The organism is Thermogladius calderae 1633 (genome assembly GCF_000264495.1).
GTDB classification, from domain to species: domain Archaea; phylum Thermoproteota; class Thermoprotei_A; order Sulfolobales; family Desulfurococcaceae; genus Thermogladius; species Thermogladius calderae.
Genome location: NC_017954.1, coordinates 1 through 56,133 on the forward strand (window position 1 = coordinate 1; position 56,133 = coordinate 56,133).

At 52.7% G+C, this 56,133-nt stretch carries 66 protein-coding genes (1 of these 66 only partly in view); 23 read left to right on the top strand and 43 right to left on the bottom strand.

The window, feature by feature from the left end; all coding sequences use genetic code 11:
• Positions 1-19: 19 nt before the first annotated feature.
• The 3 genes from TCELL_RS00005 to udg form a co-directional block, all read right to left on the bottom strand.
• A complete protein-coding gene (locus TCELL_RS00005; protein WP_014736677.1) occupies positions 20-226 on the bottom strand; it encodes an ATP/GTP-binding protein in 207 nt (68 codons plus the stop codon).
• A gap of 22 nt (positions 227-248) precedes the next feature.
• The gene (locus TCELL_RS00010) at positions 249-2,081 is read right to left on the bottom strand and encodes an ATP-dependent DNA ligase (RefSeq protein ID WP_157864660.1); all 1,833 of its coding nucleotides are present in this window, start codon (positions 2,079-2,081) and stop codon (positions 249-251) included.
• A 212-nt stretch (positions 2,082-2,293) separates the two neighbouring features.
• Positions 2,294-2,935 (bottom strand): type-4 uracil-DNA glycosylase, encoded by a 642-nt coding sequence (udg, locus tag TCELL_RS00015; RefSeq protein ID WP_014736679.1) that lies wholly within the window; start codon positions 2,933-2,935, stop codon positions 2,294-2,296.
• Between the two features lie 37 nt (positions 2,936-2,972).
• Here udg and TCELL_RS07270 point away from each other — a divergent pair, with 37 nt between their 5' ends.
• From TCELL_RS07270 to TCELL_RS00030, 3 genes are all read left to right on the top strand, one after another.
• Positions 2,973-3,797, top strand: a complete 825-nt coding sequence (locus tag TCELL_RS07270) for a GtrA family protein (protein ID WP_014736680.1) — start codon at positions 2,973-2,975, stop codon at positions 3,795-3,797.
• 74 nt (positions 3,798-3,871) lie between these two features.
• On the top strand, positions 3,872-4,105 hold the full coding sequence (locus TCELL_RS00025) for a DUF5622 domain-containing protein (RefSeq protein WP_014736681.1): 234 nt from the start codon (positions 3,872-3,874) through the stop codon (positions 4,103-4,105).
• Between the two features lie 9 nt (positions 4,106-4,114).
• A complete protein-coding gene (locus TCELL_RS00030; protein WP_014736682.1) occupies positions 4,115-4,417 on the top strand; it encodes a hypothetical protein in 303 nt (100 codons plus the stop codon).
• On the opposite strand, the gene TCELL_RS00035 is transcribed toward TCELL_RS00030, so the two are convergent.
• Genes TCELL_RS00035 through TCELL_RS00055 form a run of 5 tightly spaced genes read right to left on the bottom strand, consistent with a single transcriptional unit; the run spans position 4,388 to position 8,638 of the window.
• A complete protein-coding gene (locus TCELL_RS00035; RefSeq protein WP_048162747.1) occupies positions 4,388-4,714 on the bottom strand; it encodes a hypothetical protein in 327 nt (108 codons plus the stop codon). The genes TCELL_RS00030 and TCELL_RS00035 overlap by 30 nt on opposite strands.
• Before the next feature lie 7 nt (positions 4,715-4,721).
• A complete protein-coding gene (locus TCELL_RS00040) occupies positions 4,722-6,113 on the bottom strand; it encodes a BRO1 domain-containing protein (protein WP_048162749.1) in 1,392 nt (463 codons plus the stop codon).
• Position 6,114: 1 nt separating this feature from the next.
• On the bottom strand, positions 6,115-7,128 hold the full coding sequence (locus TCELL_RS00045; protein WP_014736684.1) for a hypothetical protein: 1,014 nt from the start codon (positions 7,126-7,128) through the stop codon (positions 6,115-6,117).
• 14 nt (positions 7,129-7,142) lie between these two features.
• Positions 7,143-8,114, bottom strand: a complete 972-nt coding sequence (locus tag TCELL_RS00050) for an SPFH domain-containing protein (protein WP_157864661.1) — start codon at positions 8,112-8,114, stop codon at positions 7,143-7,145.
• Positions 8,115-8,125: 11 nt separating this feature from the next.
• Positions 8,126-8,638 carry a hypothetical protein gene (locus tag TCELL_RS00055; RefSeq protein WP_014736686.1) on the bottom strand — a complete coding sequence of 171 codons (513 nt, stop codon included), beginning with the start codon at positions 8,636-8,638 and terminating at the stop codon, positions 8,126-8,128.
• 122 nt (positions 8,639-8,760) lie between these two features.
• On the opposite strand from TCELL_RS00055, the gene TCELL_RS00060 reads away from it, so the two are divergent.
• Positions 8,761-9,324 (top strand): hypothetical protein, encoded by a 564-nt coding sequence (locus tag TCELL_RS00060; protein ID WP_048162751.1) that lies wholly within the window; start codon positions 8,761-8,763, stop codon positions 9,322-9,324.
• On the opposite strand, the gene TCELL_RS00065 is transcribed toward TCELL_RS00060, so the two are convergent.
• The 7 genes from TCELL_RS00065 to nucS form a co-directional block, all read right to left on the bottom strand.
• Positions 9,284-10,129 (bottom strand): NAD+ synthase, encoded by an 846-nt coding sequence (locus TCELL_RS00065; RefSeq protein ID WP_014736687.1) that lies wholly within the window; start codon positions 10,127-10,129, stop codon positions 9,284-9,286. The genes TCELL_RS00060 and TCELL_RS00065 overlap by 41 nt on opposite strands.
• A 19-nt stretch (positions 10,130-10,148) precedes the next feature.
• On the bottom strand, positions 10,149-10,823 hold the full coding sequence (locus tag TCELL_RS00070; protein ID WP_014736688.1) for a TIGR00296 family protein: 675 nt from the start codon (positions 10,821-10,823) through the stop codon (positions 10,149-10,151).
• A complete protein-coding gene (locus tag TCELL_RS00075; RefSeq protein WP_083829926.1) occupies positions 10,820-11,344 on the bottom strand; it encodes a Mut7-C RNAse domain-containing protein in 525 nt (174 codons plus the stop codon). Before TCELL_RS00075 ends, TCELL_RS00070 begins: the two co-directional genes overlap by 4 nt.
• 70 nt (positions 11,345-11,414) lie before the next feature.
• On the bottom strand, positions 11,415-12,362 hold the full coding sequence (locus TCELL_RS00080; RefSeq protein ID WP_014736690.1) for a CBS domain-containing protein: 948 nt from the start codon (positions 12,360-12,362) through the stop codon (positions 11,415-11,417).
• A 33-nt stretch (positions 12,363-12,395) separates the two neighbouring features.
• Complete coding sequence (locus tag TCELL_RS00085; RefSeq protein WP_048162753.1) at positions 12,396-12,677, bottom strand: LSM domain-containing protein; 282 nt, start codon at positions 12,675-12,677, stop codon at positions 12,396-12,398.
• Positions 12,678-12,735: 58 nt separating this feature from the next.
• Entirely contained in the window at positions 12,736-13,245 is a 510-nt protein-coding gene (locus tag TCELL_RS00090; protein WP_014736692.1) for a class I SAM-dependent methyltransferase, read from the bottom strand.
• Entirely contained in the window at positions 13,238-14,011 is a 774-nt protein-coding gene (gene nucS, locus TCELL_RS00095) for an endonuclease NucS (RefSeq protein WP_014736693.1), read from the bottom strand. Before nucS ends, TCELL_RS00090 begins: the two co-directional genes overlap by 8 nt.
• A 51-nt stretch (positions 14,012-14,062) precedes the next feature.
• On the opposite strand from nucS, the gene TCELL_RS00100 reads away from it, so the two are divergent.
• The 4 genes from TCELL_RS00100 to TCELL_RS00115 are packed head-to-tail and all read left to right on the top strand — an operon-like array spanning position 14,063 to position 18,796.
• A complete protein-coding gene (locus tag TCELL_RS00100; RefSeq protein WP_014736694.1) occupies positions 14,063-14,950 on the top strand; it encodes a hypothetical protein in 888 nt (295 codons plus the stop codon).
• Positions 14,935-15,570 carry an SAM-dependent methyltransferase gene (locus TCELL_RS00105; protein ID WP_048162757.1) on the top strand — a complete coding sequence of 212 codons (636 nt, stop codon included), beginning with the start codon at positions 14,935-14,937 and terminating at the stop codon, positions 15,568-15,570. The genes TCELL_RS00100 and TCELL_RS00105 overlap by 16 nt, the downstream gene beginning before the upstream one ends.
• Positions 15,548-17,506, top strand: a complete 1,959-nt coding sequence (gene rqcH, locus TCELL_RS00110) for a ribosome rescue protein RqcH (protein WP_157864663.1) — start codon at positions 15,548-15,550, stop codon at positions 17,504-17,506. The genes TCELL_RS00105 and rqcH overlap by 23 nt, the downstream gene beginning before the upstream one ends.
• 48 nt (positions 17,507-17,554) lie before the next feature.
• Positions 17,555-18,796 carry a methionine adenosyltransferase gene (locus TCELL_RS00115; RefSeq protein ID WP_014736697.1) on the top strand — a complete coding sequence of 414 codons (1,242 nt, stop codon included), beginning with the start codon at positions 17,555-17,557 and terminating at the stop codon, positions 18,794-18,796.
• Here TCELL_RS00115 and TCELL_RS00120 read toward each other — a convergent pair.
• From TCELL_RS00120 to TCELL_RS00140, 5 genes are all read right to left on the bottom strand, one after another.
• The gene (locus tag TCELL_RS00120) at positions 18,788-20,788 is read right to left on the bottom strand and encodes a DUF460 domain-containing protein (protein WP_014736698.1); all 2,001 of its coding nucleotides are present in this window, start codon (positions 20,786-20,788) and stop codon (positions 18,788-18,790) included. The two genes, TCELL_RS00115 and TCELL_RS00120, sit on opposite strands and share 9 nt — an antisense overlap.
• 96 nt (positions 20,789-20,884) lie before the next feature.
• Complete coding sequence (locus TCELL_RS00125) at positions 20,885-21,763, bottom strand: RIO1 family regulatory kinase/ATPase domain-containing protein (protein ID WP_014736699.1); 879 nt, start codon at positions 21,761-21,763, stop codon at positions 20,885-20,887.
• Positions 21,756-22,910 carry an aminotransferase class V-fold PLP-dependent enzyme gene (locus tag TCELL_RS00130; RefSeq protein ID WP_014736700.1) on the bottom strand — a complete coding sequence of 385 codons (1,155 nt, stop codon included), beginning with the start codon at positions 22,908-22,910 and terminating at the stop codon, positions 21,756-21,758. Before TCELL_RS00130 ends, TCELL_RS00125 begins: the two co-directional genes overlap by 8 nt.
• A gap of 6 nt (positions 22,911-22,916) precedes the next feature.
• Positions 22,917-24,272: a RuvB-like helicase gene (locus tag TCELL_RS00135; RefSeq protein ID WP_014736701.1), complete on the bottom strand. Its 1,356-nt coding sequence runs from the start codon at positions 24,270-24,272 to the stop codon at positions 22,917-22,919.
• A 73-nt stretch (positions 24,273-24,345) separates the two neighbouring features.
• The gene (locus tag TCELL_RS00140) at positions 24,346-25,185 is read right to left on the bottom strand and encodes a hypothetical protein (protein ID WP_014736702.1); all 840 of its coding nucleotides are present in this window, start codon (positions 25,183-25,185) and stop codon (positions 24,346-24,348) included.
• Between the two features lie 136 nt (positions 25,186-25,321).
• Here TCELL_RS00140 and TCELL_RS00145 point away from each other — a divergent pair, with 136 nt between their 5' ends.
• Positions 25,322-25,795, top strand: a complete 474-nt coding sequence (locus TCELL_RS00145; RefSeq protein WP_014736703.1) for a hypothetical protein — start codon at positions 25,322-25,324, stop codon at positions 25,793-25,795.
• A gap of 31 nt (positions 25,796-25,826) precedes the next feature.
• On the opposite strand, the gene TCELL_RS00150 is transcribed toward TCELL_RS00145, so the two are convergent.
• Genes TCELL_RS00150 through glmM form a run of 3 tightly spaced genes read right to left on the bottom strand, consistent with a single transcriptional unit; the run spans position 25,827 to position 28,054 of the window.
• Complete coding sequence (locus TCELL_RS00150; protein ID WP_048162761.1) at positions 25,827-26,222, bottom strand: DUF2153 domain-containing protein; 396 nt, start codon at positions 26,220-26,222, stop codon at positions 25,827-25,829.
• A 57-nt stretch (positions 26,223-26,279) separates the two neighbouring features.
• Positions 26,280-26,681, bottom strand: a complete 402-nt coding sequence (locus tag TCELL_RS00155; RefSeq protein ID WP_014736705.1) for a Trm112 family protein — start codon at positions 26,679-26,681, stop codon at positions 26,280-26,282.
• On the bottom strand, positions 26,678-28,054 hold the full coding sequence (gene glmM / locus TCELL_RS00160) for a phosphoglucosamine mutase (RefSeq protein WP_014736706.1): 1,377 nt from the start codon (positions 28,052-28,054) through the stop codon (positions 26,678-26,680). Before glmM ends, TCELL_RS00155 begins: the two co-directional genes overlap by 4 nt.
• A gap of 87 nt (positions 28,055-28,141) precedes the next feature.
• Between glmM and TCELL_RS00165 the strand changes: the two genes are divergently transcribed.
• From TCELL_RS00165 to TCELL_RS00175, 3 genes are read left to right on the top strand one after another with little or no spacing between them, the layout of a single operon-like run.
• On the top strand, positions 28,142-28,456 hold the full coding sequence (locus TCELL_RS00165; protein ID WP_014736707.1) for a hypothetical protein: 315 nt from the start codon (positions 28,142-28,144) through the stop codon (positions 28,454-28,456).
• Positions 28,449-29,144: a ribonuclease HII gene (gene rnhB, locus TCELL_RS00170; protein ID WP_014736708.1), complete on the top strand. Its 696-nt coding sequence runs from the start codon at positions 28,449-28,451 to the stop codon at positions 29,142-29,144. The genes TCELL_RS00165 and rnhB overlap by 8 nt, the downstream gene beginning before the upstream one ends.
• Positions 29,145-30,308 (top strand): OBG GTPase family GTP-binding protein, encoded by a 1,164-nt coding sequence (locus TCELL_RS00175; protein WP_014736709.1) that lies wholly within the window; start codon positions 29,145-29,147, stop codon positions 30,306-30,308. It abuts the gene before it with no gap.
• Between the two features lie 127 nt (positions 30,309-30,435).
• On the opposite strand, the gene TCELL_RS00180 is transcribed toward TCELL_RS00175, so the two are convergent.
• The 3 genes from TCELL_RS00180 to TCELL_RS00190 form a co-directional block, all read right to left on the bottom strand.
• Positions 30,436-31,590 carry an AAA family ATPase gene (locus TCELL_RS00180; protein WP_048162763.1) on the bottom strand — a complete coding sequence of 385 codons (1,155 nt, stop codon included), beginning with the start codon at positions 31,588-31,590 and terminating at the stop codon, positions 30,436-30,438.
• Positions 31,591-31,622: 32 nt separating this feature from the next.
• The gene (locus tag TCELL_RS00185; RefSeq protein WP_238529021.1) at positions 31,623-32,444 is read right to left on the bottom strand and encodes a Snf7 family protein; all 822 of its coding nucleotides are present in this window, start codon (positions 32,442-32,444) and stop codon (positions 31,623-31,625) included.
• Positions 32,445-32,510: 66 nt separating this feature from the next.
• A complete protein-coding gene (locus TCELL_RS00190; protein WP_014736712.1) occupies positions 32,511-33,206 on the bottom strand; it encodes a CdvA-like protein in 696 nt (231 codons plus the stop codon).
• A gap of 218 nt (positions 33,207-33,424) precedes the next feature.
• Here TCELL_RS00190 and TCELL_RS00195 point away from each other — a divergent pair, with 218 nt between their 5' ends.
• The gene (locus TCELL_RS00195; protein WP_157864665.1) at positions 33,425-33,670 is read left to right on the top strand and encodes a hypothetical protein; all 246 of its coding nucleotides are present in this window, start codon (positions 33,425-33,427) and stop codon (positions 33,668-33,670) included.
• A gap of 10 nt (positions 33,671-33,680) precedes the next feature.
• On the opposite strand, the gene eno is transcribed toward TCELL_RS00195, so the two are convergent.
• Positions 33,681-34,997 carry a phosphopyruvate hydratase gene (gene eno / locus TCELL_RS00200; RefSeq protein ID WP_048162769.1) on the bottom strand — a complete coding sequence of 439 codons (1,317 nt, stop codon included), beginning with the start codon at positions 34,995-34,997 and terminating at the stop codon, positions 33,681-33,683.
• A gap of 70 nt (positions 34,998-35,067) precedes the next feature.
• Between eno and TCELL_RS00205 the strand changes: the two genes are divergently transcribed.
• From TCELL_RS00205 to TCELL_RS00215, 3 genes are read left to right on the top strand one after another with little or no spacing between them, the layout of a single operon-like run.
• Positions 35,068-35,331: a hypothetical protein gene (locus tag TCELL_RS00205; RefSeq protein WP_162097814.1), complete on the top strand. Its 264-nt coding sequence runs from the start codon at positions 35,068-35,070 to the stop codon at positions 35,329-35,331.
• Positions 35,332-35,333: 2 nt separating this feature from the next.
• The gene (locus TCELL_RS00210; RefSeq protein ID WP_014736716.1) at positions 35,334-35,627 is read left to right on the top strand and encodes a zinc ribbon domain-containing protein; all 294 of its coding nucleotides are present in this window, start codon (positions 35,334-35,336) and stop codon (positions 35,625-35,627) included.
• Positions 35,624-36,091, top strand: a complete 468-nt coding sequence (locus TCELL_RS00215; protein ID WP_014736717.1) for a signal peptidase I — start codon at positions 35,624-35,626, stop codon at positions 36,089-36,091. The genes TCELL_RS00210 and TCELL_RS00215 overlap by 4 nt, the downstream gene beginning before the upstream one ends.
• Here the strand turns inward: TCELL_RS00215 and TCELL_RS00220 are convergent.
• From TCELL_RS00220 to thsA, 4 genes are all read right to left on the bottom strand, one after another.
• A complete protein-coding gene (locus TCELL_RS00220; protein ID WP_157864666.1) occupies positions 36,077-38,125 on the bottom strand; it encodes a DNA topoisomerase I in 2,049 nt (682 codons plus the stop codon). The two genes, TCELL_RS00215 and TCELL_RS00220, sit on opposite strands and share 15 nt — an antisense overlap.
• Before the next feature lie 56 nt (positions 38,126-38,181).
• On the bottom strand, positions 38,182-39,237 hold the full coding sequence (locus TCELL_RS00225) for a site-2 protease family protein (RefSeq protein WP_014736719.1): 1,056 nt from the start codon (positions 39,235-39,237) through the stop codon (positions 38,182-38,184).
• Positions 39,194-39,508 carry a DNA-directed RNA polymerase subunit K gene (locus tag TCELL_RS00230; RefSeq protein ID WP_014736720.1) on the bottom strand — a complete coding sequence of 105 codons (315 nt, stop codon included), beginning with the start codon at positions 39,506-39,508 and terminating at the stop codon, positions 39,194-39,196. The genes TCELL_RS00225 and TCELL_RS00230 overlap by 44 nt, the downstream gene beginning before the upstream one ends.
• Positions 39,509-39,583: 75 nt before the next feature.
• Entirely contained in the window at positions 39,584-41,239 is a 1,656-nt protein-coding gene (gene thsA / locus TCELL_RS00235; protein WP_014736721.1) for a thermosome subunit alpha, read from the bottom strand.
• A 117-nt stretch (positions 41,240-41,356) separates the two neighbouring features.
• On the opposite strand from thsA, the gene TCELL_RS00240 reads away from it, so the two are divergent.
• Positions 41,357-41,710, top strand: a complete 354-nt coding sequence (locus TCELL_RS00240) for a thioredoxin family protein (protein ID WP_014736722.1) — start codon at positions 41,357-41,359, stop codon at positions 41,708-41,710.
• A gap of 7 nt (positions 41,711-41,717) precedes the next feature.
• On the opposite strand, the gene TCELL_RS00245 is transcribed toward TCELL_RS00240, so the two are convergent.
• From TCELL_RS00245 to TCELL_RS00275, 7 genes are all read right to left on the bottom strand, one after another.
• Positions 41,718-42,398: a hypothetical protein gene (locus TCELL_RS00245; RefSeq protein ID WP_014736723.1), complete on the bottom strand. Its 681-nt coding sequence runs from the start codon at positions 42,396-42,398 to the stop codon at positions 41,718-41,720.
• Positions 42,399-42,536: 138 nt separating this feature from the next.
• A complete protein-coding gene (locus TCELL_RS00250) occupies positions 42,537-42,833 on the bottom strand; it encodes a hypothetical protein (protein ID WP_014736724.1) in 297 nt (98 codons plus the stop codon).
• 92 nt (positions 42,834-42,925) lie between these two features.
• Positions 42,926-43,876: a metallophosphoesterase family protein gene (locus TCELL_RS00255; protein WP_014736725.1), complete on the bottom strand. Its 951-nt coding sequence runs from the start codon at positions 43,874-43,876 to the stop codon at positions 42,926-42,928.
• A gap of 9 nt (positions 43,877-43,885) precedes the next feature.
• On the bottom strand, positions 43,886-44,779 hold the full coding sequence (locus tag TCELL_RS00260; RefSeq protein ID WP_014736726.1) for a hypothetical protein: 894 nt from the start codon (positions 44,777-44,779) through the stop codon (positions 43,886-43,888).
• A 300-nt stretch (positions 44,780-45,079) separates the two neighbouring features.
• Positions 45,080-47,011, bottom strand: a complete 1,932-nt coding sequence (gene gatE / locus TCELL_RS00265; protein ID WP_014736727.1) for a Glu-tRNA(Gln) amidotransferase subunit GatE — start codon at positions 47,009-47,011, stop codon at positions 45,080-45,082.
• A complete protein-coding gene (gene gatD / locus TCELL_RS00270) occupies positions 47,004-48,356 on the bottom strand; it encodes a Glu-tRNA(Gln) amidotransferase subunit GatD (RefSeq protein ID WP_014736728.1) in 1,353 nt (450 codons plus the stop codon). The genes gatE and gatD overlap by 8 nt, the downstream gene beginning before the upstream one ends.
• A 92-nt stretch (positions 48,357-48,448) precedes the next feature.
• The gene (locus TCELL_RS00275; RefSeq protein WP_014736729.1) at positions 48,449-48,607 is read right to left on the bottom strand and encodes a 30S ribosomal protein S30e; all 159 of its coding nucleotides are present in this window, start codon (positions 48,605-48,607) and stop codon (positions 48,449-48,451) included.
• Between the two features lie 97 nt (positions 48,608-48,704).
• On the opposite strand from TCELL_RS00275, the gene TCELL_RS00280 reads away from it, so the two are divergent.
• From TCELL_RS00280 to TCELL_RS00300, 5 genes are read left to right on the top strand one after another with little or no spacing between them, the layout of a single operon-like run.
• Complete coding sequence (locus TCELL_RS00280; RefSeq protein ID WP_014736730.1) at positions 48,705-49,916, top strand: rRNA biogenesis protein Nop56/Nop58; 1,212 nt, start codon at positions 48,705-48,707, stop codon at positions 49,914-49,916.
• A gap of 6 nt (positions 49,917-49,922) precedes the next feature.
• The gene (locus TCELL_RS00285; RefSeq protein WP_014736731.1) at positions 49,923-50,624 is read left to right on the top strand and encodes a fibrillarin-like rRNA/tRNA 2'-O-methyltransferase; all 702 of its coding nucleotides are present in this window, start codon (positions 49,923-49,925) and stop codon (positions 50,622-50,624) included.
• A gap of 39 nt (positions 50,625-50,663) precedes the next feature.
• Entirely contained in the window at positions 50,664-51,557 is an 894-nt protein-coding gene (locus TCELL_RS00290) for a transcriptional regulator (protein ID WP_014736732.1), read from the top strand.
• A 6-nt stretch (positions 51,558-51,563) separates the two neighbouring features.
• On the top strand, positions 51,564-52,115 hold the full coding sequence (locus tag TCELL_RS00295) for a nucleoside-triphosphatase (RefSeq protein WP_014736733.1): 552 nt from the start codon (positions 51,564-51,566) through the stop codon (positions 52,113-52,115).
• A gap of 4 nt (positions 52,116-52,119) precedes the next feature.
• Positions 52,120-53,313 (top strand): N2,N2-dimethylguanosine tRNA methyltransferase, encoded by a 1,194-nt coding sequence (locus TCELL_RS00300; RefSeq protein ID WP_014736734.1) that lies wholly within the window; start codon positions 52,120-52,122, stop codon positions 53,311-53,313.
• 5 nt (positions 53,314-53,318) lie between these two features.
• Here TCELL_RS00300 and TCELL_RS00305 read toward each other — a convergent pair whose 3' ends face one another.
• From TCELL_RS00305 to TCELL_RS00325, 5 genes are all read right to left on the bottom strand, one after another.
• Entirely contained in the window at positions 53,319-53,741 is a 423-nt protein-coding gene (locus tag TCELL_RS00305) for a MarR family transcriptional regulator (protein WP_014736735.1), read from the bottom strand.
• A gap of 99 nt (positions 53,742-53,840) precedes the next feature.
• Complete coding sequence (locus TCELL_RS00310; RefSeq protein WP_014736736.1) at positions 53,841-54,731, bottom strand: transcription initiation factor IIB; 891 nt, start codon at positions 54,729-54,731, stop codon at positions 53,841-53,843.
• Complete coding sequence (locus TCELL_RS00315; protein WP_048162778.1) at positions 54,731-55,009, bottom strand: H/ACA ribonucleoprotein complex subunit GAR1; 279 nt, start codon at positions 55,007-55,009, stop codon at positions 54,731-54,733. The genes TCELL_RS00310 and TCELL_RS00315 overlap by 1 nt, the downstream gene beginning before the upstream one ends.
• Positions 55,010-55,280: 271 nt before the next feature.
• A complete protein-coding gene (locus tag TCELL_RS00320; protein ID WP_014736738.1) occupies positions 55,281-55,571 on the bottom strand; it encodes a signal recognition particle subunit SRP19/SEC65 family protein in 291 nt (96 codons plus the stop codon).
• Between the two features lie 16 nt (positions 55,572-55,587).
• The gene (locus TCELL_RS00325; protein ID WP_014736739.1) at positions 55,588-55,971 is read right to left on the bottom strand and encodes a 30S ribosomal protein S8e; all 384 of its coding nucleotides are present in this window, start codon (positions 55,969-55,971) and stop codon (positions 55,588-55,590) included.
• A gap of 101 nt (positions 55,972-56,072) precedes the next feature.
• Here TCELL_RS00325 and uppS point away from each other — a divergent pair, with 101 nt between their 5' ends.
• Positions 56,073-56,133 carry the 5' end (the start) of a polyprenyl diphosphate synthase gene (gene uppS / locus TCELL_RS00330; protein ID WP_014736740.1) on the top strand. The gene runs 770 nt beyond the window's last position, so the window shows 61 of its 831 coding nt (coding positions 1-61); its start codon is at positions 56,073-56,075; its stop codon lies off the right edge, out of view.

Sequence of the window (56,133 nt, forward strand, 5' to 3'; positions counted from 1 at the left end):
TAATTAGAAGTAATTAAAACTATTTAAATTTATCATTTAATCGGAAACAGCCTCTTATATCTAGAGTTGGCCTGTACAGCAACACCTCTGCACCAGGGTCCAGGTTTACGACGGCGACCCTAGTTACCAGGCTCCTCTTCAACCACTTGTAGTACGATGCTATCAGAGTAGACTTGCCGGAACCAGCGACACCGGTAAAAACCGCTATCACCACCACGTCCTCCACCCAGGGTTAGGAAAAAACTGTTTTAAGTAGCTTCTCCTTCCCCGGGCTTCTCGGCGATCTTCTTTAACTGGTTCTTGTACATCTCGAAGAGCTCGTTTGAAGTAGTAGCGTCCTCGGGGCTCTTGTCGTCTCTCCACCTGATAAAGCGTGGGAACCTTATAGAGATACCGGCATCACCCCTAACCTTGCCCACCGCACAAGTGTGGAGTGGTGAAAGGGTTAGCTCTGCACCTATTATCTCGGCGACCAACTTCGGTACAACCCAGACGTCTGGCTGGATGTTAGATACCACTCGCGCCGGCTTTTTGTCCACAATGTAGGGCTTTAGTAGGTCGGGTAGCTGGTTCAGATCCTCGTCTGTGAAGCCACTCCCCACTTTGCAGACGGTCTCGAAGACGTCCTTCTCCTCGTTGTACGCTGCCATGAGCAGGGCACCGAATTTACCGCCCCTACGGCCCCTGCCGTAGAAAGCCCCGACTACTACAAGGTCTACCGTGTCTATCATCTCGCTCCTGTAGTCCCTCTTGAACTTGATCCAAAGCCAACCACGTGTACCAGCCTGGTAGATCGAGTCCTTGTGGATTGCTTTGACCATCACCCCCTCCGCACCGTCGCTTATAGCCCCCATGAAGAACTTCTCTAACTCGACTGGGTTCTTCGCTGTGATGTACTCTGCTATGTCAAGACCCTCATTCTTCTCGATAACTTCTTCTAGAGCCTTTCTCCTCTCGGGCAACGGTTTAACAGTGTAGTCAACGCCGTTGAGGTAGAGTAAGTCGAACAAATAGACCCTAACGGGGATCTCCTTCACCACGGACATTACGTCGTGCTTCCTCTTCCTGTGCATTAGCTCCTGGAACGGTTTGAACTCGCCTGTATCTGGGTCTATTGCGACGATCTCGCCCTCGACTATGGCCTCTTCCGCCTTAACACCTCTTTTGACGTAGTCCACAACGTCGGGGTACTGGTGAGTGATGTTCTCCAGCCTTCTCGAGAATATGACTACCTCGTCTCCTTTCTTGTGTATTTGTGCCCTCTCCCCGTCGTACTTGTACTCGACAAAGCCTACACCACCTACCTTCTCCAGTATCTCCTTGGGGTTGTTGTGCCTCTCGGCGAGCATGGGCCTAATCGGTATTCCTACCACTGGTTTAAGAGCCTTCAGTTCCTCGATGCCCTTCGTTGCTACTACTCTCGCGACTTCGCCTAAGTCTGCCCGGAGGTTGTATGCCCTTTCAATAATAGGCCTCGCAAAGGAGCCTCCCCCGAAGGCCACCGCCAGGGCGTCCATTAAAGTTGCCTCGCCTACACCAAGCCTAAGCTTCCCCTCGGCGAACCTGACTATGTACCTCGCTTCCTTAGGAGACGCCTCCGCTAACAAGCCGGACAAAAGCCTAATCTTAATGTCTTTACTTCCTTCGCCCTGCGCCATTGCGATCCTGACAAACGTGTCGTAGACCCTAGACACCGTTAGCTCTCTCCTAGAAGTCACGAAAGACAGTAGCGAAGTGGTTCTCTTCTGCTTTTCTCTCACAGTTGAGATCAGGGACTCAGCGGCTTTGCCTAGGTCGCCTAAAGTCTTCGCAGTCCTCTCTACTACGTCGTCGCTCTGACCCGTCGCTACAGCAATAGCCCTGATGATCGACTTCTCGGCTACCCCCAGCTCGGGCAGGCCCTTCCAGTCGGGCCACAACCTCTCCTCGATTATGTACACGACCCGGTCGATGATCTCAGCGGGCGTCTTCTTCAAAAGGGCGACCAGGATATTGACCATCTGAGTCCTGGCAGTAATGCTCTCTAGAGACTCAAAAGTGTCTGCAAGCACTTTGAAAGGTAAGTCACTCGTACTACTCAAGCAAAATCACCGTACCCGCTGTTTTCCGCAGTATAATATTCTCTAAAAGCCGTTAATAGATTTAAGCTGGTTACAACTCCCGTCTAAATGCCTCGACGACACTGTAACGTAAATAAAGACTAACACGCCCTTATGATATCTTGATGATGACTACCCGGCAAGATTGAGCCCATGCTATGATATGTCAGTGTTACTCTGATACCCGGGTAGGGCTACTTTTTCATATACTTAAGAAGGCCTTCAGCCTGCTTACCGAAGGCCTCCTCGACCACTTGTTTGATCGACCCTTTAAAGTCCTTCTCGATCTCCTCGCGTAACCCAGGGTTGTATAAGGCTGATGCTGGATGGTACGTTGCCACTAGCTTCACCCTCAGACCTAGTATCTCGACCGACTTGACTTTACCGTGTTCACGCGTCATGTTAGTCCACTTAAGGCCTGCTAACTGGTACAAGTACCTCGCCGAGTGCCTCCCCAACGCAATGATAGCCTTGGGCTTTAGTAGTTTGATCTGCCTTATGAGGTACGGCGAGCACGCTGCGATCTCCTCGTCGGTGGGATCCCTGTTTTCTGGTGGTCGGCATTTGATTACATTGGTTATGTATACCTTACTCCTGTCCACACCTATGGAATAGAGTAGCTCTGTCAAAAATTGTCCAGCAGCACCCACAAAAGGCCTGCCAGTCTCGTCCTCTGTCTTACCAGGAGCTTCACCGACTATGAGAACAGGGGAGTTCACGTCACCCTCTCCCGGAACGGGGTTTTTCCTGCTTAAGTGAAGCGGGCATTTTGTACAAGAGGCGATCTCGTGTATCAACCTCTCCCAACCGTCTTCCAAGCAGAACACCTTGTTCATGTTAAAATATCGGTGTCGACTGTTGATAAACTGTGGTGTGAGCGCTATAAGGGCCCCGATTAAGGTTGTGAAAGTCGACTGTTCGCAGAAGAGAGGATTAGACGGCCCCGAGGACGGTCAATCTAGTTTGTTCCATAGTGGGGGTGTCGCGGAAAAAGTCCTCCTCCTAGCTGAGTTCGTCAGCGAGAGAGACGCGGTGAAGATCGCTGAAATGCTTAGCACGATCACAGAGGACGCTACTATCATTGTAAGGGCTGTCTCCCCCTTGAAGCCGGTGTGCGACTCGCTTGGTGCGGGGAGCGTAAAAGGAGTAGTGGGGGTGTACGGTGACCCGCGCGATGTTTTCGGGTTTATAGGGAAGCCCGGCTCTGTGACAAAAAACCTTGGCGTCGTCTACGTAGACTACAAGGTTGACATGTCGACACTGTACAGCTACATCGTCGGTAAGCTCCCGAGTCCTCTTAAAATGCTCTTGAAAGAGCCGTTGAGGTTGTTTAAGTTCGGTTTTGTGGGGTTCACAGGTACTCTGGTAAACCTTCTTGTCGCCAGCCTACTATACTACCTGGGGATCGCTAACGCTATTTTATCGACGTTCGTTGGTTTCGAGGCTAGTACGCTGTGGAATTTCAATCTACACGAACACTGGACGTTTGGAGACCTAGCAAAGCAGAAACCCCACAGGGTCTTCGGCAGGCTCCTCAAATTCCACGTATCCTCAGTGGCGAGCTTGATTACCCAATTGTTTCTAGTTTACTTGGGGACGGTCGTGTTCGGTGTAAACTACACGGTGAGTCTATTGGCAGGCATTGTAACAGGCTTTGCAGCCAACTACATGATCAGCAGGTACTACGCCTGGAAGTAGGCGAGACCGTGGACTCGCCCAGTGGAGCCTGTTTAAAAGCCGTAAATATATCAACTACTTAAAGGTGCCTACCCATGGGGCTGAAACACGGCAAGTTCATCTACGTCGAAAGAGCCGACGGCTTCTACGTTAAGGTTAGACTACTCAAAGTAAGGTTTGGTAAGAAGGGTAAGAGTAGTGGCGACTTCAACAACCCGCAGAACTACGTGGTCCTTCCGTTCAAGACGAGAAAACCTCCAGCCTCAGCCGTTGTCGTGAAGGGACAAGACCTGCCGGACGAAGTAAGGAGGCTTGTAGACGCAGTCTAGGTGTAGTTCTTGTCCCTAAAGAGCAAGTTGAGCAGGTTTTTCGGCAAGGTTTACGAGGAGGATCAAGGAGAGTACAAGTTGTTTATCTTGTACGAGAGAGGGGAACCTAGATACATTCTTTGTTTCGAGATAGAGGACAACTTATTGGTCGGTAAGATAAGCCTGTTCTCGAAGGCCGCGTCGACGGACTGCTCATCCCTAGAGTACCAGCCAGAAGGGTTGTACATCGTATCGACCGATTTGGACGACTTCGTGGAAAAACTGAGGAAGAAGGCCGCCAGATTAGCCTCTCTCGAGCACGTAGGCGTATAACCCAGAAAAGCCGAGCCCTGCGACAACTACAAGGGCCTTAGCTCTCATGTCCATAGGCAGGAGGCCCGCTATTGAAAGAGAGAACAGTATAACACCGAGTGAGCCCCTAACGGTTCTCCGAGAGACGTACACGGAGGGCTCCTTCTCCAACAAAAGCCCGGTCAGTGCAAGCCACAAGGAGAGGACTAGTAGTCCAGCCTCCACAGACTGAGTCAGTGGCATTGTATACGATGAGACGATACCTACAATGAGGCTGAGCACGAGCGCCAGGAAGTCGTATAGGGGCTTGTACCTCACAGGTATACTAGACCACCACCTTATTCAGCATAGACGTGTCCCTTATAAAGAGTCTCATCACTCCACCGCACACTTCAATGTAGCTCTCTTTCAATACACCGGGGACGTATACCAAGTCACCGACCTCTACCGCTATATTGGTGGCCTTAAACTTAGGCCCCCACATTTTCCAATACTCGTAGTAGTACCTCTCGGCGACACTCCTAGGCGTCAACGGCGGTAATACGCGGAGACTCGAGCTCAAGTAGTCGTCTCTCAGCCCTTTGACCACTGGCTCGACGCAGGAGGTGTTGAAGGCTTTTACCTTCTCTCTTAAGTCCTTGCCCTTAGCCTTGGACATGAAGTCAACGTCTACCACTGGTGGGTTGGTTAGGGGTGTAGAGGCTGGTACTAGAGTGTTGAAGTCTATAGCCTCCCCCCTCTTGCTTAAAAGCCCTCCCGACACGGCCGTGACAGTTACCTTTGAGAAGTAGAAGGGAACGAGGGCGTCTCCTGCCCCCTGCATGTAGCGGACTTTCCCCGCCCCTAATTTCGCGTAGTGTATCCTCGAGTACTCGCTTAACAGTTCGACGAAGTCCTCCCCGATGGGCTTGCCACTCAGCCCCCTGTAGCTCTTGATAAACTCTACGGTCTTAATGTAGGGTTCAAACGGGTCTCTACCGTGCTGAAACCACGTATTCGACCAGTCCACTATAACCTTCACTACTTCAACACCAAGCCTATCGGAGGGGTCAACTGTGTCGAGACCTCTGATCAATGTGGAAGAAGCGGCGGGGTCTCTGCTCTTGACCTCCGCGAGGGCTCTATAGACCCCGCTCACGGCCTTGACTCTCTGGGCAATTCTGGGTTCACCTATAGAGTCCAACACCTTCGCTGCCTCCTCAAGGTTCCTCGCCGCCTCGGAGTAGTTCTCGCCTGCCGCGTTCACCAGGGCGTTGTTAAGGTGGGCGACCGCGCTGAAGTAGCCGGCCGCAGTGTTCACGAGGCTTAGGTCCTCGTCTGACCCCGCCAGCTCGCTCAAAGCAGAGAGCTTGAAGGACTCCTCGAAGTAGCGCTTGGGGTCACCGGGCTCCTGTCTTCTCAATAGACCTTTAACGTCTACCAGCCCAAGGCTTATAGTCCTGTAGAACTCCGCTTTAGCTGTTGCCAGTCTCGGGGTTAACCTCGGCTTAATGTAAGCTTGGAACAAGTGGTGCCTCGCGACCATGTCTGCTGTAGAAGAAGAAACGACCTGCCTAGGGACCAGGCTGGAGATCCACTGTTTGACTTCTTCGAGTAGCCGCGAAGTATAGTTCTCCGTGTCTACGATCTTGTTCCAGTAACCACAGTACTCGCACCTAACATACTCCTCACCGGGCTTAGGCTGAGGGAGAGGAGCTCCACAATTAGAGCATCTCAATTTAAATGTCTGGGCCACTCCTCCTATACCCCACTCTAATAGAAGATACAGAGACCCTTAGCATTTCGATCTCTGCCCTTAAAGCCGATATCTGTGCCATTAACCTCTCTTCAAGCCTCCTCATTTCCTCCATTGCTCTTTCGTAGTAACGTTTCGAGATCTTGTCGCTCAACATGTATATCGTGCCGTAGCACACTGCACAAACAGCGACCTTACCTTCGCGCATCATCAACTCGTCTTCGCCACTATATTTTTTGAGGATGTACTTCGTTGTGAAAGTGTCCAGATATAGAAAATGAACCTCCTCGCCCTGAATAGGCCTACCGCAGATCCAGCAACGAGTGGCCTTGCTCAGCTTGTTTATCCTGTCATTCACTCTTTTAACAAACTCGTCGACGTTAGCGGCTAATCCGAGATACCCTAGCGCCTCCGAGTAGACCTCTACGGCCTTGTCGGGGTCCTCCTCTTCCAGCTGCTTAGCGGTTATCATCTTTGAGAAGGCAAGTAGCTTGTAGCCTATAGACTCAAAAGTGTCATGGATTTTTACCAAGTCCTCGATAACGAACTTCCTACTACCAGCAGAAACGAATACCTTACCTACTTCTTCGAGCTTAGACGCGTCCCCGGGACTGTAGTTGGACAGTTTTGACAGGTTGATCTCGGGCGTGCTGTAAAGTAGGGCTAGGTACTTGAAGTCCTCGGCGAGCTCGCCCGCTTTCACCTTCTTGGGTAAAGCCAAGTCGAGCTCAGAGTCGGGCGGCAAAGACGAGACGGCCTTTCGGGCTTCTTCAATGTCACTCGGTCTGCCCGTGGACAACGCCTTGTAGACTAGCGCGTATGAAAGAGGTACGTTTACGATGCCTCTCAGATTTTCCTCTTTAGACTTAGCGGCGATCTCGTAGGCTTTCATGAAGTGCTCTATCGCGTCGTCGATCTTCCCCTTATTCCTAGCGTCGAATGCTTTACTCATTTCTTCCTCGAACTTTTCTCGGTCGCTCTTCCAGAACTTTAACAAGGTGGTACCTCACACTACTCTCTCTTGAACTCCTCGAGAAGCTCTTTCTTCAGCCTCTCGTACTCTTCTTGAGTTATCAAGCCCTCGTCTAACATCTTCTTCAGCTCCCTCAACTTCTCTATAACGGGCTTGCCCTCCTTCGGTTGTTGTGCCTGTTGAGTCACCGGTTGCATAACGCTCGGGAGAGCGACAAGTGCTCCGAGTACCCCGACACCCGGCGACCTTCCCAGGGCTCGCAGGCTCTCCACGGTCCTTATAATCTCCAGGACCTTGTCCTCGTCCCCTTTTTGTATCGCGATCAACAGTGGTAGCCCGTAGGTGGGGTCTTCTTTCTCCATCTTCTCCAACTGCGGTAGAGAGACCCCGGCTATCTTTACATCGACCAGTTCCAGCCCCCTACTCTTGAACGCCTCGTAGACGTTCCCCGACTTCACTTTCACCTCGATGTCCCTGAGACTAGTGTACACGTCTATGGCTGTATACCTCGATATCTCCTGCATGAATAGCTCGACGAAGTAAGACCTCAAGAACTCTGTGACCGCGGGTGTCGTCAGAGAGGGGGCTGCCCCTGCTATCTGGGTCAAGAATAGAGCGGGGTCTACCACCCTAAACCAGTAGTCACCGTACATCTGAAGCTCGGTCATGTAGAGAGTGCGGGGGCCCAGCTTAACCCTCGTTGATAAGCCGAACCTACCCCTAAACTGCTTGGTCGAAACAAACACCACTCTAGCCTTGAAGGGTGTCTCCCCGTAGCCCATGACAAGGTTGTAGGCCTTTGTCAGCAACGGAATGTTCTGCGTCGTCAGAAAATGTCTCCCCGGGGGTAGCACGTCGTAGACCTTCCCGTCCCTCATAAAGACAGCTACTTCGTACTCGTGGACCACGACTACGCTACCCCACCTAATGTCCTCGCTCGGGTACACCCAGAGGATGTCGTCAGGACCTGGGTTAACCCACTCTATTACATTGGTTTGCCTACCGGACACCGGGACCACCTCTACAGTAGCAGGATGTAGTTCTCTCTGCTATTAACCAGGTCTTCTACTTCTTCTAGCTCGCCGGCGACGTAGTCGAATAGCCCTCGTACTTCGTCTAAGCTAGACGCCTTACCAGACCTCTCCTTCACTTCGTTTAGAAGCCTTATGACCCGCTCACCCAGAGACAGGTCGTACTCCTGGAGCTTCCTTAGTTTCTCCTCGTCGACTTTCACTACATTGAACAACGGCTTGTACCCGTGAGGTGCGTGTCTGACCTTCTCTGCGACCGAGTCCACTCTGTAGATGACGGACTCCATGAGGGTCGCGTCGCTAGGAGTAGCCTGTAGGAGCGCAGCCCTCGAGTAGAGCCTCTTGAGGTGTTCTTCGAGCTCTTTCAATAATATGTATATCCTCTCCCTAACAACCCTATCCGTCTCTCTCAGGAGCTCTTTCTCCTTGTACCCCCTGTACCCCGGGAAAATCGCCAGTAGCTTCTCGTATAACCTGGTGTCTGGTCCTGTCCCGCCAGACATAGGATTCACTTTCAACAAATTCAAGTGTATCCACCCAATATTAACTTTCCTACCTCGTCTACGTAGCGGTCGCGTGAGGTTTAATAGGTGTAGGAGACCATAAGTCATACACGGAATTCGTAATGACACCTCCCATTCACAGGATAAACGTAGTGTCGACGCTCGTGGAGGTAGACGACAGGAGATTTAATGCGACTCAACTGTCGGTGAAAGGTACTGGGAGCTTCACCGTCGAGATTGGGCCCGGCGTATTCAAGCTTAGCGGGCAGGTCTTCGGGGATTTGAGGGTTGTCGACGAGGGCGACTTGGTAACAGTCGAGTCCGGCGATATGACCGTTAACACGAGGATCGAGAGGGAGGACTTCATCATAGAGGACAACGTACTGTACGGCTACTCGAAGCCCATGATAATCTCGGTCACTGTAAACAAAGACGTGATCACTAAGTTGAACTACAAGTACTCGTACAAGTCCGCGAACATCAAGATCAGAATAGACGGTTGCTCTGTATACTTCAACGCGATCACCTCCCCCTTCCTCTCGGCGTGGTTGTACATTAACGAGGGCGTGGTCTATGTAGAGAAGGAACTGGCCGGGCTCAACATCGCCGTACTGCGTAAGCAGGAGAGGAGAGAGGTAAGAGAGGTCATATCTCAGGAAGGGGGTCTTCAACCCAGCTTAACCTGACGTACCTGAAACCCTGCCTCTTGTGCCTGGTCGACCTGTGAAGGCTTAGTACTCTCTCCACGACACTAACTGGCAATCCTGTGGCGTTAGCTGCCTCCTCAACACCCATTCTCATGTCAAACAATGCGTACAACACCCTGTCAATGTCCTCGTACTTCATACCCAACTCCTCTTCGGCGTAGTGGTTCTCCCAAAGTGCCGGGCTACTCGGCTTACTGACTATTTTCTCGGGGAGACCCAGGTAGCGGGCGAGTCGCCTAAGTTGGGTCTTGTAAAGCGAGGCCTGCGGGAGGAAGTCGCTCGCCCCGTCGCCGTACTTCGTGAAATAGCCGATTAACAGCTCGCTTCTGTCGCTTGTTCCAATCACAACGCCGTTCAGAGCGTTGGCGTAGAGGTAGAGTATGCTCATTCTGATTCTAGCCCTGAGGTTTCCTAAGGGGACCCTCTCCCTCCCGCTAATACCGGGTAGTACGAGGTACGAGTCCACAATCGAGTCTATCGGGATAACCCTATAGCTCACACCGAGAGAGCCTGCTAGCTCCACGGCGTCTACTGTGTCACTCGGCTTGTTCACCCTGGTATCGGGCATTACAAGCGCTAGAATCCTGTCTCTAGGTACAGACTTTGCCAGTAGAGTTAACGCAACAGAGGAGTCTAGGCCCCCGCTCACCCCTATTACCAACAGCCTTCTGCCCGTTTCGGCTAGAAACCCCCTTATCCCATCGGTTATTTCAGCGACCGTCTTCTCCAGGGGGAATTTCAGGAGGTCCTCAACGCTGATCGTAGGGACCCCTCTAGATACCATATACTAGCAGCCACCTTTACTAGAGCCGCTCTCTAAGGCAGTTCCTCGAGTACTCCTCCTCCAGGCTCCTCTCGACTACCTCTCCTCTCGGCGCCCTCTCCCTGAACACCCTGGCCTCGTAGGCGTAGACCTTCACCGCGGGGTTCAGCCAGCACGTCGGTCTCAAACCAGCCTTCAGGCACGTCTCGCTGAGAAACGTCTCCTCGTCCCAGCAGTACTCGATTGGTACCTCGGGCAGTAGAGTCCCCTGGTAGAACCTTCCGTACTCGACTATCAGGCCGTGCCTGCCTATCTTTACTTGCTTAACGAGGTCTGCCCGGTTCCCCGCCTTTAGCTCTACCGGCGGGGACAGGACGGAGACTTCCACGACTATGCTGTCCAGCTCCCACGGCTCGACGGGGTGGAAGCGTGGATCGTTTACCGCGGCACTGACAGCGCTCTCGATCAAGGAGTCTACAAGGCTATAGACGGGGGCCAAGAAGCCTATACAACCCCTCAGGCTGAACCTGCCCTGGCTATCCACGATCTCCAGGGTAGTGAAGGTCATACCAGGTCTACGGAATTTACCGGGGATATCTGTAGAGGGTTTGATCTTCTTGTTGAACCTGACAATGTTCTCAACTGCTTCCCTTGCGATCTTCACCAGCAGTACTCCTTCCTCGAAAGTCAGCTCGGACGGCGACACAACGCTCATGGAGACACCTTGATCCTATATATCTTCGACAGCTCGTTATAGATTTCTCGCGCCCTGGTCAAGGTACTTTCGATCGTTCTCCAATGTGATCCAACCCAGTACACGTTACCGCACCTCGTGCAGACCCAGAAGTCGTTGTACAGGCTGTAAACCCTATCCGGCACCTTGCCCTTAACCCTCTCTTTGTTTACCTTGACCAACTCTCCGTTACAAAGAGGACACCTTGTTCTCTCGAAGTCTACCGCGAGCCTGATGTTTGTCAACAACGCTATTACAGCCAGGCTCTTGGGGATGTCTCCGGGGTTCTCTACGTAGACGCTCTTCAGACCGTTCTTTAGTGCCTTGTGGTGGAGTGCTCTATCTCTCGTGACCACTACTCGGTCTTCGTCCCTGGCGATCTTTAGTATCTGCCAGTCTTCGTACCTCCTGTCGTACACGACATCGTATCCAAGTATCCTGAGCCACCTGGCAATACTGCCTAGCATTGTGTCAGCAATAAACCTCGGTTCGTCTTCACTCAAGCTCTATCACTGAGCTGATTCTAATAGGTTATATCCCACTACGTCTACCCAGCTTTATTATTCTTGTGCCTCACCTTGCCGCAGTTATGGCGTAGAGTATGTCTCGCTCCGTGACAATCCCCTGTAAAACACCGTTCTTATCGACTATAAGAACGCTGCTGACGTTGTTTGCCTCCATCAACCTCACTACTTCGCTGAGGTCCGTGTAAGGCTCTGCCGCGACAATCTTCTCCCTCATCACCTCTCTTACCTCGACCGAGTTGGCCTCTCTGATGTCCCCGGTTGTACTTCTCTTGAGAGCCTCGTGTCCTCCGTAGTACTTGATTATGTCCATTACTGTGACTATGCCGACTACACTATTGCCCTCGAGCACGGGTAGACGCCTAAACCCAGCAGAGATCATTTTCTCCATGGCCTTCTTGAGAGTCTCGCGGGCACCTATAGTGAGGACGGGTGAGGACATTACCTGAGAAGCTCTTATACCGGACTCGTAGATCACCGATAGCCTCTTAACCAAGTCGTGTTCGGTCAGAACACCCACTACGCGCCCTTCTCTGTTCACAACGGGTAGAAAGCCGACGTTGTAGACCACCATCTTGTATAGGGCGTCGTATATCCTCTCGTCTGATCTCGCCGTGACGACGTTCCTCTCGTGGATCGACTCCACAGGCTCCCTATTGAGAGCTGAGTAGATGTTGAAGCCATGCTTGTGCTCCACGATCTTGTGTAGGCTCCCGCCGCCCAGGTAGTTCACGACATGAGTAGCCAACAATAACCCATCTACGGTGTCTCTCTGGGAGACTACCAGACCCCTGAAACCCTTTGACATCTCCTCGACTGCTTTAATAACTGGGGCTGTAGGAGGGATTTTGGCCACTGGTTTACTAGCGATGATCTCGAGTTCTCCCTCGACCTTGTATATCTTGTCCGAGAAGTTCGGGGATCCGTCGCTCCTGAGCCACCGGTAGTGGTCCTGTCTCCTCCTCGGCTTTACGGCCCGTACGCCTATGCTCTTCACCTAGAATATAGTCCGCTTTTCAAACAAATAACCTTAAATTGCTACTCTCTCTGGTGCCACCTGCCCGTAGTTCACGCTTACGAATACGATGTGGCTACCTCTGATCAGTGCTTTACCGTAGCGCGCGATGGGCTTGCCGTCTGCTGATGTCTCCTCGCAGTCGCTTAACACCACGTTCATGGTTGGATCCACCATCTCCAGGTTCCCTATGTACTCGTTACCGTCCTTAACCCGGACGAGGACTATCTGGTTTATTGCGCTCCTCAACACCTTGAGTGGAGATGGGTTTCTTACGCCTCTTGGTTGGTTACTCAATCGACCACCTCGTTGACAAGGCCATCAAAGACATTATTCACTATTGCGGCGTTTTAAACTATCTGTCGCCTGAGGCAACGTAGAAGTAGTCGACCCTGAAACCTATTTCGCGGATAGCCCCATCCAAAGCCGGGGGCGGCTCCGAGCGAGACTTGTGGTGCCGGGTCACGACCACGACTTTCGCCACCCTTCTCAGCTCGCTCAACGCCCTACTCCTGTCCTCCAAGTTGTCCCACACGGTGACCGAGTAGGCGACGTCAAAGTACTTGTCTACCGCGGGGGTGTTTTCTATGTAGGCCACGACAGGTATAAACCTCGGGTCGCTTGACCGGGAAGCCGCTATTCTAATCATGCCCTCGCTTGCGTCTAGGCATACATAGATTCTGAAGTCGTCTAGGCCCCTCTCCACCATGTAGCTGTACAGTAGGCCAGTGCCGCACCCTGCGTCCAACACTCTCTTGTAGCCGCCGAGTAGCCCCTTCTCTTCGATGAACCCGTACTTCGAGTACTGCTCTTCTCTATATAGAGTGTCGTAAGATTGCGCGGTCAAATCGTACAGCTCAGCCACTGAGGTACTTCGACAGCCCTCCAAGCCTACCCCGCCTCTTGAGGTACTCTAAGACCTTCTTCGCGTCGATGTACCTCCACTCGAGCCCCAGCCTACTGAGCAGCTCGATCGCTGCGGGGGTAAAGGACTGGGCCACCAGTATTCCGCGAGGCCTGCTGCCTCTCTCGTTCTCGAGGGCCGCAACATACTTGTATAGTTGGTAAACAGCGTCCTTAGTGGCCGTGCCGCGCTTGACCTCGACAACCACGTACCTACCCTCTGCGTCTCTGGCCAATATGTCGACCACCCCCATGCCAGTCCTGACCTCCCTCGCCAACACCTCTATGGTCTCCCCGAGAACACTCGGGTTCTCGAACAGGTAGTCCCTGACCTCCGCCTCGTCGAAGTACGCTAAGAACTCCCCTCTATCCGCCAGCCTACCTCTTACCAGTACGTCGACTTTGGTGAAAGTTACTTTCAATACTTCTCTGGGCTTATCTCTCACTGCGACCAACGAGAGCCTCCCATCCGGCTCGATCCAAGCCTCTACGAGGTCGGTTCTAGGCTGGTAATTGACCGGTTGGAAACCAGTTGGCCGGTGGACTATTAGAGACCCGTCACTCTTGACTACGACCACTCTCTCCCCCGCAGAGAGCCTCGTATAACCCCTGCCCTCGTACTCGACCTCGCACTCGCCGATAAGGAGGAGCACCTCCTTAGACCTAAGAGCGTCGACTACTTCTTTCAACGCGGACTCCAAGTCTGGCTCTTTAATCGCCTTTATCAATCCAGGCGACCAGAATAGAGTATCGTGAGTGTGCTTATTTAAGTGGTCTAGATGAAGGTGCGGCTCATAGGCTTCGATAGTATGGGAACAAGGGGTATGGCGACATTTATCGACGTGAACGGCGTTACGATATTTGTTGACCCCGGCGCGAACCTGGCACCCCGCAGATTTGGTCTACCGCCACACGGGGTCGAGCTGGAAGCCTTAGACAGGGCTCTACACGAAATAAGGAGTCTAATGATAGAAGCGGAGTACGTCGTCGTGAGCCATTACCACAGAGACCACTTCTTGTACAGGAAGGGCGAGGAAGACCTCTACAACGGTAAAGTCGTCCTAGCAAAAGACTTCACGAGGAATGTCAACTTCAGCCAAAGAGCGAGGGCGTACGGTTTGTTCGTGACGAGAGGGGTATCAGGCAAGGTCAGAAGCCTCGAGATCGCCGACGGCAGGTCTTTCAGGATCGATCGAGACCTAACCATAGAGTTCTCGCCTCCACTTCCACACGGGTCGGAGAACACGAGACTAGGTTACTTGGTCTACACAGTTGTAAGAGCGGGCGGGAAAGTCCTTGTACACGCGAGCGACGCGCAGGGCCCGATGTCCAACGCGGGTGTCGAGTTCCTAAAAAAGGCGAGGCCCGACGTTCTAATTATTAGCGGGCCCCCCACCTATTTGAGAGACCTGAAAACGCCCGAGCCCGAAATAGAGAAAGGCGTCCGGGGACTGCTCGAAGTGGCCTCCTCATTGCCGGATGAGTCCACGATCATAGTTGACCACCACCTCCTCAGAGACCTTGACTACAGGTGGGTTTTTGAGACGGTAGAGAGAGCATTATCGTTGAGAGGCGTGCGTGTCAGGCTAACAACGGCCGCAGAGTACATGAACCAACCTGTAAACCAGCTTGAAGCGAGGAGGAGGGAGCTGTGGGGTCGCCGGTAATAGTGATTGAACACCTCGAGGAAGCCCTGAGCCCATGGCTGATCTTAGAGTACAGGCACGCCAGTGCTATCGCTGGAAGGGAGAACTTGGTCTTCACGAACGTGCCCCCAAACTACACAAGACTGCTCAGCAGGTATGGAAGGGTCGTCAACGAGAGCGTGGTGAGACTGGTAAAGAGCGGCGTCCTAAAAGCGAGCGAGGTGATCATACTGGACCCCAGAGCGTCTCGAAGAATCGAATACGAGGACTTCCTACGCGCTCGGTACTTCGTAGTGGGCGGTATCCTCGGCGATCACCCGCCCCGGAGGAGAACTTATACCTATATTACGTCGAAGCTCCCCGAATGCGAGGCTAGAAACATTGGTGAGCAACAGTTCAGCATAGACGGCACTGTTTACTACATCATGTATTTGTTCAGGAACAGGGGGCTTACGGGGCTGGGGTTCGTCGACGGCGTCACCGTGGAAACCGACCACGGCTATGTGTACCTCCCATACCGCTACCCGCTAGTTGAAGGCAGGCCTCTCCTGGCGCCCGGGCTGGAGTACTACATTAGGTACAGACGTTTACCCCCAGAGATCGTGGAGGAGGTATACGGTGAGGGGTCTAGAGAAAAATAGCATGGATGTCATAGACGTGTATGTTGCGGCCAGGCTCTACAACGACAGGCTCAAGGACTGCTACCTCGACAACTTCTACAGGGTTCAGTTCTACTGGTTGGCGAAGGTCAGGTGCAGGGAGGGTGTGGTGAACATTAAGCTGGAACCAGGCGTTAGGTTCCACCTGTCGAATATAGTGCCCTCTGAAAAGAAGGTAGACCCTCTAGCAATATTCGTGAGGAAGCATCTCGACAACGTTAAGGTCCTCGGTGTCAGACAGGTTGGTTGGGAGAGGGTACTAAGAGTAGAGCTCGCCAGGGGGTCTGAAAAGTACAGCATGTTTATTGAGCTTCTACCACGAGGCGTTGTCGTAATAGCGAACTACGAGGAGAGGATCTTGTTCGCATCTAAACAAATGGAGCTTAGGGACAGAGTTGTAAAGCGGGGTGTAAAGTACCAACCTCCTCCCGCACGAGGGCTGCCCCCCTACTCCGAGAGGCTCGTGGAGGTTCTCCTAGAGCACGACACCCTAGTCAAAGGGCTGACCCGTGGTTGGGGTCTACCAGGCTACGTCGCCGAAGAACTTGCTTTCAGGTCCGGGCTATTCGAGTCAAAAAACACGAAGCCTGCCAACATCGCGCACAAGGACCTCGAGAACTTAACCGAATCGTACAACGAGGTAGTAAAAGAGGCCGAGAACGGCAACGGCTTCCTGGTTTATGCCACGTCCAATGAGCCTCTCCTGTACACTTCTTTCAAGCCAAGCGTCCTCATCGAGGAGTACAAGCTGAGCGTCAAAGGCGTAGACTTCAACACTGCTGTTGACACGTTCTTCGGACACTACGAGAGGAGGGTTGCTAGAGAGACTACGTTGAGGAGAGCCGGCGAGAAAGCGGCTGAACTAAAGAAGGCCATAGACGAGATCCAGCAACGCATCTCGGCTTTCCAAAAAGACTTAGATGGGTACAGGAGCATCCTGAACACTATTTACGAAAACTACGCGCAGGTTGAGCAAGTACTCCTTTGCGCCCAAGAAGTCAGAAGGGCTGCAGGCTGGGAGTCGGTACCGGAGAGGTGTAGTGGCGTGGAGTCCTACCAGGCCGACAAGGGGTTAGTCCTCGTAAAAGTCGGGGACTCTACTGTATGGCTCGACATAAGGCTAGACCTCAAAAGGAACGTCATCGAGATTAAAAAGAAGATCGGCGAGTTGGAGAGAAAGCTCGAAACCGCCCTGAACAAAAAGCGTGAAATGGAGGAGGAGCTGAAACAAATTGGAGAGGCCTCACTGGAGGAGCCCAGACTGGTGATAAGGCCTAGAGAGTGGTATGAGAGGTTTCACTGGACGATTACGAGTAACGGGTTCCTGGCTATAGGTGGGCGCGACGCCGACCAGAACGAGACTATATACAGGAAGTACATGGAGGAGAGCGACATATTCCTCCACGCCGATGTACACGGGGCACCGGTGGTTGTAGTGAAGACCCGTGGCGAGGACGTGCCCGAGACTGATATCCGCGAAGCAGCGTATCTGACCGCCTGCTACTCGAGGGCTTGGAAGGCCGGTCTAGCGTCTATAGAGGTGTTCTGGGTGAGGGGGGGCCAGGTCTCCAAGTCGCCCCCGAGCGGGGAGTACCTGTCAAAAGGCTCGTTCATGGTCTACGGTAAGAGAAACTACCTGAGTATACCCCTCGAATTGGCACTGGGGGTCGAGAAGGTAGAGAGTAGCGTCTACGGGGTCTACTACAGGTTGTTCGCGGGCCCCGAGGATCTTGTCAAGCGCAGAACAGTGTCATACGTGGTTCTGAGACCGTCCAACCAGCCCGTCGAGACTGTTGCGAGGGAGGTCTACGGCTCGATCGTGAGGGGGCTAGCCAGCGAGTTTATCTCGGTCAACGACATAATTGAGCGCCTACCGGGTCCCTCCGTGGTAGTAAAAACGGTCAAGATCGGGGGTTAATTATAAAATCTTTGGTTTATTAAATTAAGGAAACAACCTGGGCTATTGGTGATCAAAGTGGCGAGAAACATAGTCGTTGAACCGATAAAATTTCAAAGCGTTAGAGACATGCGTGTAGAACTTGTTGAAAGGAAGGGGTTGGGGCACCCCGACTATATAGCAGACTCGGCTAGCGAAGTTGCCTCGAGGGCTCTCTGCCAGTACTACTTAAAGGAGTTCGGGACGATACTACACCACAACCTCGACAAAACACTGCTTGTGGGCGGTCAGGCCAACCCCCGTTTCGGTGGAGGCGAGGTGATCGAACCTATTTACATTATCGTGGCTGGTAGAGCTACTACAGAGGTTAGAACTGAGAGCGGCGTCGAGAGAGTGCCGTTTGGCAGTATCATCGTCAAGGCGGTGAGGGACTGGATCAGAGAGAACATGAGGTATCTAGACCCGGACTCACACGTAGTAGTAGACTACATGGTCAGGAAGGGGAGCGCCGACCTTGTCGCAGTGTTCGAGGCGGGTACACGGAGTATACCCCTGGCCAACGACACCAGTATCGGGGTCGGCTTCTACCCGCTTACACCACTAGAGCAGTTAGTCCGCGAGACCGAGAGGCTTCTCAACTCACGCGATTACAAGAAGAAGCTCCCAGCGGTGGGAGAGGACATCAAGGTAATGGGTCTAAGGGTGGACAAGAAGGTGAGGCTGACTATAGCCGTCGCGTTCATCGACAGCCAGGTCAAGGACGTGGGCGAGTACTTGAACTACAAACAGCAGGTAGTCGAGGACGTCTTGAACCTCGCCTCGAAAGTCATGCCAGATTACAATGTGGAGGTACACGTCAACACAGCAGACATGCCCGAAAAAGGCGTAGTGTACCTAACAGTCACGGGGACTAGCGCTGAGCACGGTGACGACGGGGCAACGGGACGGGGCAATAGGGCTAACGGGCTGATAACGCCTATGAGGCCTATCAGCTTGGAGGCTACGGCTGGTAAGAACCCGGTTAACCACGTCGGCAAGATATACAACGTGTTGGCGGAGCTCCTAGCAAAGAAGATCTACGAGGTGTCTAGTGAGTACGTGAAAGACGTCTACGTCGAGATCTTGAGTCAGATAGGTAAGCCCATAGACAGACCCCAAGTAGTCAGCGTTAAGATGATCCCGCTAGACTTCTCTAAGACCGACCTGCCCTCCCATGTAGTCAGCGAGATCGAGGGTGTAGTTAACAACGAGCTAGACAACATCAGGGACGTCACCAGGTTGATACTCGAGGGTAAAGTTTCACTATATTGACCTGTCGAAGCGCTTGACACCGAGTTTTTTCATGCGCTCGGTTTGATACTCCTCAATTAGTTTGAGCACGCGATTAAGCTCGTCCTCTCTCTCCTGTTTCTCGATGTCACTCCAAATCTTCTGGCCTTCGCTGATAACTCTCTTCTCGACTATAACGACCTCGTTAAATTCCACGACAGGACTGTACTCTATGACTGCTGCCGGCGTGTAGCCAATGCCCTTCTTACGGGTCAATACAACGATCTTATTCGACTTCAAGTACTTGAGAGTCTCATCATCCAATACCCCAACCTCGTCCACGAAGACGACGGGCTGTGGTGGAGTAACCTTTAGCGCGTCGGGGAGTTTCTTAAACCTTGGGACAACCAACAAATTACCCTCGGATACTTCCTTGAGGGCTTTAGACAACCTGTTCAAAGTTTCGACCAGTTCGTTGATCCTCCTCTCCTTGTCCTCCACGCTCTTCCTGAGCTCGCCGATTTCGTTTGTTAGCATGTAGATTCTTCTCTCGCACTCCTCGTCCAGCTTTTTACCGCTTAAGAGCTTTATTTCGAGCTCGAGGTTTCTTAGAGCCTCCTCTTTCTCTGCTAGCTTGTTCTCCAGGTGCTTGACTAGAGCCTCCAGCTCCACGAGCCTCTGTTTTAACGCTAGAGTGTCGCTTGACTCCTGTGTTCCTGGTCGCTCGGTGAGAGCTACTGGCTTAGTGGGTGTCGTGGATTTCTTGAGCTCTATCTCGATATACTTTTCCACCACCTCGTTTACAGGTCTTCCCTTCAGGATTTCCCTCAGTATGAAGGGCAGGCTGTTTTTAAGTCTGTAGTGTCTCGCGTACCTCCTGACAACCAGAAGCTTTTCCGAGATCATGTTCAACGCCTTGTAGGCCGCTGCCACCGCGTCTTTGACATGAGAGTCTTTTAGCTCCAGGTTCTTGTTCAGGCTGACGGCTTTCTCGAGTAGCCTTTGTTTTTCGCTCGCCTCCAGATCCCTCGGGGGCGATATGAGGACTGAGCCTGTCTGGGCCGCGATCTTCTCGACGAGGTCTGGCGGGCTATTGACGTCGCTGGTGATCACAACAGGTATACCATACTCAGATATGATGTTTACTATAGCAGACCTGTCTATACCCCTGTAGGACGAGGCGTGTAGAACCCTACCGTCGAGGTCTATAATGGCTAAGCCCGTGGTCATGCCTGGGTCTATTCCAACGATTACGGGCCTGAGCGGGGTTTCTTTGTCCTCTTCCCCGACGAAGATGTCTGCTAGGGGTTTTACTACTACTTTCACCCCCTTGCTCTTAATAGGTCTCACCAGCCCGTACAACTCATCGCGCGGGGCGTAGACTATGAAGACGCTCCTCTCTAGACCCCCTTTACTCCTCCTGATATAGAGGTCGTAGTCTAACCCTTTCTCGTCTAGCACCTTCTTTATGTCTTTTGTGACCGAGAGTATCCCGGCCCTAATACTCCTCAGATACCTGTTCAGGCTCATACCTCCGTGACTTACACTTCTACCTCGCGTAACAACAATTTTCGTCTTAGTGACTCGCCTCCCGATCCTAAGACCCACGCCTCTACTCGCGGCACACGCTATTATGCGAGCCGAGGACAGCGGGTCTGACGTGTTCAGACTATCTAAGCCTATACTCCTCTTGATCTCCTCGAGGCTCCTGAATCCTTCTACCCCTGCCGTGACCTGAACTATCTCTGTGGACTCCGGAAACATCTCGAAGAGCTTCAGCAGACTCTTTTTATCGGGCGCAAGCTCGTAGATGTTGTCGACGGCGACGATCGCCTTATCGCACTCCCAAGCAAGCCTAATTATCTTACCTAGAGTCGCGTCTCTCAGTTCCTGTTTAACCTCGTTATTTCTCAGAACGACAACAGAGTACTTAGCCACCTGAGTGGACGAGGGTGAGTGACCTGGCTGGATGTCCACGCCTATTACACAAACGTCCTCCGAGCCTTTGTTAATTGGACCCTCGAACTGGGACAAAATGCCAGCCCTTGGCGCACTGTCAGCCAACAAACATGCAAGTATTTCACACCTTATTTAATAATTCTCGAAGCCTCGTGCCCCTCCCCCTCGTAATTAGGACGTGATATACTTAACGACTTCGCCTGGGTCCCCGCCGACACCGTATACTTTACCGAAGAACCGTAGGATGTACTTGACATCCCTGCTGAGTAGGGGAAGAGCGTTGGGCTCCTCCTTGTACACGAATTGTGGCCAGTCGATGATGTAGGGCCTCTCGTCATTTTTTGACACGATTATGTTGTACTCGCTCAGATCCCCGTGGACAATGCCTACTTTCGAGTAGGCTATCCTCAGCGTCTCGAAGATCTGCTCTAAGACCTTCCACGGGTCTCTAAGTGTCGGCCTGCGGTACAGCTCGACGCCGTCGATGAACTCCATTACTGTCGCGTGTCTGTTGAACCCGTAGGGCCTAGGTACGTTCGCCTTATTGCTATAGAGGTCGACCAACGCCTTGTACTCTCTCTCGGCCGCGGCCTTGGACTGCTCGAACCATGTAGTTGTCGGCGACTGGGCCCAGCTCCTCAGAAGTCTCGTCCTCCTAAAGCTGGAGCGGCCGATCCTCAAGAACTTTATAATCAGTGCTTCCCCGCTGGGTGACATGGCTTTGTACAGGTCGCTCTCCTTACCGACGCCCACCTTATCGCCTATGGCGGATACGATGTTCTGGTCAACGAGACTCTTCAACGCTAGCATATCGAGGGCCAAGTACGTCAGCCTAAAAGACCTGGAGGGCCCCGTCAAAGCCGACTTTACTAGTTTGAGTTTGTGGAGCTTGTGTAGCACCAACGAGGCTTTCTCCTCGTATATCCTGGTCTCCCTGACGATGTCTTCTAGCGGGATAAAATCCCGCCTCTTTGAAAGCCTCTCCATCGCCCTGAGAACCTTGAAGTCGTCCTCGTTCAGCGATCTATAGATGAGGCCGAGATTAGGCATCAGGAGTATTCCTCGCTACTTCGTCTAGGGCGTCCAGGAACCTACCGATCAAATGCTCGTTGAAGTGGGGCATTACTACGACTCTCAACCCGCGAATACTAGGCGCCTTGTAGACAAACAGGCCTCTCTCGGCCAGGTACCTGAGGAGAGCCAGGCTGTCCACCCTCCTATGCCTGAAAGCCACAATGGTGGTTTGAGGCTTGACAACCTCGAATCCGCGTAGTGAACTAATCCTTTCGTAGAGGTCTGCGGCCACTCTATACGCCCATAGCGCCCTCTCCCTTAGACGTGCTGCTCCTACCGCTTTGACGACAGCCCAGATGCCTGCTAGACTACCCCCGGGTCTAGTGCCCAGTATACCGCACGTTCTCCCCGAGAGCGTGTAGGAGTACTCGATGCAGCTCTTATCCAGGTATTCGTCGCTAGAGAACAGTATGAGCCCGGCTGGTGGAGGGGCTGCCGCGAACTTGTGGAAGTCCACCGCGATGCTCGAGACACCTGGGTAGAAGTAGACGTTGTCTCTAAGAAGCCCCTCCTCGTACAGGAACGGGACGATCAAGCCTCCGTAAGCTGCGTCCACGTGGAGGTAAATACCGTACTCTGAAGCTATTCTGGCGACCTCTCTCAACGGGTCCACTAGACCGAGCTCTGTGGTACCTGCTGTCACGACAATCGCGAAAGGCCTGTGAGCTCGAACGTAGTCCTCGAGCAACCCCGGGTCGACTGGTTTATTACCTGTCGGGACTTTCACGAGTTTACAGCCTAACAGCCAGCAACCCTTCTCTACGGACAAGTGGACGGTGTCGGGTGCTAGAACAACACTACTCTCCCTCCCGTGGACTTCCCTGGCGACTAAGAGCGCCACTATATTGGACTCGGTGGCGCCTGCCGTGACGTACCCCTTTCTAGACCCATACAAAGTAGCTGTGAACTCGAGGACGTCTCTGTACATGTCTTTGAGTGGCGGGAAGAGCTCGATATCTGCCAGGTTCGTGTGCGAGAAAACACTGAAAGCGTAAAGTGCTAAGGGGTCTGGTGGAGTGGTCATCGAGCCGAGTATAGACAACTCGTGTCTAGGGGTCTTGCTGCTTAGGACGTAGAGATCCCTCAGTAGACCGGCTACTCTGTTCTTCTCGAGAGCCGTCATCAACTCTCACTTTAAGAACTTGGACTCGAACTCTTTCAAGTACTTAACGCTGGCCGACAAGTCTATGAATAGCTGCCTCGCCCTCCTCACCTCTTCGACCCCCACCTGCTCTCTACCGTTCTCGCCGGCTATTATGTAGGCGGGCTCCAGAAGCTGAACAGCGTACCTCAAGCTCGTCTCGGTCGCGAGCTTGACCAGCTCCTCTAGAGCTTCGTCGCTCAGCTTGATGTCCTCCTCCTCGGCTCTGATCTTGATTATCTCCCTCATCTCTTCAGAGGTGTAAGGTCTCGTTGGTATTATCAGCAACCTGTCAAGTAGGTCTAGGGGGATACCGTGCGGTGACTCGATGTCCGTACCCCTTATCTTGGCCATCCCCCTATTGGTCGCTAGGATGATCAAGGGGGAAAACTCGCTCTCCATCGCCCTCGTCAAGAAGCTGAAAGCCTCGATATCAAGCATGTGGGCATCGTCTATGAACAAGACTCCGGGGACTATCTCGCCCTTATTGCTCTCGATCCACTTCCTGACAGTCTCGTCGACCTCTTTCCTGACCTCCGGCGGTATCTCCTTCTCGAAGGCAAAACCGAAGAAGCTTATTAACGCTCTCTGGGAGGCAACGATCGTGTCCAGCTCGTGCAGCGTGAGGGTTCTGACAATCTCTTTCTCCTTCTTGACCGGGCCGCGAGGTATCTCGACAAGCCTCTTGGTCTCCACGTCGTACGTCTTCACCTCGGCGAAGTCCTTCGCCTTGCCCTCCCTAAAGACCTTGCCCGTCTCAGCGTCGATCCATATGACGTCACCCCTCCTAATCCCCATCTCGATTATCTGCTCGGTAATCTCCTCGCCGACCGTCAGCGGTACTTCCTCGTCCTTCGTAGCTAGCACTATGCGCGCTTCACGGGGTATGGTGAGGTAAGGTGCCAGGGGATGCCTTACTCTCTTGACTTTGACGTCCTTGACAACACCTTCGTAGACAAGCCTTCTCTCCCTTATCCTGACACCCAGAGACCTGCGTAGGGCCTCCATGAGTATTTCTGTCTTTTTCTTCTCACTACTGTAAATCTCGCTGCCGCTCATTATGACGAACGGTGTGTCTTCACCGAGCTCTCTCGCGATCGCGATGGCCAGCGCCGTCTTGCCGGTACCAGGGGGGCCGACGAAGAGGATGCCCCTGCCACTCATCCTGCCTGACTTTATTATTTGTACTATTATACCGGCCGCCTCCCTAGCTTCTCTCTGCCCCACTAACCCGTCCGCGACAGGTAAGGCCCTGCCCTTCTCGTCTAGTCCCAGCCCCCTTATGTGGCTGTGGGTGCTGATCCTCGCCCTCCTCCTGATAGTCTCCACTTTGATCTCTGGCATTGCTTACACCACCTTTCACACTGGGTAGCTCAAAACCTATAATCAATACTCTCTATAATTAGGAGTGGTCGTTTTATTCCTTGTATCTATCGAGTAGGGCCCTAATCCTCCTCGTTATCTCGTCACTCGAGAGCCCTGTGGCCTTTAACGCGTTGATCTTGTAGACCAGTAGGTCCTTGCCTATCTCTCCGTAGTTTCTTGCGAACAGCTTTAAGACCTCCTCGTCGACCTCCACGATACCGACGTCTACGAAGAATAGATCCGCCTTTTCGAGCACGTAGCTGGAGACAAGCCTTGCGTAAGCGCTTCCTCCGGACTTGGCTGCCTCGAATAGTACTAGGTATGTAGCGTTGGTGACCACGATCAAGGTGTACAGCGTGATCGTGAGGGGGTCGTACCCTTGTTCAAACGAGGTAGAAAGGCCCAATAGCCCTGCTAGTATGTCCAACAGGTATGAAGACGTTGCGGAGAAAGCGAAGAGGGGTACTGCAATAGCCCCCAGTACAAACGAGAGTAGCGTGACGAGTAGACCGGAACTCGTGTAGCATAGGAGAAACGCTATCGAAGACAGCATAACGGGGGCGGCGAGTTGTAATCTCTGCAACCTACTACTCCTGAGAGCGCGAGCATACGTCTCCTCCAGGGTGTTCCCAAGGTCCCTCAACAGGGACGCTATAGCTACGCTATCGAAACCCCTCTCGACAGCGTAGGCTAATTGCATCACCCTGTAGAGGAGGAGGTAGACCCCGAGAACTACCTCCTGGTTCAAACCGTATAGTTGGAGTCTACTAAGCCTATCATAAACTTCCTTGACTCTGTCGACCTCACTTCTGAGACTAGGGTTTTTCGCCGCTACGATATCTAGGGTCCGGGTCACGTCTAGTCTTTCCAGCTCTCCTCTAAGCTCTCTCAAACCTGACCATCACGCAACTACTTCTCTGCCCAGACTATTAGAGATGACGAATCGGCTCAAATACTTCGCTGACGAAATGTTGCGACTCAATTTTATAGGGCGTGATAACGTAATAGGTACAAGGCGGGTGTGGCGAGTGTCTAAACCGCAACAACCACAAACCTCCAAGAGCAAGGAGCTAAAGATCGTTACAAGGCATGTCGTGTCCTTGAGCGACGTCGAGAAGAACCCTAGACTGATAAAGCTCCTATACATTACCTCCCAATTCAAGGACATAAGCGAAAAAGCACTGATACACCTCCTCTACTACATGCGACAAAACGGGTACGACCTCGGCTACAACTTCGTCGTCATAGGGCAGACCCCAACGAGTAAGGACGTGTCAAGCGACCTCTCAGTTCTCAAGTACCTCGGCTTACTAGAGGTGAACGAGAAGAAGAAACTGTCTGTGAGCAGCCTAGGCAGGGAGTTCTTAGGGAAACACCTCGAGACGTCCCTTAAGAACGACAAGGAGGCCATAGAGAAACTCGTCAACGAGCTTAAGACCAGAATCGCCCCAATTGATACGGAAGTCGAGATTAAGGTCAAGAGAAGGGCGTCCAAAGCGTAACCGAGAGCTCTAGACCTCTGTTTCAAGAACGCTATATTTGGAGCTGTACCCTCTTGGGCTCCTTCTCGCCTTTCTCGTAGAACAGCAGCGGGTTTAGTTTACCCTCCGCCGACAGTTTCTTCAAGAACTCGTTGTACCTGCTCGTGTGCTCTATGTCGAGGTCTATGAGGCCGTAGAGTAGTACCCTCAACTTCTCCCACAGGTCCACCAGCATCTCCCTCGGCATGTGTGCTGTGATAGCCGGGTCTTTCAACCACTGGTCGAAGGCCTCTATAGTCCTCATCATGTGCTGGAAGGCCATTCTAGACAGCAGTATAAGGGCGAGTCTATCGGCCTCTCTGTAGTCCACCTCAGCCTTCTTGAACCCCTCCTTGACCTCCTGTTGCCTCTTAACCCATGCCTCTAGGTTTGCGAAGATGTCCCCCATTACAGCCCACATCCAAGTTGATTGTTAAGGTGTAATAGGTAGCTACCCTAATAAGCTCTAGCCCCCACTTGTCTTGGACAAATTGAACGGCTTCCCCTCGTAGACTACGTGGCTGGGGAGCTTGTCTCTATAGGTCTCCAGGAATTTGAGGTCTGACTCGGCCTTCCTCTTCTTGTCCGGCAACAAGTAGACTATACCGTTCTTGATCGGGTACCACCTGCCACAGCTAGGACAGTAAAGAACGCCCGTCTTGATGCCTACTCTTAAACACTTGTCGCACGGGTACTGCTCTCCTTTGACTACGGGCTTGTTCAAGTAGGCACAGTAATTACGGCATATAGGGAACTCCAGCCCCGTGGTGTCGACGTCTTGCTCCTCCGTCTCTATTACCACTAGCTGGAGAGGGTGGTGTTTACACTCGACGCACCGTATAAAGTCTACGCCCCAGTAACGCATCATGTTCTCTCGCCCGCTACCTCGCCGATGATCTTCTCTATCCTCTCAACTATCTCCCTAGCTTTACTCTCGCTTTCCGCCTCGAGCATTACTCTGAGGAGGGGCTCTGTGCCGCTTGGACGGACGAGAACCCAGTAGCCTCTGCTAATCACCTTGACGCCGTCTACGGTTATCTGCCTCTCGTTCTTGAACTCCTCCTTCACCCTTTCAACTACTTTCAGAGCAGTCTCTCTGTCCATACTGTACTTTTTCTTCAAGACGTAGACCTTGGGAAGCATGCCGTACAGCTCGCTAGGTTTAGCCCTGAGCCTCGCGAGCATCTCGAGGAACAACGCCATAGTCATCCCACCGTCCCTAACGTACTGGTGCGGGGGGTACATGAACCCGCCGTTCTCCTCGAACCCGCACAACACGTCCTGGTGCTTCTTCATCTCGTGGGCTATGTCGACACTCCCAACCTTCAACCACACCACACTGACGCCCAGGGGCCTAAGCACGTCTTCGATCATGGTACTACTAGAGACCGCCGTGAAGACCTTAGACCCCTTCTCGCCCCGCTCCTTCTTCAGGTAGTAGGCTAAGAGCGTGGCCGTCCTGTCCCCCCACTGCACCACCCCGTTTTCGCCTATTACTATGACCCTGTCCGCGTCGGCGTCGTGTGCAAACCCTGCTACGGCCCCGTAGTCCTTTACCAGCTTCGCAGTCTCCACGAGCGTCTCAGGCGTGGGCTCCGGGTTCCTGGCAGGGAAGAGGGGGTCTAGCGTGCCGTTTACGACCACGGCCTTGACGCCGAGCTTCATAGCGATCTTGGGGGTAGTCAAGGCGCCAACGCTGTTGACGGGGTCTACGACGATTTTGAAACCCGCCTTTGCTATGAGGTCTCTGTCAACGAGTTTGACGACACCATCCACGTATATGTCGTTACACACCCTGAACTCAACAACGTCGTTCACAACGCTCCTCCAGCTAGAGACCCTGAACTTGCTACTCAGGTAGATTTCTTCGATTTCGTCTTCGTGTTCCCTGGGTATCTCGACGCCGTCCGGCCCGATCACTTTTATCCCGTTGTACTCCGGTGGGTTGTGGCTAGCTGTGATCATCACGCCGCCGTCAAAACCCTCTTTTTTAACACAGTACTGGAGCGCTGGTGTCGGAGTGTAAGCGGCGTCGTATACTTTAACGCCCGCAGACAACAGACCCCCTATCACAATACTCTTGATCATGTCGCCTCCAGCCCTAGAGTCCCTGCCGATGACGACTCTAGACCCCTCTCCAAAGTAGCTGCCGATAGCCTGGGCCATCTTCAAGACGAACTCGGGTGTTAACGTCTCGTTGACTACGCCTCTAATCCCATCTGTACCGAAGTACCTGCCCAAGACCTACACCTAATGTTCAACCACTAATAAGAGGTGTTACCAAGTATTTTAATAAACTCTGATAGAACCCTAGGCTAGGAGTCCCCGATGTACGTGGTAGTGCTAGCGTCGCAGGGTTGCGGCGACCTAGCCGAGATAAAGAGGTACAAGAGCGCTAGGAAAGTACTCATGTATACTAGGGGCGTCGAGAGGCTTGTTAGGGGGTTGACGCGAAGTATAGACGAGGAGGTCGTGCTGGTGAAAGTTGGCGATTTTAGCGAGGAGAACATGCTCAAGCTCTACGTAATGTACCCACCGGAACTCGTTTTAAACTGCGATTGTTCATTTAAATTCACAGGCTACACCGAGCTCGTTAAATCAAGTGGTGTAGAAGAGGTCAATATCTGTCTTGACAATGCATAGACTCGTCATAGGGATAGACGAGGCGGGTAGAGGACCCTTAATCGGGGACATGGTCGTTACCGGCGTAGCCGTGTCTAGTAGTGTGATAAGTAGACTCGAGCAGCTCGGTGTCAGGGATAGCAAGACCTTGTCTCCTGGAGCAAGGTCCAAGGCGAGGGCCGCGGTCTTAAGCGAAGTTCCGGTGTCTTTCGTCTCGATCTACGTCCACGCCGCCGAAATAGATTCGAAGAACTTAAACACGGCTACGTTGGAAGCCGCCAAGAGAGTACTTCTCCTGGTCCGCGAGTTGGCGTGGAGAGGCGGGGAGGTCGAGATCTATGTCGACGAGATAAAAGGCGCGGAGTCCAAGCTGAGGCGTTTTTCCATGGAGCTCTACGGGGACAAGCTAGTGGTATTTGTCATGGAGCCGGAGGCCGACTCAAAGTACCCGGCGGTCTCCCTGGCGAGCATAATAGCCAAAACGCTTAGAGACGAGAGTATCCAGCCCGGTAGAGTCCTCTTCGGCGATTACGGTTCAGGTTACTCCGCTGACCCGAAGACGGTTAAGTGGGTGACCGAGTACTCTAAGGTAAGCCCGCCACCGCTCATAGTGAGAAGGAAGTGGAGGAACTTGGAGAGGCTCGCCCCCTCATGGTGGAAGAAGAGTGCTAGAAGCCTCCTCGACTACGTTAAGAGGGGTGAGGCCTAGATGGTGACGAACCTCCCAGCCGAGGCCAAGGCCAAGTGGCTGAAAGTACTCGAGGCTAGAACCCTAGAGGAAAAGATCAAAGCCCTCGAAGAGTTCCTGTCCGCTGTTCCTAAGCACAAGGGGACCGAGAACCTAAGGGAGTGGGCTACTAAAAGACTGGCCGAGCTGAGAGACGAGCTCGAGGAGAGGAAGAGAAAGGCGACCAGGCGGGGGGTAAGCTTCCTCGTAGAGAAGGAGGGGGCTGCCCAGGTAGTACTCGTTGGGCTGCCTAACTCAGGTAAGAGCCTTTTAGTCCACAAACTGACAGGTGCTAGAACAAGAGTCTCCGAAGTACCCTTCTCTACAACGTTCCCCCAGGTAGGCATGTTGAGGTACGAAGACATATACTTCCAGCTGGTCGATACCCCACCGGTATTACCGGGTAAAGGCCCGTACAACACCAAGGTCATGGGCCTCTGCCGAAACGCTGACTTGATCCTACTGGTTCTAGACGCTACTAGGGACGTCGTAGGCGACTACCTGACGTTGAGAAAGGAGCTGGAGTCGGCTGGGATACTCCTTTCGAGGCCTAGGGGGAGGGTGGAGATCGAGAGGTTCAAGACCGGGAAAGTAGGTATAAGGGTGACCATGATGGGCGAACTAGTTAACGCCACCGTCGAGGACGTAAAGAAACTCCTGGCGTCCTACAACATCTACAACGCACACGTCAAGATCATGGGTAGCGTAAGCCTTGACGACGTCGAGCACGCGATCTTCGGAAACGTCCTATATAAGCCCTCGGTCACCGTGGTTAACAAGATCGATCTCGGCGGTAATGCAGTCGTCCAGGAGCTGGTGAGCAAGGCCGGCGTTCCAGGCGTAGTCGTAGGGGTGTCAGCACTGACCGGTGAGGGCCTCGACAAGCTGGGCGAGCTGATCTTCAGGGAGCTAGAGATAATCCGCGTCTACACAAAGTCTCCTCATGGAGGGGTCTCGAATAAACCGCTCATCCTCAAGAGAGGGGCGACAGTACTAGACGTCGCCAGGCGTGTCCACGAGGACTTTGTTAAGAACTTCCACTACGCCAGAATATGGGGTCCCTCATCTAAGTACCCCGGCGAGAAAGTCGGGCTCGACCACGTATTAATGGACAAGGACGTGGTCGAGATCCACCTCAAAGACTGATATCGGAGACGTTGCGCTGTCCTGGGTCATCGGCTCGTCTACCCCTGAGCCGATCACGAGCTCAAGAGGCATGACTCGCTTCATCGCCTCACCAATAATTCTCTGCAAGGGGGTTTATGAACTAAGCTCACGTGGCTCCGTGTTGCTCATACCATATCTTGTAGGCCTCGATCATCTTCGGCGATATGCTTGGCTTCCTTCTGTTGATCACCTGCACGAAGTCCTCCATAGTGAGCCTCCTCTCGACACTGCCCGAGGCCTTCCCGTCTTGTCTCTCGTTCAGCTCCTCCGCGATGTTGTTCTGAACCTCTTTCACGATAGAGGCAATATCAGCGGAGCTGTATCCCTCGGTCATTTCGGCCAGCTTGTCTAAGTCCAGCTCGTCGGCTTTGTAAACGCTAGAGAGCTTGTCGATATAGTACTTGAAGAGTGCCTTCCTGACTTCCCTATCCGGCGGCGGGACGTATACCCTCTTCTCGAACCTCCTGATGAAGCCTATGTCGAGTTTCCACGGCTTGTTCGTGGCACCAATCACAAACAGGGGTAGCTTACTGTTTTCTTTCTCCTTTAAACCGTCCATCTCCATCAAGAACTGGTTCCGCATCCTCTTCTCGCCGCCGACCTCGTCGCTGTACTCTTGGAACAGACCGTCTACTTCGTCGATGAAGATGATAACCGGGGTACCGCTAGAGGCGATCTCCCTAGCCTTATTGAATACCTTAGCTACGTTCTTCTCCGACTCTCCGAGCCACTTGCTCATGATTGTCGCAGGGCTCACGTTTATGAGCGCCGCGTTTATCTCGTTGGCTAGCGCAATGGATATCTCGGTCTTCCCACAGCCAGGGGGGCCGAATAGGAGTATGCCTTTAGGCCACCCAAGCGGGTACAGGTGTGGCGTCTTTACAGGGTAGATGACAGCCCTCTTCAAGGCCTTCTTCACGTCTTCCAGGTCGACTAGGTCGTCGAACTTCTTCTTGTTACTCCTCTTGTCCGGCATCAAGATTTCTACGTCGTCTTTAGAGACGTCTCCAGGTGAGCCCCCAGCAGCGCTAGCCTTTTCCATGTGCTTCTCCAGTATCTCGATCCTAAGCTTGTACTTGGCGATCAAGTCCTTGTAGAAGTCTGCAAGCGAGTTGTCCGGGTAGAGCGATAAGTACTTGGAGAAGAGCTCGATAGCGGCCTTGTAATACTTTATAGCCTTCTCGTACTCCCCCTTCTTGTCCAGCTCGACCGCGAGCCTAGCGTACTCGGTGCCTTTCTCGACTAAGTAGTGCATGGCCATCGAGGCCACCCCCGATGAAAAAGGGAGTCAACTTAATATCGCTTAACCTTGATTATCCCCTTCTCCTCTAGGTACCTCAGTGCTTCGAAGACCTTTTCCTTGCTCACCCTAAACTTAGACGTAAAGGAGGACAGGTCTAAGATCCCGCCGCTACCCCTCAACTCGTCGAGCACCCACTGAGCAACAACGTTTGTAGGGACAGGCGCCTCCACGGCCACGTCTCTTTTTTCTACGCGACCTTGCCTACTTGGGAGAGGCGTCTCCGTGGGTGGGAGAGGCGGTAACTGAGCGGGAGCGGCCGTTTTCGCGTCCGCTTGCACCTCCTGAACTTGCTTCTTAGGTAACGGTAAGGTTAGCGTAGATGTTCCCAGGTTGGAAACCGCTATTATACTGGAGACCTTCCTTTCGACCTCGTTGAGCATGGTCGTCAGTTCGGGCGCTATCCTCTCTACTTCGGGCCTTAAGTCTTGTAACTCCCTTATGACCTCTGGCAACATCTTCATGGGCTCTTCGACGAGTGTTAGTGTCTCAAGCCTATACCTCACCCTGAGGAGGTCGTAGGTGACCTTCTCGAATATGGCCATTAGACTAGATATATGCTTTATTTCCTCGTCGAAAATCGCTTGGAACTCTGTCTTCCCGTCCTGGGCTGCCATCTTAGACCTCTTCGCGTGCTCGTCTACGACAGCTTTAAGGCTCCTCTTCGAGGACTCCAGGCTGTTGATCATCCTCTCTAGTATGACTATGGCGTCGTACAGATTTTTGGTTGTGGGGTCTTTGGGTTTCAAGGCCCATATTATCCTAGACAGCAAGCCTCCCCGGGCCACAGCACTAGACATGGACAAGCTTAACACCCTGCCGTTGAAGATATGGCTTTAGGAAGGCTTTTAAAAAACCGTCGGAGTCTTATCCCGTTATTACTAGCCGCTCTCGATCACTACAACTGGCATGGGCTGGCCAGAGGGCTGTTGCTGGGGTTGGGGAACAGGGGTCGTCTTAATGGAGAGGTCTACGGGCTGGCTCTCTAACGCCTCTATCTTGTCCAAGTGTTGCTTGACGCTCTCCTTCTCCATATCGCAACTTTCTAGGTGTCTCCTGATCTGCTCGCTCGCGGCCTTGTAGGCTTTCTCAGGTATCTCACCCGAGAGGTAGCTCACCTTGATACTCGTCATGGCCTTCTCTAGCTCGAGTATCGTGTCCTCTAGCTCGTGTATCCTCTTTCTGAGCATTTCCTTCACGTTCTTGGCGTCTTCCTTCACCTTCATCAGGCTCTCGTCAAGGGACTTCTTGAAAGAGTCGTAGGCGTGTTTCGGTAAGTCCTTCCTAGCGTTGAGCTCCTCAAGTGCCGCTATCCTTTTCTTAAGCCTCAAAATCCTGTTCTCGAGCTGAACGGCCATGAACTCCCACTCAGGTACTAGGACTATGTTTCCGTTCTCGAACCTGAACCTCTCTATGTCTACCTGCTTGAACTCCACATCGCCGAGGCTAACCTCCAGCGACTTCACTTTACCGTCCGCGTCACTGTAGAAACCGATTACGTAACCAAGCCTTCTACCATAAGGGTCTACAACCGGCTTACCTAGGTACTCGTCGATCTGGTCCACTGTTATCTCCATACTAACACCTCTCGACCGACCAGTTATCCTTATGAGATCCGTTATAAACAACCGGGCTGAAAGGGGGCTAGAGCGGTAATAGAACCCGAGGCCCCTTCAGAAGCCTGGTGCCTGGCATCGCCGCTCGGCGTCCCACGCTTTTAACCGTCATCATCAAAATAGCGTAAGAGCCTCCCTCTTTTTAAATCTAACAACCCGACTCTATGGAGGGGATTGGCATGGGGCTAGGAGTAGCGTCCCAGGTATTCAGTGGTGTAGCTAACGCGCTATCAGGAGCCGGAGGAGTAGGGGCAGTACTGTTCTTCGTAGGGCTGGCAATAATACTGGTCATAGCACTGTCACTGCTAGTAGTAGGAATCGTGAGACTAATCAAGGCACTACCAAACATGACCGTGAGCGGGTTCCTCAAACTAATGGTGGTAACAGCCGCTGTCTTGATCGTCCTAGGGCTAATCCTACCATGATTTTTTACAGCTAGGGCTTCCTCGGAAATACAGTGAAGCCCGGGTATTCCGGCTTTTCGACCTCTTCTTCTATCTCCAGTAACCTGTTATACTTGGCTGTCCTTTCACCTCTGGCTGGCGCTCCCGTCTTTATAAGCCCGGCTCTTACGCCAACAGCGATATCGGAGATGGTCGTGTCCTCGGTCTCTCCACTCCTGTGGCTTATTATAGTCCTGTAGCCCGCAGTCTTCGCCATGTCCACAACCGTGAATGTCTCGCTCAGTGTACCCACTTGGTTTACTTTGACTAATATGGCGTTAGCGGCTCTTGTAGCAATACCCCTGCTGAGCCTTTCCGGGTTTGTCACGAACAGGTCGTCGCCGACGATTAGGATCTTAGAGCCAAACTCGCTCGTAAACCTCGCGAACGTCTCGAAATCCTCCTCGTGGAACGGGTCCTCGATGCTGACTATCGGGTAGTCGCTTACCAGCCCAGCATAGTACTCTAGCAGCTTATCGCTCGTGAGCTCGACTCCCTCAACAACATAAACGCCCTTGCCCTGCTTGAACAGCCTAGAGCTCGCCACGTCGAGGGCCAGGGCGATCTGGTCGCCTGGGCTGTAGCCTGCTGCTTTTATGGCCTCTATTAAGAGGTCTAGCGCGTCTCTAGTCCTCTCTAGTGGTGGCGCGAAACCGCCCTCGTCTCCCACGTTTATAGCCAACGGCCCGAACTTGTTCTTCAGTATGTTCTTAAGCTCGTGGTATACCTCAACGCTCGCTCTAAGAGCGTCACTGAAGCTGGTGAACCCGGCGGGGACGATCATGAACTCCTGGAAGTCGAGTTTGTTACCGGCGTGAACTCCTCCGTTTATTATGTTGAGCATGGGGACCGGGAGTACGTTCGCCTGCTTACCACCAATGTACTGGTAGAGGGGTACTTCCATGGTGTGAGCTGCCGCCTTCGCGACCGCTATACTGGTAGCGACTATAGCGTTGCCGCCAATTCTCGCTTTGTTCTTCGTACCGTCGATCTCGACCATCTTCATGTCGATCTCGTACTGTTTTCTAGAGTCCATCCCTATGATCACGGGGGCTATCATCTTGTTGACGTTCTCGACCGCTCTCTTAACGCCTTTACCGTGGAACTCCTTACCGCCGTCTCTTAGCTCGAGAGCCTCGTGTGTCCCGGTGGACGCGCCGCTGGGCGCGTAACCCACGCCTACGCCAAGGCCCTCTGTTACAACCTTCACCTGGACTGTTGGGTTCCCCCTGCTGTCGAGGACCCACCTACCCCTGACACTCTTTATTAGGAACGCCTCGTCATACTCTGAGTGGTAAACTAAGTGCACTACACTCACCCCAGAGGAGTACGCTATGTTTCCAGCTATGGTCTTAGAAGTAATAACTTTAACTCTAGTAATGGTAGCTTACGTCCTGTTCACCATTTACTCCTACGAGAAGATAAAGAACAGGGCTATCTACGTGGCATACCCGTCTACTCTCCTGTACCTAGCACTTGTCGTGGTGTCGGCCAGGAGAGGGGAAGTTGCCTTCCCCGTCCTAGTGGGCCTCGCTGTAGTCATGGTCTACTTGTTATCGGTTAAGCTGACCCGAGGGTTGGCATCACTGTTATTAACTCCATTACTCCTATACTTAGCATTAATCCTAGCATTAAGGGGTTAGTTATGAGTAAGCAGTTGACATGCCCCAGGTGCGGGAGCACTGACGTCGTGGTCGAGAAGACGTGGCAACTGGTATCACCGTTACCGGACAGCGCTGGTAGGATAACGATAACCGTCATGGGCATGGTCAAGTGTAATAGGTGTGGGCACAGGTGGAGGGCAACGATCAGCAAGCTGAAGGTCGGTGGGAGTAGTGTCGAGATCGAGGGCGGTAAGAGGTTCGAGGAGAAAGAGGAGAGGAAACCCAAAGAGATAGTGCTCGACATAGACGAAATCCTCCGCGAGGAAGGGCCTTGAGAGGTCTAGCCCGAGCTGTTCTTAAAGCCCTGACACTTGTACTGGTAGTCGCCGTCTTCACACAACTACTCCTGTACTTGATGAACAACTCGCAGACTACGGTAGCCGTTGTAGAAGGCTCGAGCATGTACCCTCTTATGAGAGAAGGTGACCTCGTATTCGCCTACCGCCCACCGCCCAAAGACATCAGGGTCGGCGACGTCGTCATCTACAGGGTTTACAACAAGCTGATTATACACAGGGTGATAGATGTCAGAGTAAAGAACGGGGAGTACTACTACGTTACACAGGGCGATAACAATCCTATACCAGACTACATATACTTCGACGTCGTCGACGGGGTCCCTGTAGGAGTGTCCTACAGCAGGATCGTCGGGGTGGTCCTCTCAGTGGAAGGGCACACGTTTAAGATCCCGTACTTGGGTTACCTCGCGATATGGTACCACGAGCTAGTCAAGTACTAGGACACTCCCTTTAAGGACGGCCTCGGCTACCTCCTTAACCCACTTACCGGTAGACCTAGACTCCGCCACCCGCTTCAAGTAGTCGCGGAAGGAGACGCCCTCTCTCCTCGACCACTCTTGGTAGCCTTCCTTTAACCTCCTATACGCCTCGAAGTGGTATCTACACATGTTGCCGGACAACGCCTGCCTACCGCATATTACGCACTTGCTGGCCGGGGCGATCATGCCGAGCCTTATTGCCAGCTCCTTTCCGACACCGCTTTTCCTCGGCTCGAATTTCTCGATCAGCGAAGACAGCGTCTGTTTGGCCTTCTCGACCACAAGGCTGCGAGAAGTCTTACCTACTCTTATGTCCTCAAGGGACTTCTCGAACTCCCTTGTCAGCTCTACTTTAGTCAGCTCGGGGAAGAACTCCCCTATGACTTCGATCACCCCGAGGCCCAAGTCTGTTATCTCGACCCCCCTGGAGCTCATCTTTAAGTAACCCCTGTAAAATAGCGTCTCGATAATTCTAGCCCTTGTAGACTCGGTCCCTATCTCAACAGACTCCATCCACTTGAGAATGCTCATCTTTGTAGGCCTATTGGGGGGCTTACTCGACATTTTCTTCAAGTCGACTTCGACAACTCTCACCAACTCCCCTTTCCTGAATGAGGGGATCCTCGTCTCCCTGGGTGTGTGGAAGTAGTAGTACAATAGCCACCCTTTCCTGACGAGGTACTGTCCCTCGCTATAGAACGTCTCGCCCGGGACGCCGGCGGAGAAAACGACCCGCTGCCTCACAATCTCGTAGGGGCGGCTGAAAACCGCCAGGAACCTCCTGACAACCAGGTCGTAAACTTTGAGCATGTCTGGAGGTAGGTTGTGCGGGGGCTTGACACCTGTCGGGTATATTGCAGGGTGTGCCGGGTCTTCTTTAGGGCCCTCTCTCGGTTTCAGGCGACCGCCTGTCTCGGATAAGAGCTGGGCTACTAGGTACCTGTAAGCAGGGTTCTCGGCCAGTTGGTTTAGTATCATCCCGTAGTTCAGTGTAGGCGGGAGTTTCTGGCTGTTTGTACGGGGATAACTTATCAACGCCTCTAAGTACAGCCTCTCGGCGATCTCCTGTGTTTTGTACGGGCTGAAACCGTATATCCTGTACGCCTCCCCCTGTAGGTCGCCTAAGTTAAACGGGAACGGGGGAGGTACCGAGACCTTTTCCTCTACGTAGTCCTCGACTTGGACGTATTTCTTTTCTTTTATTATAGAGGCTACCCGGAGGGCTTCACTCTGGGTCTCGAATACTCCCTTCTCCCTCGAAGCACCGACTCTCGCGCTGTCTTTCTCGACTACTAGGCTGAGCGAGAAGATTGGGTACGGTATATGGAGGTTTCTCTCGGTCAACTGCTGGGCGACGTATGCTAGTGTTGGTGTCTGTACTCTTCCAGCACTAAGTATCACCCTTTTGCCCACAGCTCTCTCGACAGCTGACATCAGAGCCCTGCTTATGTTCACCCCCCACAGCCAGTCAAGTTCGTGCCTTGCTAGACCCGCCTCTATCATCTCGTAGTCCAGCCTAGTCAGCCTCTTAAACGACTCTCTTAGCTCCGCGGGTGTCAAGGACGAGAACTTCGCTCTGAGAGCCTTCTTTGGGTCCCCCAGGAACTTTATTATGAGGAAGCCTATGACCGAGCCCTCGATGTCGTAGTCACACGCATTGATGTAGTAGTCCCTACCCCTACAAGCCTCTATGAGCGCCTGGTAGAACTTCTTTATGTGGAGAGACCTCCTGTCTACCTCGAATGAAGGTGCCCACTCGTATGAGAAAACAGGGTAGCCGGAGAGCTTCGTTGATAGGTTGAAGATGTGCCCCGCCGCGCTTGCGACCGTCACCTCGAGACCGTTGCCCTTGTACACGTATAGGGGGACCCCCTGAACTGTTATCTTACGGTAGCTAGGCAGGACGGCCGACGCGATCTTGCTGGCCGCTTTAGGCTTCTCGGCTATGATGACTACCCTGCCTCTCAGCGACCACAGGTCTACGAACGACGTCACATAGTCCACCGTTCGGGTCGTCGGGGGGCTCCTGATCGCATCAGTACATGGTTATTTTATGGGATAGGGGCTGTTAAAGCGAGTAAGACCAGGTAGAGCGCTAGGTAGATGAAGTTGTGAGACTCGCTATACTGGTTAGCCGAGCCGGGGTGCTGGTACCTGCCGAAGAGGAGCTTGAACAGTAGGGCGATGATCCCTATCCACAGGTATATCCCGTAGAAGATTCCAAGCGTCATCAATAACGCGATGCTAGCCCAACCGACAAGGTCGTATAGAGAGGGCGACAAGTAGCTCCTGAGAACGTATCCGCCGTCTAATTGCCCTATTGGGATGAGGTTCAGGAACGTCACCAAGAAGACGATGTAGCTTATGAACGCGAGCGGGTGGACGAGTATAGTGTAGCCCTGGGGGACCATGAAGTACTCGAGTACCTGGAAGACCAGCGGGACCCCTGCGAGCGGGGAGGCCAAGCCTGCCTCGACCATTGACTGTGCTTGTTGAACGGTTAAGGGTTGCGATAAGAGGATTCCAAATGGTGCTATGACTAGGCCTGCTAAAAACCCGAAGAGGGGGCCTGAGATCCCTATTTGGGACAGGCTTTTCTTATCGGGTGGTATAGTCTTCATGTTTATGACGGCCCCAAAAGTGCCTATGAAGCCTAGTTGTATCGGGGGAGCCGGAATGAAGAACGGCCCCTCGATCAGCACACCGCTCCTCCTGCTCGCTAGAATGTGGCCGAACTCGTGAACAGCCAGGGCGACTATGAATATGATGGTGTAGGCAATACTCCAAGCGACAACGTCAGCCGTGACGGTGTAGAAGGACGCCGATAGACCGAGACCTGTAGCGAAGACTGTGACTACGGTAGCGAGCAAGAGAGGGATTTTCCACCTAGACCGCTTCCTGCTGAACGGTATAATCCTGAAAACCGGCTTCTCGGACTTCAACTGGACTGCCATGTAGCCTTTCTTTACCAGTTCACGGTATACCCTGTTAAAGAGCTCTTCGCTCAAGGGTTCTACAAGGATTACGTCTGCTACTTCGCCTAGACCGGGCGAGTAGTACGTGCTATAGCCTTCTACTCTGACTCCAGCTGTCGAGAATAGATTCAAGATATCGCTTAATGTCGTCTGTAATAAGCTTGTTGACTGGTACGAGCTCTGTGCTTCCATCAATGCCCCTCCTCTTAATAGACATTGGCAACAGTCCTCTTATTAACTCAGCTATGGCAATCGCGACAGGGTCTTTTATGGGGAAAGATGAAATGTCGAAAAGAGGAGGGGCGCCGTAGGCTAGCTGGAGCGCTCTAGCCCCTACAACGCGTGCCACTTCAAACCGCGTGAGCTTACTGTAGTAGAGCTTCTCCGTCTCAGACGTAGACATGTAGAAACACCGTATTTCCAATAAGCACTCAGCATAGAGAACTGGGATTGGTTATTTGGTTAAAAAATGTTTCCCTTAAAAGCTGGTCTTACCAGGCGAGGTCTCTTCCTCTTCTTTCTTCTCCTTCTTCTCTTCTTTCTTCAACGGGCTGGCGGCAATTATGTCGTCTATCTTCAGGATTGTCACCGCGGCTTCGGCAGCCGTCTTGATCATCGAGTTCTTCACGAGTAGCGGCTCAACGACGCTGATGGAGCTCATGTCCTCTCTCACGACGCCATTTATGACGTCAATCCCAGCGTTAACTTTGCCCTCGCTGTGGTATTGTCTCAGTTTCATTAGGGTCTCCAGCGGGTCTAGGCCGGCAGTCTCTGCTAGTATCAAAGGTATCTCCTCGAGGGCCGAGGCAAAAGCCTCTATAGCTAGTTGCTCCTTGCCCCCGATCTTGGCGGCGTAGTCCCTCAGCTTTAGAGCGACAGCTATCTCTGTGGCTCCGCCGCCTGGGACTATCTTAGGCACCCTCAACACGTTCCTCAGGACGTTGAGGGCGTCCTTCAAGCTCCTCTCTATCTCGTCGAGCACCATGTCGCTGGCTCCTCTTACCAGTATAGTGACCGCCTTCGGGTTCTTGCAGCCCTCTACGAACACCATCTTGTCGTTGCCCACTCTCCTCTCCTCTACTAGCGCGGCGTAGCCTAGGTCTTCGGGCTTCAGGTCCCTCACGCTACTGACGATCTTACCGCCCGTAGCTCTCTCGAGCTTCTCGAGGTCGCTCCTCTTCACCCTCCTGACTGCTAGTATACCCTTCTTAGCAAGGAAGTGCTGGGCAACCTCGTCAATACCCTTCTGAGTAATAACAACGTTAGCACCGGTAGACGCGATCTTCTCCACCATGTCTCTCAGTATCCTGGCCTCCTCCTCGATGAAAGCGTTCATGAGCTCGGGGCTAGTGATGTTTATCTTGGCGGTGATCTCGGGCTTCTCCACCTCGAGAGCTGCGTCTAGAAGGGCTATCTTCGCGTTCTCCACTCTCCTAGGCATACCAGGGTGTACGACCTCCTTGTCGAGGACGATACCGTACACCAGCTGGGTGTCGAGGACATTCCCGCCCTTCTTCTTCTCTATCTTGACGTCGTCGACCCTGAACTCGTATATCCCGTCGGGCTTCTTCTCTGCGACGGTCAAGGCCGCGTCTATCGCCATGTTCGTCAGCTTCTCGCTTACTAGTGGCCCACCAATGTACTTGCTTGCTATAGTGGTGGTGACCACCTTCTTGAGCGTCTCTCTATCAGAGGGGTCTACCTTGAGGGCGATCTCGTCTAGTATTCTGAGGGCCTCCTTGAGGGCCTTGGTGTATCCCTCAATTATAATTGTGGGGTGGATGTTCTGGTCTAGCAACTCCTCGGCCTTCCTAAGGAGTGCGCCTGCCAAGACGACCGCCGATGTCGTCCCGTCACCAACCTCGGCGTCCTGCGCTTTCGCGACCTCTACCAAAAGCTTAGCCGCTGGGTGCTGAACCTCCATTTCCTTCACTATTGTCGCGCCGTCGTTAGTGACGGTGACGTCGCCAAAGCTGTCCACGAGCATTTTGTCTAGTCCTCTCGGGCCCAGGCTAGTCTTCAGGACCTCGGCTAGAGCCCTAGCAGCCATGATGTTTGCTCTCAATGCCTCCCTTCCAACAGTCCTCTGCGAGCCCTCCTTCAGTATTAAGACTGGAATACCATACATTGCCATACTAGACTACCACCTGGGAACCAGTTCGCATAGAAGTGATGATATTACTTCTATATAAACCTTTCTCAGCGAGTTAATAAAGGTGGCGAAGGAGAGTAGAAACCAAGGGATTAAGCGTTGAGCGTCGAGCTGACGACCAGAGAGGAGCTCGAGCGGGCGCTATCCATTGAAGAGCCTGTGATTGTCGAGTACTACGACCCCGACGTAGAGGAGAGCAGGTTCTTCTCAGAGGTAATAAAGGAGTTGGGGAGAGTAGCCGACCCTAGGTTGCTTTTCTGCCGTGTGAACGTTAAACAGCACGAGGAGCTCGCCGACGGCATAGGAAGCGTGCCGGCAGTGAGAGTGTTTTACAAGAAGAGCGTCATCTTCGAACAGAAAGGGTGTTTCGGAGACCTCAAGCTCGACTTGATGGTTTTGAGGCGCGGGATTAGAGCCGTGTTCGAGAAGATCGACCTGCGTTTCAGGATCTAGAGGTCTCCTATATAGGTTGGCTTCTACCCTCGATCTCCTCCACGATCAGCGCGACCTCGTCCGACTTTAAGTATACCTGGAAGAGAACAGAGGGCTTGGAGGGCCTGTACAAGGGGTGGTAGACCCCGTCCTCCCCGACTAGCACGTATCCACGCTCGACAGCTAACCTGAGCTCGCCTACGCTCGCCGTCTTAACGAAGCTATTGAGTTTATTAGTGAAGTCAAGGGCGTCTCTAACGTACTTCTCTGTTACGACAGCCCCGCAGACAAGACAGGAATAGTCCGGCATTACAGAGTTAAAACCGCACTTAGGGCACTGTACTGGTGACCTGATCCCATACTTAGTCCAAAGGTACTGGAGGGTGGCGATCAGGTCCTCCCTCCCATACTCTTTAGCCAACTTGTATAGCCTGCTGACCTCGGCGACGGCCGCCCTGCCCCCACTGTAGACGATGTACTCGAGCTGCTCGCGTGTAGGTCTCTTTATCAGCTCAAGCATCTTTGCCGAAACGAGCTCGTCGACCTGGGGCTTAAACCTCTTGATCCTCCTGAGAACCGTGTCCACGTCTGGTTTAGAGGAGAGACCCTGTGTAACGAAGTCGAGCACTTCTAACACGATCTTCTTGGAGACTTCCTCGTCTAGGCCTAGTTGAGATAGCCCTAATGCATCGTTAACGTACCCGTACATCTTATCCAGCAGATCGCTCGCTTCGAAAGTCTTCTTCCTGGTAGCCTTACGCCTGGTCTTGGTTTCGGTCTTTTTCTTTTTTCCCTCCTCTTCCTCTGCAGACTCCTTTTTACGAGTTCTACGAGGAATGAGTACCCCCTACGAGTACTCCCTACTTGAAGACCGGCTCTCGAGGGCCCCGGAGTCTCTCTCCTCTATGTACTCGGAGATCAGGTAGCTGAGTATCAGCTTGGCTACTGAAGACCTCTTCCTAAGCTTCTCCAGTATTTTCAGGTATTTTTCTGTCCTGTTCTTTTTACCGGCTTTACGAGCGAGCCTCTTCACAATGAAGTTCAGTATGTCCTCGTACTCGGACTCTATGTCCACCTTGTCCTCGTAGTACTCCTCGATGATCTCCTCGATCATGTCGCCTAGGAGCTCATCGGTCATGTCCATCAAAGTGTCAAGAACCGATTGTCCGACCACTTCAATTGCGCCCCTGCTTCATAACACGATATAAGGTAGCATTCCTTATAAATTAAACTCCGTTAATAGGACTCGAACTCTAGTTTGTCGATCACCCTCCTAGATATCACACCAAGCCTCATCAGCTCGTACTTAAACCCGACACTTGTTTTGACGATCCTCAGCAAACCGGTGGTCCCCAAGTGGTATGGGGTAGGCGCGCTGAAGACCGTTATAACTCTCCTCTCGTGGTTGACCTTGTAACCCTCTACAGCCTCATGCCCTCGAATTATGAGCTTGACTCCAGCTATCTTAAGGAACTTATCGGTAAACTTCTGTCCGTAGAAGAAGCCAGCCCCTCTCACAGACTCCACTAGATACGTCTCCTCGTCTACCGGGTCACTCCAGAGCACTGTCTCCAAGTCCAGGTCGTCTAACATTGGGTCTCCTACGGAGAAGGCCTCCTCGAGAGTGCTCGCGTAGAGCGCCCTGTACGGGGGTCCGCCATGTAATAGCACAGCCTCGCCTGGCAGGACGGCTACTACCGGTAACTTATCGAAGAACTTGTACAGGAGGCGGACGGCTTCGTCCGACTTCTCGGGCCCGAAGTACTGTGAGACCCTGTAAGGTAGGTCGTGAGGGTAGGGTAGCAGCCACCTCGGAGGTTCATGGTTACCTCGCAACAGGATAACGTCGTCCGGGTACTTGTCTTTCAACTCGAGCAATAACGCGAGTGTTTCTATCTGGTAAGACCCTCTATCGACGTAGTCCCCGAGGAAGACCAGTTTAACCCCGGTACCGAGTTTCTCCAGAATACCGCTGGTCTCGAAAACCAGCTTGACGCTCGAGTAGTCTCCATGTACGTCTCCGAGCACGTAGAGCTCGTTGAAGGAGTTCTCGTCTATTTCTACGACTCCGGGGATCCTGTACCTCACACCGCTCCCCGTGTAGTCTAGTTTACTGGCTACCCGTCTGAGGGTCTCTGCGAACTCGCTGTATGAGAGCTTAACGTCCCTGTACGACTTTAAAACCAAACTCAGCCCCTACGCTCTTATCAAGTAGATCTCATAACTGGTGAAATTAAAAACGTCATGACCGATATCGGCAGCGTATAAGTGTTGGGGGCTGACCCAGACGTGAGACACCGATATGAGCGGGGATTCCTCGATAACGTTCACCTGATCCACGCCTGTAACCACGTTTATCTTGGCTAACTCGTTTAGCAGTTCTCGCAAGGTGGAGAGATTCGGTGCCGAAGAGACCATGATAGCGTAGCTTCCTCCCTGCCTGAAGACCAGCCTTTTCTTTGCGAGCTTTCCATCCACATGCCTGTAGTAGTGGTTGAGGAAACTGGAGAAGGTGACTCCTATCCCGACAAAGTCGTACAGCTTGGCCATGGTGAGCGGTGATAAAGGCGGGTTGTAGTGTCTGAAGAGCGTTAGGAGCGTTACTTCGTCTACCTTGTCTAGCTCGGGCGCCGGCTCTTCTTCCGCGACCTCGTCGAGCCTCAGTAGCTCTATTTTTTCACCGTCCTCTACCGGGACAAGTACGTCTCTAACTCTGCCGTTTATCACTGGCTTACAAACGTACCTCACACCGCTCTCCAGCCTCTCTACTAGACCCCTACCATAGACCAAGATAGTAGGCCTCGAGGTGAAAGAGTAGTAAGCGATGTCGGGTTTTACGCCTCCTAAACAAAACTTGGGAGGGATTTTCTGCGAGACGCTTATTACTGCGAAATCCAGGAACCCTATTCTATGCAACGCTACGTGGTAGTACTCTCTCAGTAAACCGAGTTTAAGACCCCGCCTAACGATCCTCGTCAGCTTCTCGTACGGAACGTTGATCTCGGCACTCATCTCTTTCAGAGAGCGATACCTCAGCGACGCGAATGACACTTCTCTCAAGATGCCGACTACGTCGCCTGGCCCTGCCATGGAATCACCCTAGAAGGCTGGTGACCAACACGTGTACGCAGGCCCTGTTCTCGAGCAAGTCTTGAAGCGGCTAGTACACAGCCTCTCCGCGGGTTATGGGAACTAGTGTACGTGGGCTCAGTGGCTACCATTCAGATCATCCACGGTCAACAGCGGCCAAGGTTCTTCACAGCCCTGTCAGCACGCTCGTGTGTCTTCACCGATCGTTCGATGGACCTCATCACATGTGGAGCGCTCGGCCAAATGCCTTCAAATCATTGACCTATCATAGACGGGAGTACTCCTCATCGCTAGCAGTTCTCACATTATGTCTAATTCCCTGAGCCTCCTTTTAACGATATCCGCTACAAGGGAGCCCTCGACTCTACCCCTAAGAACCTTCATCGCCTCGCTCATAACTATATTGAAGGCTTTATCGCGCCTCGACTTCAATTTTTCCAAGTTCTCTTTCACGATTTTGTCTACCAGGTCGAGTACGTCGCTCTCGGAAATCCTGCTCAAGCCTAGTTCTCTCACGACCTCCTCGACGTCCCGTTCGGGTTCTTTAGAGACCTCTCTTAGCACGTCCGGTATGGCGTCTTTTACCAACTTACCCGCGGCTACGAGGTCTATTACTTTCTCTATATGCTCGTCCTCTATGTTCTCGACGCGGACTCCCTCGTTCTCGAGCATCCTCAACGTGTTCGCTATCGTCGAGGCGATCAAGACCGGCGGTACCTTCCCCCTCCACTTCTCTACAAGCCTCTCGTAAAGGTCGAGCCTTATGTCGTTTATGACGCTAGTGGCGAGCTCTCTACTCAACCCGTGATCGCGAACAAACCTCTCTAGCTTTGCTTCAAACGGCTCGGGGACAAGACGCTTCGCCGACTCGATCAGATCGCCCGTTATCAGTATAGGCGGGATGTCTGTTTCAGGGTACATTCTCGCCCCTCCAGGCCTAGGTCTCATGTACCTAGTTGTGCCATCTGGGTTCGCAGCCCGAGTCTCCTCGGGGACACCGTCGAGGGCTACTTTAACCCTTTCTAGGACTATCTCGAGAGCCCTCAACGCCTTGCTTCTCTCGTCGACCACTAGTACGAATGCGTCTCTCTCGGGGTTAGCACCCAATCTCCTGTAGACCTCGTTGACTTCTTCCACTGTTATTCCATACCCCGGTAGCTCGTCGCTGTGGATCAAGCCGCCGACCCCCGCCCACACCCTCGCATAGTCGGCTAGCTCTGTACCGAATCTTCTACCGGGCTGTAACTCGAGGCCGAGTAGACCCTTGAATTCAGCGAGCTTGAGCCCGTAGACCACGGCGTTCTTCTCGGTTAGGAGCCTCTTTATCAGCTTCGACTGAGTATTCCTGAACAGGTCGGTCAAGTCTACGAATACTGCTCTGAGACTCTCTTTGACAACCCCCCTCCTACGTAGCTCCTCTCTTATCTCCAGGAGCCTTAACTGCCTCAACGTCTCGTACTCTATCACCCTGGGAATCATGTAAAGGTGTTGAATACCCTTGATCTCGACCTTACCCCCACCGGTGATACTTATGTTCACGTCCTGCCTGATCGAGCCCAAACCACGCTTAGCTCTACCCGTCAACCTGACTAGCTGACCTATCTTGAACGCGACTCTCCGAGCCTGCTCTGGGCTGTGAATATCTGGCGCTGTTGCTATTTCGACCAGCGGGATACCTAGCCTGTCAAGCTTGTATTCAACCTCATACTCCGACTCGCCCATTTTCCTAGCCGCGTCCTCCTCTAGGCAAAGGGTCTGGATGCGCACCCTCCCATCTTCGTCTTCGAGCCAGCCATTCATTGCGATCAAACTGGTCCTCTGGAATCCGCTGACGTTGCTACCGTCTATCACTATTTTCCTCATGACGTAGACTTCGTCTACGATCCTCATGTTAAGCGATAATGCTACAGCTAGAGCTACCTCGAGGGCCTCTCTGTTCATCTGGTGAGGGGGTTCTTCGTCGGCCTCAACAAGGCAAGAGGCTGAGCGGGGGGAATCGTACTTGAACCTCCTGCCCTTCTTCCACTCGAGGACGGCTGCCTGGTCGACCTCGCCCATCTCGCTTCTGCTAGGCCTCAACTCCCTGTAGAAGACGTCTACCGAGTCCTCCTCCACTAGCTTGGTGGGACAACTGCAAAACAGCTTCTCCCGCGTGTCCAACTGGACGTGAATCTCCAGTCCAACCCTTAGACCGAGCTTCTCGTAGTCGAGGCCTTGAACCGCTCTACTCATACAACCACCTCGGGTACAGGTCTAGCGTGTGCCTGTAGTTTATCTCCCCCTCTAGATTGGTCAACATCCACTTCCTGACCTCCGCGATGTCCCTCGTCTTGCTGGCTAGAACCCACGAAAGCTTTACGTAGGCTACCTCCGGCAACATGTCCTCTGCTGGTATAACCCCGGCTTCTAGGAGCCTGCGCCCCGTGGAGTAGACGTTCAAGTTTACCCTGCCGAAGAGGCACTGACTTGTCATTACAACGGGGACTCCACTCTCGACAGCCCTCTTAATCGAGTCTAAGAGCCTGTTCGATATGTGTCCTAGCCCGCTCCCCTCGATGACTATGCCGTGGAAACCCTTGTCGACGAGCATGTCGATTATCTCGTTCTGTACCCCGGGGTAGGCCTTAACCAAGGCTACCTTGTCATCGAACCTCGCCTCCAGAGAGGGCGTTCTCGTAGGATCCCTAGTCTTTAAAATCTTCCCGACCTGTTTGACCTCCGAGGTGTAGGGGTTCACTAGGAATATAGGCTTGTCGTTAATAGACTGAAAAGCGTCCCTCCTGCTCGTGTGCATCTTCCTCACCTTAACCCCTCTGTGGACGGCTATCAGGTCGTCAGAAGTAGAGGCGTGCATTGCGATAAGGGACTCCGCTATTGGTGCTCTTGATGCGGTTATAAAGGCTCCCTTAAGGTTCAGTATGGAGTCGCTGCTTGGCCTGTCACTACTCCTCTGAGAACCAACGAACACTATGGGGACGGGCTTGTCCCTTATAGCGAAGGCCAACGCTGCGGCGGAGTAGGACATCATGTCGGTGCCGTGAGCTATGACAGCCCCGTTCACGCCTCGCTTCATTTCTCTGTAAACTTCGTTCGCAAGCCTCTCCCAGTCGCTTGGAGTTATGTCCTCGCTGAACACCCTCATGACCTCTCTTGCCTCGAACACGGCTATGTCAGTCAGGTCGGGGGCCCACTCCGTGATCTCCCTAGTCGAAAGCGCCGGGACGACCGCGCCCGTCTCGTAGTCTATCTTAGAGGCTATCGTACCCCCTGTACTCAACAGTACGATCTTAGCCTTGCTCTCCACGGCCTCCTCCGGCTCTGCTACTCTCTCTAGCCTGGACTTCTTGGAGGCCAGGGATACCTGTGTCCTCTCGTCGACTTTAATTCCTATGTTATAGCCGTTTTCTAGCTTTATGACCAGTATATCCTCGCTCGCTCTAACGGTGTACCTCGGCATTAATACTCCTTCGAATACCTCGCCGTCCTTCACTACTCTGACCCTGTCACCTGGCTCGACCCCTATGCCCGACAACAACGCGGCTAGTCTACCCGTGTACCCGTGGTAGACAAGTACCATTTCCTAGCTCCCTAGCCAGAAAAACAATAGAGTTTCATAGAGTAAATAACTGTTGTCTAACAAGTCCAGGGTTCCTAGCTCTAGGAAAAACCTTACATTACAGTAGGCTTAGAAGCTGGAGCTAAGACTCTCCTTGCGTACTCCACCCTGTTCCTGACTCTCGGCGGCTTGTTCTTCCTACCCTTGGGTGGGATCTTGGGTGTTTGGCTTCTGACCTTGCCCGCCTTTGTAAGTGAGCCGTGGCTTGGCATACGTGACCACCGTTGTTTTACGCTACTAGAACTATTTGTTTTGGGGATATTTAAATAAGAGTGTTCTTAAAGTAGAATTAGAAGGCCAGGTGAAAGAATGGCCGCAGTTTACTTTACGCAGAACGTGCTAGGGGCGTTTTTGCTCGACGAGGAGGGGAAAAGGCTAGCAGAGAGCCTGGCGCCTTTCAAGACCAACGAGATAATAGACTACCTCATAGACCTCGAGGAGGGCAAGGTTACACAGCAAGCGAGAGAGGTGCTCGAGAAGGCGAAGTCTATGGGGTTCAACGAGGTAGTCGTCGAGACTATAGAGGACGGGAAGATCGCCAGCTCTCTCGGCTTAACTCCGAGAGTCGACGTGAGAGCTAGTGTGATAAGCAGGTTTAGGGAGAGACTACAAGACTTGGCCGTAGAGCTGGGTTTATGTAGTTCCAAGGACGAGTTCTACACGAAGTTGCACGAGATATCGCTAGAGCTGTCCCGTAGGAAGCTCAGGAAAGAAGCCCAGAAAAGAGACCTGCTCGCGATCCAAGCTATAAGGGCTATAGACGACATCGACAAGACCATAAACCTGTACGTGTCCAGGCTGAGGGAGTGGTATAGCATACACTTCCCCGAGCTAGACGAGCTCGTCAAAGACCACCACGACTACGCCAGGATAGTCTACGAGCTTGGGGACAGGGAGAACATCAGCTACGAGAAGCTAAAGAGGCTTGGCTTTAGCGAGGAGCTGTCCACGAAAATATCCGAAGCTTCGAGAAAGAGCATTGGCGCGGACCTGAGCGATTTCGACATTGAGTACATTAAGACCCTCGCAGGAATTATACTAGACCTCTACGAGCTCAGAGAGACTCTCGAGGGATATATCGACGCAGTAATGAAAGAGGTTTCACCCAACGTCACCGCTATCGTGGGGAGTAAGCTGGGCGCGAGACTTCTCAGCCTGGCAGGTAGCCTCGAGAACTTGGCTAAGCTACCCGCCAGCACAATACAGGTGCTCGGGGCCGAGAAAGCCCTGTTCAGGGCTCTTAGAACCGGCGGTAAACCGCCGAAGCACGGCGTGATATTCCAATACCCTGCCATACACAAGAGCCCGAGGTGGCAGAGAGGCAAGATCGCCAGAGCACTCGCAGCAAAGCTCGCTATTGCGGCCAAGATAGACTTCTACACTGGCAGGTTTGTAGGGGACAAGCTGGTTAAAGAGCTCCAGGAAAGGATTGAGGAGGTTAAAAAGCTGTACGCGAAGCCGCCTGCTAAGAAGCCGGAAGAGGTTAAACCGAGCAAGAAGGGTAGAGAGAAGAGGAGGTGAAGGGAGTTGAGCGAAGTGGTCGCTATTAAACCCCACGAGAAGTACTACGGAGTCTACGTGGTCGAGCTCGAAGACGGGAGCATGAGGCTGGCTACTAAGAACCTCGTCCCAGGCCACAGGGTCTACGGCGAGAGGCTCTTCAGGTACGAGAACGTCGAGTACAGGGAGTGGAACATGTACAGGAGCAAGCTAGCTGGCGCCCTCGCAAATGGTTTGAGCGAGCAGCCGATTAGGGAAAGCGACTCGATCCTGTACCTCGGAGTCGCTACAGGCACTACCGCCAGCCACATCTCTGACATAATAGGACTGAAAGGCAGGATCTACGGTGTGGAGTTCGCGCCCAGGGTCATGAGAGAGTTCGTTGCACTCGCAGACGTGAGGAAAAACCTCTACCCGATACTCGCCGACGCCAGGAAGCCACAGCTGTATAGGCACGTGGTGGAGCTAGTCGACGGAGTATACGCTGACATCGCCCAGCCAGAGCAAGCATCCGTTGTAGCGGACAACGCGGATTACTTCCTGAAGCACAACGGGTATCTGCTACTAGCCATTAAAGCAAGGAGCATCGACGTGACGAAAGAGCCCAGCGAGGTCTACAGGAGAGAGATCGAGACGCTGAAGAACAGGGGTTTCGAGATAGTGGACGTAGTCCACTTAGAGCCCTACGACAAAGACCACGCCATGGTCTACGCGAGGTTCAAGAGGTAAAAGTTAAGTGTCCCGTCGGGCTTTAGCCCGGTGTAGGTGATGAAAAGCAGAGTACTAGAGGAGCTCACCGAGGAAACGGTTGGAACTCTCGGCCGCGCCGGCTTTATTGTAGAGGAGATAGACTACCCCGAGGAGGGCCGTAGTGTAGACGTTGTTGGTAGGTCTGGAGACAAGAAGGTAATTCTGAAAGTGGTTTACGACTCTGCGAGAGTGAGCAAGAGGGAGATAGAGGACCTGAAGAAGCTCTCCGCAACATACAGAGCGTCGGTTCTAATAGTGTCGGAGAAGTACTGGAAGACCGAGATGGAAGACGACGTCGTCTACGTTAGAAACGACATCTACGTCGTCAACAAAAACCTCCTCCGGGACTACCTGCTGAAAAGCAGTAAGCCCATAGTGCTCAATGTGAGGGGGAACTACCTGGTCAGAATAAGCAGTAAAGGGTTTGCGAAGAGGAGGCTGGAGCTGGGCCTTTCGAGGAGCGAAGTCGCTAACAGGCTCAACATATCTAGGGAGGCGGTGTACCAGTACGAGACCAGGCGTTCGATGACATCTGTCCAGACGGCTATCAAGATAGCCGATCTATTGGGCGAGGAGGTGTTCGAGGAGATAGACCTGCTAAACGAGAGCATGTTCGACCAGTACGAGAGCCGTGCTGAGAGCCCGCTCCTAAACGAGTTACTCAGTCTCGTGAACGTCAGGGATGCCAAGTTCTTCTCCTTCACAACGACACCTGTAGACGCTGCTATCGTCAAGGACGAAAAGACGGTCTCGATTGTGAGGTTGACCGGGTTCAGCAGAAGTGAAGTCGAGCTCAAGGCGGATAACGCCGTGAAGCTGACTAGCATTACAAGGTCTACGCCGCTGTTCATACACGACGAGAGGAGGATTGAAAGGATCGGGGAGGCTTTGAGAGAGATATTCGGTGAGTAGCCGAGGATGAGATACACCCTCGTGATAACAGGTAGACCCGGAGTAGGGAAGTCCACACTTTTCAACAAGATCGTAGAGGCGTTGAGGAGTAGTGGACTAGCCGTCGCGGGATTCGTAACCTTCGAAGAGAGAGATTCCACGGGTCTGAGAGTGGGGTTCAAGATCCTCGACTTGAAGACGAGGTCGTGGGCTTGGCTTGCCAGGAGAGATAGCCCGTCTCCTGTACGGGTCGGCTCCTATGGCGTATTCGTCGAAGAAGCAAACAAGGTCGTCGAGATGGCCCTAAACAAAGATGCTGTGGTAAACAGTGACGTCATATGCGTGGACGAGGTAGGCCCCATGGAGCTAAAGCTCCCGAGCTTTAAACCCCTGCTCATAAGTGCTCTCAAACTGGGAAAGCCGACAATCCTCGTGGTTCATTACAGGCTCTCCGACCCCGACATACTGAGGTTAATTGACAAGTCCGAGAGGGTGACGCTCACTCTCGAGAATAGGGACGAGCTAAACCGAGTATTACCTGGAGTCGTCTTAGAGAAAATCAGGGGGAAGAGACCGTAAGGTCATGACTAGCAGGCTGTTAAGCAAAACCATTGTAGTAGAAGAGGGCCTAGCAAAAGTATACGTGCCAGACATCTCGGAGTACATAAGAGAGGACGGGGTAGTAGAGCCTTCCTGGATGCCCGTATTTTACAACCCGTCAGCTAAGTTCTCTAGGGATGTAACCGTACTCGTTGCGAGGACGTACTTTAGTAGTAGGGAGTTCTTCTTCCTCGACCTTCTCTCGGGTACAGGTGTGAGAGGGATCAGGCTGTCGCTCGAGGCGGGAGGCGTAGGGATATTAAACGACGTAGACCCTCGGGCATACGACTACATAACCGAGAACATCAAGTTCAACAAGCTAGACGACAGGCTAACAGCGTTCAATATGGAGGCTAACGCCCTGGCCAACCTTTTGACCTTCACAGGTGTAGTCGTCGACTACGCCGATGTAGACCCTTACGGCTCGCCAATACCCTTCTTCGAGAGCGCTCTAAAGCCGTTGGGGAAGAAGGCACTACTAGGCGTCACAGCCACGGATAGGGGGCCTTTGAATTGCGTGAACAAGGAGAAGACTCTCAAGAGGTACTGGTTGGAGTGTCACAGTGTCGACTTCGCGAACGAACTTGGGATTAGAGTTTTGACTTACGTTACAGCCCTGAGGGCGTCAGCCCTCAACTACGCTATCACACCCCTACTGTACCTCAGTAAGGCCCACTACTTCCGCGTCTTCTATCTGGTCGAGCGTAGGAACCCCTACGAGGAGATTTCTAGGTGTAAAGGGTACATATGGTACTGCAGGGATACCCTCGAAAGAGGACTCTCAAAGACTGGCGAGCCGGATGTGTCTTGCAAAGGGGGGAAGAGGCCCATAGTGATTGGCCCCCTATGGGTGTGCCCGCTGGGTAGCAAGGAGTTCGTTGACCGAGTAGCCGAGAACCTCGAGAAGACGCCTTATCTCAAGAATAGGGACGTGCTGAAGTACGTCAACTTATTGAAGAGCGAGGTAGATGTGAACGTCCCATACATAAGGCTGGATCTCCTCTGCAAGAAGATTGGAGCCAACATGCCGAACATGGATTCGCTTGTTGAAAGGCTGAGAAGCATGGGTTTTAGGGCCTCGAGAACACACCTGGACTACAGGGGTGTGAAGACCGATGCTCCTCTAGATGTTCTGACAAGCGCCATACGAGAGACTGGTGGAGCCGGCTCCTCGTGACTACCTTAACGCGTTCTTTTGGTTTGTCCGTGTCTCAAGACCCACTCGTTTATGAACTGGCAGTTCACCGGGTCGTAGAACCCGCCTTCATAGCACCTGTTGATGAATGGGCAGGATACACACGGTATGTCGAGTACCTCGTCAACTAATTTACTCACAACTAGTTTCCCAAGACGCCCAGCCTGGAGACCTGTTTTCTGTACTCTAGCTAAAGTGTCCGCCACGAGTGTAATTCTGTAGGTCCTCTTACCCTTGTATGTAACGGGCTCTCTCTTAATGACTCCTTCCTCCTCGAGCTTCTTCAAAGCCTTTGACAACTCCTTACTGGTCAACCCGAGCTCTTTCCACAACTCGCTTTGCAGAACATCCTTGCCCTCGTTTGAGAGCAAGAACCCGATTATCCTCTCGCTTACTGAGTCCTTCGACATGAAAATTCGACCTGTCGCTGAAGTCGCTGTTGAGCCAATATTTTATTCTATCATTAGAGGCTTATAATTTGACATGAGAAAAACACGAAACCGTTAGAACTACATGGTGATCACTATGTCCAGGTTTCTGACTATCTCGCTATAGGAATTCCTGATCGCTACATCAGTCAACCCTACTGTTTTAGCGATGTCTAGTTGAGTCCTCCTATTCCCCGTCAGGATAGCGGCCACGTAAACGGCTGAGGCTGCGAGGCTTGAAAGCCCCTTTCCGCTCACTAGCCCCGTGCTCGTGACTTCTGCCACGATCTTATTGGCTACGAACTCGACCTCCGGGGGTAGGCCAGAGCTCTTCACTATGTAGGAGATGATCGTTTGGGGCTCGTTCCTCGCCAGTTTCTTGTTCAGGTTCTTGACAGACTCGCTCACCATCTTAATAGCATTCCAAACCTCCTGCGGTTCGAGCCCGAGCTCGCTAGCAAACTGCTTGAAGGGTCTTGGGTAGCCGTGGATCTTGTAAGACAGGTACAGCGAGGCTGCGGCCAGCCGCTTGAGCGTCTTCTCCTTGAAGTTCTTGCCTGCGACCGCCTCCCTGAGAATTTCGCCCGCCGTCTCGGCTACTGCGGTTGGCGGCTTTATCAGCTTGACTAGGTCGTTGAGGTGCTTGAGCGCCTTCTCAACGATCCTCTCGCTCTTGCTGACCCTGACGTCTTTCTGCCTCGCGACCCAGCCCCTGCCCTCTTTCACGTGGTTGACAATCCTACCGGCTATCTCTGTCCCCCCGATACCCCTGTCGTGAACCCTGTTAGTGAAGGAGCCGCTTACTCTAGGGGTGGTCTCGTCCTTTATCAGAGTCTCAATACCGTAGTCGATTGGTCTCTCCTCTAGGACTGTCCCGCAAACAGGGCAAACGTACGCGTTCTCGGAGTAGTCGAAGACTATGTTTTGATTACCGCATACCGGGCATCTCAGGACAGCCGTCTCTATCTTCATCACTGTGTCTCTCCCCCTTGCTTTCTAGTCCCCTTTCTCTTAACTGGCTCGTAATACACGTTGTAGTCGCGTATTGTAGAGGCCAAGTCCCTAGACTCCAGTTTAACGATAATCCTGGGGTCGTCAACTCTCCCAATTATATCGACTATTTTTCCAAGCCTCCGAAGATTGGAGTCGTACACGAGGCTACCTATAAGATCCTCCCGGACGTTCACGGATGGTCTAACCACCAGGATCCCATTCTTACCCACGACTTCTACGAAACCCAAGCGCCTCAAACCCTGACTTAACCTCCTGTGGTATTACCTTGTTGACACAGTATTTAACCAGAGACCCTATAATACCTACGACACTACCGTTTTTTGTATTATTGCTTCTCTCAAACAGGTGTTGAAACAAGAACGTAATACACTATTGGTGAGATATACTCACGTAATACAGCCTAGTCGGGAGGTAGAGACGATTTACGCGGTTACAACCCGAGTTTCAAATAGAACTCCCTCCGGTGGACTGAATTGAGCGTACTAGGAACTGGGGTATTGAAAGCCCCTAGCCCCTAGTCTTCTTCAACTCCATGGATATGAGCTTGAGAAGCCTCGTCTTGCTAAAAACTTTGTTTACAACGACTCTACCAGCCTTCCTCCACATTCGAGGGTACTTCTTGTCTGCCTCAACCTCCACCTCAAACCCTAGGCGCCGGGCTGCTTTCTCGATCTCCTCTAACGTGGGGTTCGGCACGCAGAGCGACTTTGGAACTCTCCTACCCTCGCTACGAGTACTCGAACAATCGATGTAGTGAGGGTATATGACGACCTTTCTTTTCTCGTACTCCCTACTCACTACGACACCGTGTACTCTACTTTACTAAGACCCCGTTCAAAACTCCGTCTTGCCCTGGCCTCGAAAGGATTTTGACCAACCCTACCTCCGTCTTGACGATCGCGCCTTTAACGATTATCTTGGACCTCGCTAACTGGGGGTTAGACGGGACGTTCACGACGTCTAGGATCTTGACTCTCTTGACACGCTTCTCTTCTGGCAAGTAGACGTTGACATAGGTTACTCTCTTCAGCTTTACCTTAGTGTTCCCGCCCACCGTCCTAACGATTTTCCTCTCCTCCTCTCCCGCCAGGGTCGTATTGATGGGCGAGCCCCCTAACTCGTATTTCCTCTTGTCCCTGCGTCGTCCTTTCTTACCCCCCGTTATCTTTTTGAAGTCGTTACCTTGGTAGTACGACATTAACAGCACCTTCCTCTTTCTAGAGTTTGAAGCCGCCTTATAAACTTCTTTAAGTTGTAAACCTATGTATAAAATCTGGCAAAGTCCAGGGAAGCAGAGGCATGCGCGGATTACTCGCCTCTTCTCAGAGAAAGCTCGAGAGGTTCGCTTTCAGGGTACTAA

Coding starts and splice junctions, on each gene's coding strand:
- udg (WP_014736679.1), bottom strand. CDS start 2,935: ATGAACAAGGTGTTCTGCTTGGAAGACGGTTGGGAGAGGTTGATACAC.
- TCELL_RS00025 (WP_014736681.1), top strand. CDS start 3,872: ATGGGGCTGAAACACGGCAAGTTCATCTACGTCGAAAGAGCCGACGGC.
- TCELL_RS00055 (WP_014736686.1), bottom strand. CDS start 8,638: ATGTCTGGCGGGACAGGACCAGACACCAGGTTATACGAGAAGCTACTG.
- TCELL_RS00060 (WP_048162751.1), top strand. CDS start 8,761: ATGACACCTCCCATTCACAGGATAAACGTAGTGTCGACGCTCGTGGAG.
- TCELL_RS00065 (WP_014736687.1), bottom strand. CDS start 10,129: ATGGTATCTAGAGGGGTCCCTACGATCAGCGTTGAGGACCTCCTGAAA.
- TCELL_RS00070 (WP_014736688.1), bottom strand. CDS start 10,823: ATGAGCGTTGTGTCGCCGTCCGAGCTGACTTTCGAGGAAGGAGTACTG.
- TCELL_RS00100 (WP_014736694.1), top strand. CDS start 14,063: ATGAAGGTGCGGCTCATAGGCTTCGATAGTATGGGAACAAGGGGTATG.
- TCELL_RS00125 (WP_014736699.1), bottom strand. CDS start 21,763: ATGCCTAATCTCGGCCTCATCTATAGATCGCTGAACGAGGACGACTTC.
- TCELL_RS00130 (WP_014736700.1), bottom strand. CDS start 22,910: ATGACGGCTCTCGAGAAGAACAGAGTAGCCGGTCTACTGAGGGATCTC.
- TCELL_RS00135 (WP_014736701.1), bottom strand. CDS start 24,272: ATGCCAGAGATCAAAGTGGAGACTATCAGGAGGAGGGCGAGGATCAGC.
- TCELL_RS00150 (WP_048162761.1), bottom strand. CDS start 26,222: ATGGGGGACATCTTCGCAAACCTAGAGGCATGGGTTAAGAGGCAACAG.
- TCELL_RS00155 (WP_014736705.1), bottom strand. CDS start 26,681: ATGATGCGTTACTGGGGCGTAGACTTTATACGGTGCGTCGAGTGTAAA.
- TCELL_RS00165 (WP_014736707.1), top strand. CDS start 28,142: ATGTACGTGGTAGTGCTAGCGTCGCAGGGTTGCGGCGACCTAGCCGAG.
- rnhB (WP_014736708.1), top strand. CDS start 28,449: ATGCATAGACTCGTCATAGGGATAGACGAGGCGGGTAGAGGACCCTTA.
- TCELL_RS00175 (WP_014736709.1), top strand. CDS start 29,145: ATGGTGACGAACCTCCCAGCCGAGGCCAAGGCCAAGTGGCTGAAAGTA.
- TCELL_RS00180 (WP_048162763.1), bottom strand. CDS start 31,590: ATGGCCATGCACTACTTAGTCGAGAAAGGCACCGAGTACGCTAGGCTC.
- TCELL_RS00190 (WP_014736712.1), bottom strand. CDS start 33,206: ATGGAGATAACAGTGGACCAGATCGACGAGTACCTAGGTAAGCCGGTT.
- TCELL_RS00195 (WP_157864665.1), top strand. CDS start 33,425: ATGGGGCTAGGAGTAGCGTCCCAGGTATTCAGTGGTGTAGCTAACGCG.
- TCELL_RS00205 (WP_162097814.1), top strand. CDS start 35,068: ATGGTAGCTTACGTCCTGTTCACCATTTACTCCTACGAGAAGATAAAG.
- TCELL_RS00210 (WP_014736716.1), top strand. CDS start 35,334: ATGAGTAAGCAGTTGACATGCCCCAGGTGCGGGAGCACTGACGTCGTG.
- TCELL_RS00230 (WP_014736720.1), bottom strand. CDS start 39,508: ATGTCTACGTCTGAGACGGAGAAGCTCTACTACAGTAAGCTCACGCGG.
- thsA (WP_014736721.1), bottom strand. CDS start 41,239: ATGGCAATGTATGGTATTCCAGTCTTAATACTGAAGGAGGGCTCGCAG.
- TCELL_RS00245 (WP_014736723.1), bottom strand. CDS start 42,398: ATGTACGGGTACGTTAACGATGCATTAGGGCTATCTCAACTAGGCCTA.
- TCELL_RS00250 (WP_014736724.1), bottom strand. CDS start 42,833: ATGGACATGACCGATGAGCTCCTAGGCGACATGATCGAGGAGATCATC.
- TCELL_RS00260 (WP_014736726.1), bottom strand. CDS start 44,779: ATGGCAGGGCCAGGCGACGTAGTCGGCATCTTGAGAGAAGTGTCATTC.
- gatE (WP_014736727.1), bottom strand. CDS start 47,011: ATGAGTAGAGCGGTTCAAGGCCTCGACTACGAGAAGCTCGGTCTAAGG.
- gatD (WP_014736728.1), bottom strand. CDS start 48,356: ATGGTACTTGTCTACCACGGGTACACGGGTAGACTAGCCGCGTTGTTG.
- TCELL_RS00275 (WP_014736729.1), bottom strand. CDS start 48,607: ATGCCAAGCCACGGCTCACTTACAAAGGCGGGCAAGGTCAGAAGCCAA.
- TCELL_RS00280 (WP_014736730.1), top strand. CDS start 48,705: ATGGCCGCAGTTTACTTTACGCAGAACGTGCTAGGGGCGTTTTTGCTC.
- TCELL_RS00290 (WP_014736732.1), top strand. CDS start 50,664: ATGAAAAGCAGAGTACTAGAGGAGCTCACCGAGGAAACGGTTGGAACT.
- TCELL_RS00295 (WP_014736733.1), top strand. CDS start 51,564: ATGAGATACACCCTCGTGATAACAGGTAGACCCGGAGTAGGGAAGTCC.
- TCELL_RS00300 (WP_014736734.1), top strand. CDS start 52,120: ATGACTAGCAGGCTGTTAAGCAAAACCATTGTAGTAGAAGAGGGCCTA.
- TCELL_RS00305 (WP_014736735.1), bottom strand. CDS start 53,741: ATGTCGAAGGACTCAGTAAGCGAGAGGATAATCGGGTTCTTGCTCTCA.
- TCELL_RS00310 (WP_014736736.1), bottom strand. CDS start 54,731: ATGAAGATAGAGACGGCTGTCCTGAGATGCCCGGTATGCGGTAATCAA.
- TCELL_RS00325 (WP_014736739.1), bottom strand. CDS start 55,971: ATGTCGTACTACCAAGGTAACGACTTCAAAAAGATAACGGGGGGTAAG.